The organism is Niveispirillum sp. (genome assembly GCF_017996735.1).
Taxonomy (GTDB): domain Bacteria; phylum Pseudomonadota; class Alphaproteobacteria; order Azospirillales; family Azospirillaceae; genus Niveispirillum.
Genome location: NZ_JAGOGJ010000058.1, coordinates 1 through 40,507, shown reverse-complemented (window position 1 = coordinate 40,507; position 40,507 = coordinate 1). Strand labels below are relative to the sequence as shown.

33 protein-coding genes are annotated in these 40,507 nt (G+C 63.7%); 25 read left to right on the top strand and 8 right to left on the bottom strand.

Annotated features, from left to right (window positions below):
* The 3 genes from KBA48_RS18140 to ntrC all read left to right on the top strand — a co-directional run.
* On the top strand, positions 1-383 hold a 383-nt coding region (locus KBA48_RS18140; RefSeq protein WP_292908937.1), incomplete at its 5' end, for a tRNA-dihydrouridine synthase.
* Positions 383-1,501, top strand: coding sequence for an ATP-binding protein (locus tag KBA48_RS18135; RefSeq protein WP_292908935.1), 1,119 nt, complete (start codon positions 383-385; stop codon positions 1,499-1,501). The genes KBA48_RS18140 and KBA48_RS18135, both read left to right, overlap by 1 nt.
* 3 nt (positions 1,502-1,504) lie before the next feature.
* Positions 1,505-2,953 carry a nitrogen regulation protein NR(I) gene (gene ntrC / locus KBA48_RS18130; protein ID WP_292908933.1) on the top strand — a complete coding sequence of 483 codons (1,449 nt, stop codon included), beginning with the start codon at positions 1,505-1,507 and terminating at the stop codon, positions 2,951-2,953.
* A gap of 281 nt (positions 2,954-3,234) precedes the next feature.
* Here ntrC and KBA48_RS18125 read toward each other — a convergent pair whose 3' ends face one another.
* From KBA48_RS18125 to KBA48_RS18115, 3 genes are all read right to left on the bottom strand, one after another.
* On the bottom strand, positions 3,235-3,474 hold the full coding sequence (locus KBA48_RS18125; RefSeq protein ID WP_292908932.1) for a DUF6290 family protein: 240 nt from the start codon (positions 3,472-3,474) through the stop codon (positions 3,235-3,237).
* A 140-nt stretch (positions 3,475-3,614) separates the two neighbouring features.
* Positions 3,615-5,018 (bottom strand): ImmA/IrrE family metallo-endopeptidase, encoded by a 1,404-nt coding sequence (locus tag KBA48_RS18120; protein WP_292908931.1) that lies wholly within the window; start codon positions 5,016-5,018, stop codon positions 3,615-3,617.
* Positions 5,015-5,587, bottom strand: coding sequence for a hypothetical protein (locus tag KBA48_RS18115; protein ID WP_292908930.1), 573 nt, complete (start codon positions 5,585-5,587; stop codon positions 5,015-5,017). The genes KBA48_RS18120 and KBA48_RS18115 overlap by 4 nt, the downstream gene beginning before the upstream one ends.
* A gap of 268 nt (positions 5,588-5,855) precedes the next feature.
* Between KBA48_RS18115 and KBA48_RS18110 the strand changes: the two genes are divergently transcribed.
* Genes KBA48_RS18110 through trkA form a run of 5 tightly spaced genes read left to right on the top strand, consistent with a single transcriptional unit; the run spans position 5,856 to position 11,425 of the window.
* Positions 5,856-8,144 (top strand): PAS domain-containing sensor histidine kinase, encoded by a 2,289-nt coding sequence (locus KBA48_RS18110; protein WP_292908929.1) that lies wholly within the window; start codon positions 5,856-5,858, stop codon positions 8,142-8,144.
* A gap of 6 nt (positions 8,145-8,150) precedes the next feature.
* Positions 8,151-9,554, top strand: coding sequence for a sigma-54 dependent transcriptional regulator (locus KBA48_RS18105; protein WP_292908927.1), 1,404 nt, complete (start codon positions 8,151-8,153; stop codon positions 9,552-9,554).
* Between the two features lie 5 nt (positions 9,555-9,559).
* Positions 9,560-9,823: a type II toxin-antitoxin system HicA family toxin gene (locus KBA48_RS18100; protein WP_292908925.1), complete on the top strand. Its 264-nt coding sequence runs from the start codon at positions 9,560-9,562 to the stop codon at positions 9,821-9,823.
* Positions 9,823-10,035 (top strand): type II toxin-antitoxin system HicB family antitoxin, encoded by a 213-nt coding sequence (locus KBA48_RS18095; protein WP_292908923.1) that lies wholly within the window; start codon positions 9,823-9,825, stop codon positions 10,033-10,035. The genes KBA48_RS18100 and KBA48_RS18095 overlap by 1 nt, the downstream gene beginning before the upstream one ends.
* A gap of 13 nt (positions 10,036-10,048) precedes the next feature.
* Positions 10,049-11,425: a Trk system potassium transporter TrkA gene (gene trkA, locus KBA48_RS18090; RefSeq protein ID WP_292908921.1), complete on the top strand. Its 1,377-nt coding sequence runs from the start codon at positions 10,049-10,051 to the stop codon at positions 11,423-11,425.
* A gap of 6 nt (positions 11,426-11,431) precedes the next feature.
* On the opposite strand, the gene KBA48_RS18085 is transcribed toward trkA, so the two are convergent.
* Positions 11,432-11,950 carry an alpha/beta hydrolase gene (locus KBA48_RS18085; protein WP_292908919.1) on the bottom strand — a complete coding sequence of 173 codons (519 nt, stop codon included), beginning with the start codon at positions 11,948-11,950 and terminating at the stop codon, positions 11,432-11,434.
* An 88-nt stretch (positions 11,951-12,038) separates the two neighbouring features.
* On the opposite strand from KBA48_RS18085, the gene KBA48_RS18080 reads away from it, so the two are divergent.
* From KBA48_RS18080 to KBA48_RS18060, 5 genes are all read left to right on the top strand, one after another.
* Complete coding sequence (locus KBA48_RS18080; RefSeq protein ID WP_367273845.1) at positions 12,039-12,965, top strand: D-amino-acid transaminase; 927 nt, start codon at positions 12,039-12,041, stop codon at positions 12,963-12,965.
* Positions 12,962-13,675, top strand: coding sequence for an HAD family hydrolase (locus tag KBA48_RS18075; RefSeq protein WP_292908917.1), 714 nt, complete (start codon positions 12,962-12,964; stop codon positions 13,673-13,675). Before KBA48_RS18080 ends, KBA48_RS18075 begins: the two co-directional genes overlap by 4 nt.
* A gap of 86 nt (positions 13,676-13,761) precedes the next feature.
* Entirely contained in the window at positions 13,762-14,013 is a 252-nt protein-coding gene (hfq, locus tag KBA48_RS18070) for an RNA chaperone Hfq (protein ID WP_054167448.1), read from the top strand.
* 46 nt (positions 14,014-14,059) lie between these two features.
* Complete coding sequence (hflX, locus tag KBA48_RS18065; protein ID WP_292908941.1) at positions 14,060-15,334, top strand: GTPase HflX; 1,275 nt, start codon at positions 14,060-14,062, stop codon at positions 15,332-15,334.
* A complete protein-coding gene (locus tag KBA48_RS18060; RefSeq protein ID WP_292908911.1) occupies positions 15,331-16,146 on the top strand; it encodes an inositol monophosphatase family protein in 816 nt (271 codons plus the stop codon). The genes hflX and KBA48_RS18060 overlap by 4 nt, the downstream gene beginning before the upstream one ends.
* A 110-nt stretch (positions 16,147-16,256) precedes the next feature.
* On the opposite strand, the gene mscL is transcribed toward KBA48_RS18060, so the two are convergent.
* Positions 16,257-16,667 carry a large conductance mechanosensitive channel protein MscL gene (gene mscL, locus KBA48_RS18055; protein ID WP_292908909.1) on the bottom strand — a complete coding sequence of 137 codons (411 nt, stop codon included), beginning with the start codon at positions 16,665-16,667 and terminating at the stop codon, positions 16,257-16,259.
* Positions 16,668-16,786: 119 nt separating this feature from the next.
* On the opposite strand from mscL, the gene KBA48_RS18050 reads away from it, so the two are divergent.
* Positions 16,787-17,422, top strand: coding sequence for a pyridoxamine 5'-phosphate oxidase family protein (locus KBA48_RS18050; protein WP_292908907.1), 636 nt, complete (start codon positions 16,787-16,789; stop codon positions 17,420-17,422).
* 35 nt (positions 17,423-17,457) lie between these two features.
* Entirely contained in the window at positions 17,458-17,736 is a 279-nt protein-coding gene (locus KBA48_RS18045; RefSeq protein WP_292908905.1) for a hypothetical protein, read from the top strand.
* 52 nt (positions 17,737-17,788) lie between these two features.
* On the opposite strand, the gene KBA48_RS18040 is transcribed toward KBA48_RS18045, so the two are convergent.
* Positions 17,789-18,871, bottom strand: a complete 1,083-nt coding sequence (locus KBA48_RS18040; RefSeq protein WP_292908903.1) for an anhydro-N-acetylmuramic acid kinase — start codon at positions 18,869-18,871, stop codon at positions 17,789-17,791.
* An 83-nt stretch (positions 18,872-18,954) separates the two neighbouring features.
* Between KBA48_RS18040 and tyrS the strand changes: the two genes are divergently transcribed.
* The 6 genes from tyrS (at position 18,955) to KBA48_RS18010 (ending at position 31,546) form a co-directional block, all read left to right on the top strand.
* Positions 18,955-20,226: a tyrosine--tRNA ligase gene (gene tyrS / locus KBA48_RS18035; RefSeq protein ID WP_292908901.1), complete on the top strand. Its 1,272-nt coding sequence runs from the start codon at positions 18,955-18,957 to the stop codon at positions 20,224-20,226.
* Between the two features lie 200 nt (positions 20,227-20,426).
* Positions 20,427-21,008, top strand: a complete 582-nt coding sequence (locus KBA48_RS18030; protein ID WP_292908899.1) for a hypothetical protein — start codon at positions 20,427-20,429, stop codon at positions 21,006-21,008.
* A gap of 61 nt (positions 21,009-21,069) precedes the next feature.
* On the top strand, positions 21,070-23,391 hold the full coding sequence (locus tag KBA48_RS18025; protein WP_367273844.1) for an ATP-dependent helicase: 2,322 nt from the start codon (positions 21,070-21,072) through the stop codon (positions 23,389-23,391).
* 195 nt (positions 23,392-23,586) lie between these two features.
* Complete coding sequence (atzF, locus tag KBA48_RS18020; protein ID WP_292908897.1) at positions 23,587-25,374, top strand: allophanate hydrolase; 1,788 nt, start codon at positions 23,587-23,589, stop codon at positions 25,372-25,374.
* Between the two features lie 50 nt (positions 25,375-25,424).
* A complete protein-coding gene (gene uca, locus KBA48_RS18015) occupies positions 25,425-29,012 on the top strand; it encodes an urea carboxylase (protein ID WP_292908895.1) in 3,588 nt (1,195 codons plus the stop codon).
* A 164-nt stretch (positions 29,013-29,176) separates the two neighbouring features.
* Complete coding sequence (locus KBA48_RS18010; RefSeq protein WP_292908893.1) at positions 29,177-31,546, top strand: heavy metal translocating P-type ATPase; 2,370 nt, start codon at positions 29,177-29,179, stop codon at positions 31,544-31,546.
* On the opposite strand, the gene KBA48_RS18005 is transcribed toward KBA48_RS18010, so the two are convergent.
* Positions 31,543-32,442 carry an aldo/keto reductase gene (locus KBA48_RS18005; protein WP_292908891.1) on the bottom strand — a complete coding sequence of 300 codons (900 nt, stop codon included), beginning with the start codon at positions 32,440-32,442 and terminating at the stop codon, positions 31,543-31,545. The two genes, KBA48_RS18010 and KBA48_RS18005, sit on opposite strands and share 4 nt — an antisense overlap.
* Before the next feature lie 146 nt (positions 32,443-32,588).
* On the opposite strand from KBA48_RS18005, the gene KBA48_RS18000 reads away from it, so the two are divergent.
* Both KBA48_RS18000 and KBA48_RS17995 read left to right on the top strand, forming a co-directional pair.
* Positions 32,589-33,506: an acyl-CoA thioesterase II gene (locus KBA48_RS18000; RefSeq protein ID WP_292908889.1), complete on the top strand. Its 918-nt coding sequence runs from the start codon at positions 32,589-32,591 to the stop codon at positions 33,504-33,506.
* Between the two features lie 31 nt (positions 33,507-33,537).
* Complete coding sequence (locus KBA48_RS17995) at positions 33,538-33,969, top strand: thioesterase family protein (RefSeq protein WP_292908887.1); 432 nt, start codon at positions 33,538-33,540, stop codon at positions 33,967-33,969.
* A gap of 84 nt (positions 33,970-34,053) precedes the next feature.
* On the opposite strand, the gene KBA48_RS17990 is transcribed toward KBA48_RS17995, so the two are convergent.
* Positions 34,054-36,123 (bottom strand): PhoX family phosphatase, encoded by a 2,070-nt coding sequence (locus KBA48_RS17990; RefSeq protein ID WP_292908885.1) that lies wholly within the window; start codon positions 36,121-36,123, stop codon positions 34,054-34,056.
* Between the two features lie 345 nt (positions 36,124-36,468).
* Here KBA48_RS17990 and KBA48_RS17985 point away from each other — a divergent pair, with 345 nt between their 5' ends.
* Positions 36,469-38,127 carry a ShlB/FhaC/HecB family hemolysin secretion/activation protein gene (locus KBA48_RS17985; RefSeq protein ID WP_292908883.1) on the top strand — a complete coding sequence of 553 codons (1,659 nt, stop codon included), beginning with the start codon at positions 36,469-36,471 and terminating at the stop codon, positions 38,125-38,127.
* Positions 38,128-38,175: 48 nt separating this feature from the next.
* Positions 38,176-40,507 (top strand): filamentous hemagglutinin N-terminal domain-containing protein (locus KBA48_RS17980; RefSeq protein ID WP_292908881.1); only part of this gene is annotated, 2,332 nt, incomplete at its 3' end.

Below are 40,507 nucleotides of genomic sequence, written 5' to 3'. Positions count from 1 at the left end.
GCTTTGAGGATGCCGTCCGCTGTCTGGAGGAATCCGGCGCCGATGGCATCATGATCGGGCGCGGCACCTATGGCCGCCCCTGGTTCATCGCCCAGGTCATGCATTACCTGCGCACGGGCGTAAAGCTGCCCGACCCGCCGCTGGCCGAACAGATGCAGACGGTCCTGGAACATTACGATGCCATCCTGGCCCATTACGGGGTGGATGCCGGCATCAAGATCGCCCGCAAGCATGTCGCCTGGTATTCCAAGGGCATGAACGGGTCGGCCGATTACCGTCATCAGATCATGACCAGCGAGGACCCGGAACAGATGAAGCAGCAGATCATCGCCTTCTATTCCGCCGCGCTGGATCGCGGCGTCACCGAGCGGATCGCCGCCTGATGGCGCGGATGCCCGCTGCCCGCCGCATCGGCGGTGATATCGATCCGACCTCCATCCTGGCTGCCTTGCCCGACCCCGTGATGGTGGTGGATGGCGAGGGGCTGATCCGCTTCATCAATCTGGAAGCCCAGGAATTTTTCGACGTGTCCGCGACCCGCGTCCTGGGCACCAAACTGACGGAGCTGATCCCGGAGGACAGCCCCGTCCTGGGCCTGCTGGAACAGGCGCGCATCACCCATGCCACCGTCTGTGAATATGGTGTCTCGGTGGAAACGGCGCGCATCGGGCCGCATTCCGTCACCATGCAGGCGGCCCCCCTGGGCGATCCGCCGGATTTTGTGGTGCTGACCATCCATGAACGTTCCATCGCGCGCCGCATCGACAAGCAACTGAACCATCGCGGGGCTGCCCGTTCCGTTGTCGCCATGGCGGCCATGCTGGCGCATGAGGTGAAGAATCCGCTGTCCGGCATCCGGGGTGCCGCGCAGTTGCTGGAAGAAAATGCCAGCGAGGATGATCAGATCCTGACCCGCCTGATCTGTGACGAGGCGGACCGCATCGTGGCCCTGGTCGACCGGATGGAGGTGTTCACCGATGGCCGTCCGCTGGAGCGGCAGGCGGTCAACATCCATGCCGTGCTGGAACATGTGCGCCGCATCGCCCAGACCGGCTTTGCCCGCCATATCCGCTTTATCGAGAAATACGACCCGTCTTTGCCGCCTGTCCTGGGCAACCGCGATCAATTGGTGCAAGTCTTCCTTAATCTGGTCAAGAACGCGGCAGAAGCCTGCCCGGAGCAGGGCGGTGAGATTCTTTTGACCACCGCCTATCAGCATGGGGTGCGTCTGGCCGTTTCCGGATCGGACAGCCGGATGCAGTTGCCGCTGCTGGTTTGCGTGGGCGATAACGGCCCCGGCATCCCCGAAGATATCCGCGCCAACCTGTTCGATCCCTTTGTTACGACGAAGATGAATGGAACCGGCCTGGGTCTTGCATTGGTGGCAAAGATAATCGGTGACCATGGTGGGGTCATCGACTTTGAAAGCGTACCAAAGCGTACGATCTTCAAGGTCTCCCTGCCGGTCACCGACCAGAACGGTCACGGAGAGGGTGCCTAAAAAATGGGCGCAACCATTCTCGTAGCGGATGATGACAGGGCCATTCGGACGGTGCTGACCCAGGCTTTGGCCCGCCTGGGGCATGAGGTGAAGACCACCGGCAACGCCGCCACATTATGGCGGTGGGTGCAGGAGGGGGAGGGCGATCTGGACATCACCGACGTGGTGATGCCGGATGAGAACGGCCTCGACCTTGTGCCGCGCATCAAGAAACTGCGTCCCGACCTGCGCATCATCGTGATGAGCGCGCAGAACACGCTGTTGACGGCGGTCAAGGCGGCGGAACGCGGGGCCTTTGATTATCTGCCAAAGCCCTTCGATCTGAAGGACCTGATGGCCATTGTGCAAAAGGCCCTGTCCACGCCGACGCCGACCGCGCCTGCGGCACCGGCACCGGTGGAGGACCCGGAGGAGGAGGCGCTGCCCCTGATCGGGCGGTCGCCGGCCATGCAGGAGATTTACCGCGTCCTGGCCCGCCTGATGGGCACGGACCTGACGGTGATGATCACGGGTGAAAGCGGCACCGGCAAGGAACTGGTGGCCCGCGCGCTCCACGATTACGGCAAGCGCCGGGGCGGCCCGTTCGTGGCCATCAATATGGCCGCCATCCCGCGCGAACTGATCGAGTCAGAGCTGTTCGGGCATGAGAAGGGGGCGTTCACCGGCGCCACCATGCGCTCCACGGGTCGGTTTGAGCAGGCGCAGGGCGGCACCCTGTTCCTGGACGAAATCGGCGACATGCCGCTGGAGGCGCAGACGCGCCTGCTGCGCGTGTTGCAGGAAGGCGAGTATACGACCGTCGGCGGGCGCACGCCCATCAAGACCGATGTCCGCATCGTGGCGGCCACCCACCGCGACCTGCGCACCCTGATCCGTCAGGGCCTGTTCCGTGAGGATCTGTTCTACCGCCTCAACGTCGTGCCCATCCGCCTGCCGCCCCTGCGCGAACGCACAGAGGATGTGCCGGCCCTGGTCCGCCATTTCCTGAACCAGGCCGCCCAACAGGGATTGCCCGCCAAGACGGTGGACAATGCGGCCATGGACCGGCTGAAGCGTTACCGCTGGCCCGGCAATGTGCGCGAGCTGGAAAACATGGTCCAGCGTCTGGCGGCGCTATACTCGCAAGAGGTGATCAGCCTCGACGTCATCGACACCGAACTGGCCGAAGCCAACCCGGCGGCGGCCCCGGTTCAGGAACCGGTGAATGAGGGTCTGTCGGCGGCGGTCGAACGCCACCTGCGCGAATATTTCGCGGCGCATAAGGACGGTATCCCGGCGGCGGGCCTGTACGACCGCATCCTGCGAGAGGTCGAGCGCCCGCTGCTGTCCCTGTCGCTCACCGCGACACGCGGCAACCAGATCAAGGCGGCGCATATGCTGGGCCTGAACCGGAACACGCTGCGCAAGAAGATCAGGGATTTGGATATACAGGTGGTGCGGGGGTTGAAGTAACAGCCCCTGTCATCCCCTTCACCCGCCCCTTTTTCGTCATCCCGGCGAAAGCCGGGACCCAGGGGCCATGGGGACGAACGTTGCCAAGACACGCCAAAGCCGTTTGGCTCAAGATTGCATCCACTTATCCCCGCCTCCCCACCGTCATCCCCGCGCAAGCGGGGACCCAGCGTCAGGCGCGGTTAGCGCCGATATGAAGTCATGTCGCAGCTACCGCTGCTCTCGCTCGGTCCCCGTTTACGCGGGGATGACGCTGGGGGGCAGGCACCAACCGATTGAATCTAAGCCAGACAGCCTCCGGCGGCGTCGTGACGTTTTAGCAATGTCTCCAATGAAACCGTCTCGCTTCGTCCAGCCCGGACAGCATCCAGTTCCGCCTGGGCCAGATAGGCGTCTTCCATGTCCTGAAGATGTTCTTCAAGGGCCTCACGGATATAGGATGCCTTCGTCCGGCCCGTGGCACGGGCCGGGGCATCAAGGCGCTGTTCGATATCGGCATCCAGACGAACACTGACAGGCATGGTGTTTTCTCCGGGTCGTCTTACGCCCACTTTACCCATCCACAATCTGTCGAACAGGGGACGCGAGGAATGAGCCAATGGTCACCGCAACTGATGCCTAGTGAAGAGATTGCTGATACATAAAAAAATATGTTGTGCGGTCAATAGTTTTGCGCACACTTTATAGATTTCATGAGATCCTCTATTTCGCAACCAAAGAGAATTGCTGCCGTATCGTCAGAGATATGTCTGTGTTGATGAGCCATCATTATATAGTAAGATATCTTGCCACGTCTAGACAGCGGAACGCTTGCCGGAAAAAGAGGTGTTGCAAGAGATTCTCTGCCCTCCCAGTCTTCAGTGGAAACGTGGTTAATGCTTGTGCCTATCATATCAATTCTATTGTGGCTCCTATTTCTCAAATGATAGGTGAGTGCAGTTTTTCCCACTCCATAACTAGCCATAACTTTCTCAACAGCTTCTGGGCCACTGCCGTTCTTCTCAAACTCTCGAATCACAGCATCTCCCGGAGCCAGAAGCTCAATAGCAAATGCGTTAGCACGACGTTCAACGTGATCAAGAGACGTAGCCATGGTATCAGATTTGATATGATCATAGCGATCAACTACAACTTGGTTGAGTTTAGGATCTGGATCCCAAAGAAGATGCCCCAATTCATGAGCTAAGGTCATCCGCCTAATGAAAGGGTCTTGGTTATCACCTTTAGTATTAACAACGATACCACGGTTTCTTCCAGACGCAATTGTTGCTCCGCCTATATGAGAATTGAATTCCATCTGAATCACTGGGATGTTTAGCCGATTTTCGATCAACTCTGTAATTGAATGAATTGGTTCATGGCTGCCGATGTCCAATAATCTACGCGTCTCGTTTGCAAGTTGATAGCCTTTTTGATAGTCAGGCATTAGTTTATTGCCGTAGTCATCAGAGGTAGTAAATTTATCGGTGAATCTGAAGCTTGATTCTTCTACAATATTTTTCAAATCGTATTGTTGATTAATGACCCAGGCAGCCTCAGCGAATGCGAGAACCAATGAGGGGGTGAAGATTTGTGGTTCGACGGTTTTCAGTGTGCGCAGACGATTTGCCAAACGAGAATCACTGGCTGAATTAGCGGCAATGCCAAGCAAATTTTCATTCAAATTAATTTTCTGAACCAGCCTTGCCAGATCCTTAAATGGTACCTGTTGTTTGTTTAAAAAACGGCTCTGACTGTCTTTTGATAATTTAATTTGTTTTGCAACTTGAGGCAAATCAAGGCCCAACGATTTGATTTGAGCATTAATGGATTCATAGACACTATTTCCATCCCTAATAGTTGTAACTGCGGATTTATCGGCCAATTCTCGTAATAAACTCCATCCAAAAATGCGCAGCGCCTCCTTGGCATTTAGTATGCGCCCACGTGAGTTATGATTGTACCGAGACAACTGGTGTTGACTTCGAACGAACAGCGCGTTTGATGATTGAGCTCGTACAGCGGCATCAATCCCAGAGCTGCCGTGACCAAAAACAGCATCAAGTTCGTTGGTTTCGTCATTCATATTGGGTTCTGCCAAGTTGGGTTCCCAGGAAACACTGAATTAGGTACGCTCGGGTTGTCTATGTCAAATCCCATGGAGGCGACATGGTATCCTGAACGGCGCAAGGCATTTACTATGGCGTCAAGCTCCTCCTCGGATTCCGGTCCATACCGCCCAGAATTTCCGTTTACCGCGATTTTATCCCGAGCAATAAACCATAGTTCACCACCAGAATACGCTGGCTTCCCCCCGGTCAAGTTTGAATGCTTAATGATTTCACTTTTTAACCCTTTTCCCCACTCGCAATTTTCGATTGCTACTGGAGCACAATTTTCACGTATCACCCAAAGATACCTAGATTCACTTGCTGACGCTTTGTCCTTTGGTATTGTAGTGCAAAGCTTAATGCTGTCCTCATCTAAAATTGAATTTGGTAAATCAATCATACCATTTTGCGCTGTCATCTGAATGATTTCATCAGTATTATTTGGCTTAATCCTCATATCCTTTAAATTATAAATTTCTCGGTAATCATTAAGCGCTTCAGATGGCGTGATCAGATTGCCGCCCTCATCTTGGATATCCACCATAACTCTATTCCGAGCATTGTTTCAGACGATAAAGAGTTTTTTATTACCATTAAATAGCCACATGGAGGAATACAAAAACGAACAGAATCTCGGTATTTTCAACTTTCCCATCCCCCACCACACCCTGTTGCAGCTTTATCACGTTGCGGGCTGGCGTCCGGTGTAGCTTTCTGGTAACAGTGTCTCCCTGGTTCCGACAGCCCAAGGCAGACGCTTTGCCCCGTTCTGGATCGTCACATTTCCGCAGTCACTTCCCCGGTGTCCCCGCATGACGGCAACGGCACCCGGCATCGCCCCCCGGTCGGATGGGCTTTGGCGGCGCATTGTGCGCTGGTCGCGGGGGCGGCATTTGTCCACCTTGGCCGGTATCCTGCTGATCATCGCGGCCATTGCCGCCGGGGCGGCGACCTATGCCGCGCTTACGGAGACGCTGCCCGTCGCCATTGATCAGAATACCCTGATGCTGCTACTGACGCTGGATGGCGTGCTGCTGCTGCTGTTGGGCGCGGTGGTGGCGCGGCGGATTGTGGCGCTGTGGGTGGAGCGGCGACAGGGGTTGGCGGCGTCACGGCTGCATATGCGGCTGGTGGCCGTGTTCTCCATCCTGGCGGTGGCCCCGGCCATCATCATGGCCATCTTCTCCGCCCTGTTCTTCTATGTCGGCCTGCAAAGCTGGTTCTCCGACCGGGTGCGGCTGGTGGTGGATGAAAGCCTGGCGGTGGCCGAAGGCTATCTGAAGGAACATCAGCAGACGCTTTCCCGCGATGCGGAGGTGATGCGCAACGATCTGGCGCGTCTGCCGCTCAACATCTATTGGGACCCGCCGCGGTTCCGCCAATATTTCCAGTCACAGGCCCTGATGCGCAATGTGACGGAGGCGGTGATCTTTGACGGCACGGGGCAGGTGACGGCGGTATTCGGCCTGGGCTTTGCCTTCGATTTCACCACCGTCCATAACGAGGATCTGGAGCGCGCGCGCAAGGGTGAGGTGGTGCTGATCGTCAGTGAGGGTGGCAACCGGGTGAATGCCATCGTCCTGCTGGATCAGGATTTTGACCGCTTCCTGTTCATCGGCCGCCCGGTGGAAAGCCGGGTGCTGGAACATATGGATGTGACGCAGAGTGCCGTGCAGGAATATCGCCATATGGAGGAGCAGCGCTTCGCGCTGCAGACCCGCATGGCGGTGATCTTTGTCGGCGTGGCGGTGCTGCTGCTGCTGGCCGCCATCTGGCTGGGCCTGAATTTCGCGACATATCTGGTGGCCCCCATTTCGTCGCTGATCGCGGCGGCGGAACGCATCCGCGCCGGTGACCTGACGGCCCGCGTGCCCGATAGCGGGCTGGAGCCGGAGGATGAACTGGTCACCCTGTCGCGCGCCTTCAACCGCATGACCAGCCAGTTGGAAAGCCAGCGGTCCGAACTGGTGGAGGCGAACCGGCAACTCGATCTGCGGCGGCGTTTTACGGAGGCTGTGCTGGCTGGTGTGTCGGCGGGCGTGCTGGGCCTGGACCAGAATGGCCGCATCAACCTGCCCAACCTGTCGGCGGCCAACCTTCTGTCGGTTGGCGACCCCTCCTCCCTGATCGGGCGCGACCTGCTGGAGGTGGTGCCCGAACTGGATGAGCTGATGGGCAATATCCGTCGGCGCGGCGGCAAACAGGTCGAAGGACAGGTGCAGATCCGCCGCGGCGGACAGCAGAAAACCCTTCTTGTCCGCGTCGCCGCCGAAATGGTGGGGGGCGAGGTCAAGGGCTATGTCGTTACCTTCGACGACGTCTCCGAACTGATGTCGGCGCAGCGCAAGGCGGCCTGGGCCGATGTGGCGCGGCGCATCGCGCATGAAATCAAGAACCCGCTGACGCCCATCCAGTTGTCGGCGGAAAGGCTGCGGCGCAAATATCTGAAGGAAATCACCAGCGATCCCGATACGTTCAAGGCCATGACCGACACGATCGTGCGGCATGTGGATGATATCGGGCGCATGGTGGATGAATTCTCGGCCTTTGCCCGCATGCCGCAACCGGTGATGAAACCGACGGCCATGCAGGATTTGACCCGGCAATCGGTGCTGTTGCAGGCATCAGCCTATCCTTCCATCAAGTTCACCTGCGAGATGCCGGATGCCCCGCTTGTCGTCACCTGTGACAGCCGGCAATTGGGGCAGGCGCTGACCAATCTGTTGAAAAATGCCGGCGAAGCCATCGAAGGCCGGTTGGAGGATACACCCAAGGATGCCGAAAAGGTGCCGGGTGAAATCACGGCCCGCATCCGGGTAGAGGATGAACGGGTCCTGCTGGCGGTTGAGGATAATGGCAAGGGTTTGCCGAATACCGAGGAACGGGACCGGTTGACCGAACCGTATGTCACTACCCGGGCCAAGGGCACAGGCCTTGGCCTCGCCATTGTGAAGAAGATCATGGAAGACCATGGCGGCGCGATATTGCTGGAGGACCGGCCAGGCGGGGGGGCCCGTGTCACGCTGGTCCTGCCCCGCAACATCGCACCCACGGCCACGGTCACGCCGGATATGAACACCGCCGAAGCGCGGAGGGGTTGAGAAGACATGGCGCACGACATTCTGATCGTCGATGACGAGGCCGATATCCGCATGCTGATCGCCGGCATCCTGGAGGATGAAGGCATGAAGACGCGGGAGGCGGCGGATGCGGACCAGGCGCTGGCCGCCGTCGCCGCCCGCCGGCCCAGCCTGGTCATCCAGGATATCTGGTTGCAGGGCAGCCGCCTGGACGGGTTGCAGGTTCTGGCCGAGCTGAAGCGCGACCACCCGGACGTGCCCGTCGTCATGATCTCCGGCCATGGCAATATCGAAACGGCGGTCGCGGCCATCAAGTCGGGTGCCTATGATTTCATCGAGAAGCCGTTCAAGGCCGACCGCCTGCTGTTGCTGGTCGAACGCGCCATCGAGGCAGCCCGGCTGCGACGGGAGAACCGGGAGCTGCGGGTGAAGGTGGGGGCCGATTTCGATCTGATCGGCCGTTCGCTGCCCGTGAACCAGTTGCGCCATTCGGTGGACAAGGTGGCACCGACCGGCAGCCGCGTCCTGATTTCCGGCCCGCCGGGCAGTGGCAAGGAGGTGGTGGCCCGCATGCTGCACGCCAAGTCGCGCCGCAATGACGGGCCGTTCGTGGCGCTCAACTGTGCCACCATGCGGCCCGACCGGCTGGAGGTGGAACTGTTCGGCACCGAACACGGGTTCGAGGGCGGGGGCCGCAAGGTCGGCACCTTTGAACAGGCCCATGGCGGCACCCTGTTCCTGGACGAGGTGGCGGACATGCCGCTGGAAACCCAGGGCAAGATCGTCCGCGTACTGCAGGAACAGACGTTCGAGCGGGTGGGCGGTACGTCGCGGGTCGAGGTGGATGTTCGCGTCATCGCGTCCACCAACCGCGACCTGACAGCAGAGATCGAGATCGGCCGCTTCCGCCAGGACCTGTTCTACCGCCTGTCGGTGGTGCCGCTGAAGATGCCGCCGCTGAGAGAGCGCCGGGAGGATATCCCGCTGCTGGCCCGGCATTTCATGCAGCGCACGGCAGAGACTGCGGGCCTGCCGCTGCGGGTGTTCGGTGAGGATGCGATGGCGGCGTTGCAGGCCTATGACTGGCCCGGCAATGTGCGGCAGTTGCGCAATACGGTTGAATGGCTGCTGATCATGGTGGCGGGCGACCCGGCCGAACCGATCCGCGCCGACATGCTGCCGCCGGAGATCGGGGCCATCACGCCGACCGTCCTGAAATGGGAAAAGGGCGGGGAGATCATGGGCCTGGCCCTGCGCGAGGCGCGGGAAGTGTTCGAGCGTGAATATCTGCTGGCCCAGGTCACCCGCTTCGGCGGCAATATCTCCCGCACGGCGCAATTCGTGGGCATGGAACGCTCCGCCCTGCACCGCAAGCTGAAATCGCTGGGCGTGCATGGCTCGGACAAGAACGGGTTGAAGCTGGTGGAGTGAGGCCCATGAACCCAGAGAAGGTATGGCGGAAGCTACAAGCCGGCCATTTCGCGAATATCGCCTTTGGGGATTTGGTGGCCTTGCTGCGTGAGCTGGGATTTGAACTGGATCATATTTCGGGCAGCCACCATATTTTCCGGCATGCCACGTTGGCTGTTCGTGTCAATCTACAGCCGGATCAAAGCGGTGACGCCAAGACCTATCAGGCGCGGCAAGTGTTGATGGAAGCGAAGGCCAACGGCTTGTCTTTGCGTAGCGGGAGGCAGTAATGGACCATTACCATATCAATGTCTTCTGGTCTGACGAGGATGGGTGCTGGATCGCGGACGTTCCCGACCTGCGGTTCTGTTCCGCCCATGGTGAAACGCCTGAAACGGCTGTGCGCGAAGTGCAGATAGCCATGAACGCATGGCTGCACTCCGCGCGTAAGCATGGGGATCCCATCCCAACCCCTACCTATCGCCCGCAATCGGCCGCCTGACAGGGTATTCTTCATGAAAGTCATCGTCTGCGGCGCGGGTCAGGTCGGGTCCAACATCGCCAAATATCTGGCGTCGGAGGGCAACCATGTCACCGTCATCGACCAGTCGCCCGAACTGATCCAGAAGATCAGCGATACGTTGGACGTTCAGGCCATGGTCGGCTTCGCCTCCCACCCCAATGTGCTGGAAGCGGCGGGTGCGGCCGACGCCGACATGCTGATCGCCGTTACCTTGGCGGACGAGGTGAACATGGTTGCCTGCCAGGTGGCAAACAGCCTGTTCAACGTACCCACCAAGATCGCGCGCGTGCGCCATCAATCCTACCTCCAACCCATCTGGGCCGATCTGTTCTCCCGCGAACATATGCCCATCGACTTCATCATCTCGCCGGAGATCGAGGTGGCGCGGGCAGTGTCGCGGCGTCTGCAGGTGCCGGGTGCCTTCGACATGATCCCCCTGGCCGATGGTCTGGTGAAGGTGATCGGCGTTGTCTGCAGCCAGAGCTGTCCCATCATCAACACGCCGCTGCGGCAATTGACAGGCCTGTTCCCCGATCTCGCCATCGAGGTGGTGGCCATCATCCGCGGCGACCGGCAGTTCATCCCCTGCGGCAATGATCAGATGCTGCCCGGTGACGAGGTCTATTTCGTTGCCGATACGAACCATGTTGCCCGCGCCATGGCCGCCTTTGGTCATGAGGAGCGGCAGGCGCGCCGCGTCATCATCGTCGGCGGCGGCAATATCGGCCTGTGCCTGGCAGAGGAGATCGAGCAGAACCAGCCCGGCGTGTCAGCCCGTGTCATCGAGGTGGACCGCCGCCGCGCCACCCTGGTGGCCCAGAAGCTGAAGCGCACCATGGTGCTGCACGGCGATGGCCTGGACCCCGCCATCCTCGAAGAGGCGAATGTGGCCGCGTCAGAGACGGTGGTCGCCGTATCCAACAGCGACGAGGGTAATATCCTGGCCAGCTTGCTGGCCAAGCGCAACGGCTGCAAACGCGCCATAACCCTGATCAACAAGACCACATATCAGCCGCTGGTCCTGCCGCTGGGCATCGACGCGGTGGTCAGCCCGCGGTCGATCACCGTGTCGTCGATCCTGCAGCATGTACGCCGGGGCCGTATCAAGGCGGTGCATTCCCTGCGCGAGAATTTCGCCGAAGTGATCGAGGCGGAGGCGCTGGAAACCTCCACCCTGATCAACACACCGCTGAAGGATATCCACTTGCCCGCCGGCATCATTGTCGGTGCCATCGTGCGCGCCGGCAAGGTGATCATCCCGCGCCCCAGCACCGTCATCAAGCCTAACGACCGGGTCATTATCCTGGCCGAGGTGGGGCAGGTGAAGAAGGTGGAGAAGATGTTCGCGGTGCGGCTGGAATTCTTCTGAGCCGGTCTACCCCAGCCGCCGCAGCAGGTTTTGCCCTGTTTCCCAATCGCCCAGATTGGTGGCGCCGTTGATATGACCCAGCGCACCGGCCAGGACCAGATCCGCCCCCCATGCTTTCGCCACGTCTTCCGCGTGGGTCAAACTGCCATAGGGATCGTTGCTGCTGGCGACGACGATGGCCGGAAAGGGCAGGGCGCGCTGTGGTATCGGCCCGAATGCGGCAGCTTCCAATGGAAAGGTCGGTCCGGTTGGATCGGGTGGGGCAACCAGCAGCGCGCCGGCAACCGCCGCCCGTCCTGCCCAGTGCGCCACGAGCAGACAGCCCAGACTGTGCGCCACAAGCAGGGGCGGTTGCGGGAAACCGGCTACCAACCGGTCCAGCGCCGTGACCCAATTATCCATGTCGGGCTGGTTCCAATCCGTCACCGAAAGCCGCTTTGTATCGGGTAGCTTGCGTTCCCACTGTGTCTGCCAGTGTGCTTCGCCCGAGTTGCCGATACCCGGAATGATAGCCAGCCCTCGCATATATCATCTCCTTGCATGGTCCCTTGAACAGCACATCCGACCTCATCACCAAGTGCAAGTGCCGCAATGACAATTCCGACCCTTGACCATGCCGGTCCGGACGCGCGACATCTGGTTCAGCTTTCATCACCGGAACCCGCCCGCCATGCCCCGCATCGCCTATGTCAATGGCCGCTATCTGCCGCACGCTGATGCCAACGTGCATATCGAGGATCGCGGGTTTCAGTTTGCCGATGGTGTTTATGAGGTGGTGACCATTGTCGAGGGCAAGCTGGCCGACGCGGAAGGGCATCTGACGCGGCTGGCGAGGTCGCTAAAGGAATTATCGATTCCCTGGCCGGTGAAGCCCGCGACCCTGCGCTTCATCATGGGGGAGATGGTCCGGCGTAACCGCGCCCGCCATGCGCTGCTCTATATTCAGATCACGCGCGGGGTGGCGCTGCGTGATTTCCGGTTCCCGAAGAACCCGGCACCGACCCTGGTCCTGACCTGTCGCCGCACCGCGTTTCAGCCGGCATCGACCCTGGAAAAGGGCGTTGCGGTCATCACCATGCCCGATATCCGATGGCTGCGCCGCGATATTAAATCGACCAGCCTGCTGCCGCAGGTTCTGGGCAAGCAGAAGGCGGCGGAGGCTGGTGCGTTCGAGGGCTGGATGGTGGATGCCGAGGGCTTTATCACGGAGGGCTGTTCGTCCAACGCCTGGATCGTTACCCAAGACGGCAAATTGGTCACGCGACAGCCCAGCAACGAGATTCTGAACGGCATCACCCGACTGTCGATTCTCGACTGCGCCCGCGACCTGGGCATCGCATTCGAGGAAAGGGCCTTCAGCGTCGCCGAAGCCTGTGCCGCGCGGGAGGCCTTTATCTCCAGCGCCAGCACCTTTGCCCTGCCGGTGACCCGCATTGACGGACGAACCATCGGCGATGGCAAGCCCGGCCCCCTCAGCCTGCGTCTGCGCCAAGCCTATATGGACCATATCGGTTCCACCGACCCTGTGAGTGTGAAGTGAGCATCGACAAACTGGCCCCGCCCTTCGACCGCCTGCCGCGCGCCATCCTGTTCGACTGGGATAATACACTGATCAGCAACTGGCGCTGCGTCCATGCCTCGGTGAACGCGGCGCTGCGTGCGTTCGGCAAGACTGAATGGACGCTGGAGGAAAGCTATGGCCGCATCCGCAAGTCCCTGCGTGACAGCTTTCCGGAGATTTTCGGGGAGGAATGGCCGCGCGCCCGCGACATTTTCTATGCGCATTTCGAGGAAAACCACCTGACCCACACCGATGTGCTGGACGGGGCAGAGGAGATGTTGCGCACCCTGCACGGGCTGGGTATCCGCCTGGGCGTTGTTTCCAACAAGACGGGCCGATTCCTGCGGGCGGAAGCCGCGATGCTGGGCTGGGCGCCGCTGTTCGATGCGCTGGTCGGCGCCACGGATGCGGTGGCGGACAAGCCGGACCCGGCGCCTGTGCATCTGGCGCTGAAACCCACGGGCTTCGAACCCGGCCCCGACATCTGGTTCGTGGGCGATGCCGATGTCGATATGGAGATCGCGCACCGCACGGGCCTGACCCCCGTCCTGGTCGGTGATACGCCGCATGTCGGTGACGGACTGGACCGTTTTCCCCCTGCCGTAAGTCTTGTCGGATGTGCGGCGATTTCATCCTTGGTTAGGGAGATTGCTGCTACCATATCGACGGATATCCGCACTGTTGGCTGAAAGGGCGATTGTCGGATATTCTGTTCAAACTTGGGCCCCCGTCGGATGGGTGCCCCAATAACCCGAGCATAAGCGAGGCTGCTCCAATGTCAGAAAAATCCCAGAACGTACAGGACGTGTTCCTGAACCATGTCCGCAAGAGCAAGACACCGGTGACCGTGTTCCTGGTCAATGGTGTCAAGCTGCAGGGCATCATCACCTGGTTCGACAATTTCTCCGTGCTGCTGCGCCGCGATGCCCATTCGCAGCTCGTCTATAAGCACGCCATTTCGACTGTGATGCCGGCGCATCCGATCCAACTGTTCGACCCGCCGGCCAAGGAGACCGACCACGACTGAGTTGGTAAATAACGAGGGGCGCGGGTCACCCACCCGCGCCCTCGTCCTGCATCCCGTCCTGCCCGAGGACCGGAACGACGCCCGCGGCCCCGAATCCCGCCTGGAAGAGGCGATGGGTCTGGCCGCCGCCATTGACCTTGAGGTTGCCTACGCCCGCGCCATCCGCGTCACCCGCCCGCGCCCGGCCACCCTGCTGGGGACCGGTGCGGTGGAGGAGGTGGCTGCGCTGGTGAAGGATGCCGAAATCGGTCTGGTCATCGTTGACCAGTCGCTGACGCCCATTCAGCAACGCAACCTGGAGCGTGACTGGAAGGCCAAGGTCATCGACCGTACCGGCCTGATCCTGGAAATCTTCGGCAAGCGTGCCCGCACGCGCGAAGGCCAGCTTCAGGTGGAACTGGCGGCCCTGACCTATCAGCGCTCGCGCCTTGTCCGCTCCTGGACCCACCTGGAACGGCAGCGCGGCGGCTTCGGCTTCCTTGGCGGTCCCGGCGAAAGCCAGATCGAAATGGACCGCCGCCTTATCAGCGACCGGATCGTGAAGCTGAAAGGCGAGTTGGAGGAGGTGCGACGTACCCGTGGCCTGCATCGCAAGGCGCGGGAAAAGGTGCCTTATCCCGTGGTGGCGCTGGTCGGCTATACCAATGCTGGCAAGTCCACCCTGTTCAACCGCATGGCCGGCGCTGACGTCTTTGCCAAGGATCTGCTGTTCGCGACGCTGGACCCGACCATGCGGTCGATCATGCTGCCGTCGAACCGCAAGATCATCCTGTCCGACACGGTGGGTTTCATCTCCGACCTGCCGCACGGTCTGGTGGAGGCGTTCCGCGCCACCTTGGAAGAGGTGATGGCCGCCGACATCATTCTGCATGTGCGCGACGTGTCGCACCCCGATACCGAGGCGCAGAAGGCCGACGTAGAGTCGGTATTGAAGGGGCTGGGCATCGAGGTCGATACCGATGAGCGGGTGATGGAGGTCCTGAACAAGCTGGACCGCCTGGGGGAAGAGGATCAGCAGACCCTGCTGCGCCAGGCGCGCCGCAATGGTGGTATCGCCATCTCCGCCCTGACCGGCGACGGTCTGGACACGCTATTCGACGCCATCGACCGCCGCATGGTGGCGGGGCGCGAGGTGGTGGAGTTCGATATCGACGTCAGCGACGGTGCCGCCATCGCCTGGCTGTATGGCAAGGGGGAAGTGCTGGACCGTCAGGATGACGACAGCCATGCCCGCCTGCGTGTCGGCCTGGACCCCGCCGATCTGGCACGGTTCCAGGACCGGTTCCCCTACCGTTCGCGCGAACAGGCCCTGGCGTCATGAGCCTTCCCGACCCTGACAAGGTGGCCGCCATCATCCGAGAGGTGGCGGCCACGGAGATCGTCCCGCGCTTTCGCGCCCTGTCGGCAGGTGATATCCGGGAAAAAAGCCCGGGTGATCTGGTCACCATCGCCGACGAGGCGGCGGAACGGGTACTGACAGCCCGTCTGGCCGATCTTCTGCCGGGGTCCCTGGTGGTGGGGGAAGAGGCGTGCGCTGCCGATCCCACCATTCTGTCGCGCCTCAACGCGGCGTCGGAGCCTGTCTGGATCATCGATCCCGTCGACGGCACCAGCAATTTCGCCAATGGCCGTCCGACCTTCGCCGTTCTTCTGGCGCTGGCCGTGAAGGGGCAAACGGTCGCCGGCTGGATCTATGATCCGCTGGGCGAGCGTATGGCTATCGCCCAGGCGGGAGAGGGGGCCTGGATGGCCGGCACGCGCCTGCGTGCCAGGCCCGGTGGCGCCATACCCGACCTGCGCGGCTCGCTCTCCACCAAGTTTTTTCCGGCGGAGGAAAAGAAACGGATGGAGAGCCTGCGTCCGCATTTTGCCTCCACCTACCGCCTGTTCTGCGCCGCGCATGAATATCTGAACCTGCTGACCGGTCAGGGTCAGTTCGCGGTGTACAACCGCACCATGCCCTGGGACCATGCGGCCGGAGCGCTGGCCTATACCGAAGCCGGCGGCCATGTCGCGAAATGGGATGGCAGTCCCTATCATCCCGGCGATGTCAGCGGCGGTATCCTGATGGCCGGCGACCAGCCCACCTGGACGGCATTGCGCCATTTCCTGTTCCCGGACATGGCGCAATAAGGTTCCGGTGGAAGGCCGGCCCAGGCCCATATCGTCGCGACATAGAGCAATGGCTGTAGCAGGCGGCGCAACGGCCCGGCTGGGTGCCAGAGTCCGTTGCGCCGCCGGTGTCAGTCGCGGGTTTTCAACAGGTCACGAATTTCCGTCAGCAGGACTTCGCTCTTGGTCGGCTCGACCGGCTTTGCGTCTTCCTTCTTCTTGAAGCGGTTCACCTGCTTGACCAGGATGAACACAGCCCAGGCGACGATGAAGAACTTGATCACGGCATTGATGAACAGGCCGTAATTCAACGTAGTGGCGCCGGCATCCTTGGCAGCCTTCAGCGAGGGATAATCGCCGCCCGACAGGCTGACGAAATAGTCGGAGAAATCGATCCCCCCCATCAGGTAACCGATCGGCGGCATCAGGATATCGTTCACCAGGGAAGTGACGATGGCCGTGAAGGCGGCACCGATGATGATACCGACGGCCAGATCCACGACATTGCCGCGGCTTATGAAGGTCTTGAATTCGTTCAGCATGGGTTCCCCGTTCCCATCAGCGCCGGCCCCGATGGCCCTTGCCTGGAAAAGCAGCATCTTCCATCGTAGCGGGAATGGAAAGTCCCAAAAGCCATCCTTTCTCCTTGCAAGGGTTCGCCATGTCCTCGCTTCGCCCCAATCCGCCTGGTCTGGTGACAGATATCGCCTTGCTGGAATCGCTTTACGGATCGCCGGCGGCGCCGTCCCTGGCCAAGGTGTCTCCCCATCTAACCAGGGCTTACCGCGCCTGGGTGGAGGCATCACCCTTCTTCGCCCTGGGTACCGTCGGCCCTGGCGGTCTGGATGTCTCTCCGCGGGGGGATGCCGGCCGTGCCGTGACGGTTCTGGATGAACGCACGCTGCTGATTCCTGACCGGCGCGGCAACAACCGTATCGACAGTCTGCGCAATATCCTGACCGATCCGCGTGTGGCGGTGCTTTTTATGATCCCCGGCGTCAATGAATGCCTGCGCATCAACGGACGTGCGGCGATCAGCGTCGATCCCGACCTTTGCCAGCGTCTGGCCATGGAGGGGCAACAGCCCCGTTCCGTCCTGTGGCTGGAGATTGACGAGGTCTATTTCCAATGCGCCCGGGCGCTGATCCGGTCCGATTTCTGGGCCCTGGGGGCGCGTGGCCGTCCGCCCGGCATCCCCACGGCCGGGCAGATGACGGCGGAGGCCAGCGACGGAAGGGAAGGGGGTGCCGCCTATGACGCCGCCCTTCCCGAACGCCAGCGCCGCACCTTATGGTGACAGACGGGTAGGGACATCAGGGAGGGGAGACCGGAATGTGGGGCTTGCTGCGTATTATCGCCGTGCTGATCGGCGTCATCCTGTTCCTGACCCTGCCCATGGTCCTGCGCGATAGCATTCCCGACACCCTGTTCGATGCCTGGGATGCGCTGTTGACGCCGATGCGGACCAAGATCAACGGCTTCTGGTGGCAATATTTCAACCGCCTGGACCAGCAGCCGCTGTTCCAGCTCTCCACCTTGTTGACCCAGGCATTGGTCATCACCGGCGTGCTGGAGGCCTTGCGCCTGATCTGGCGCCACCGGACCGCCTGACCCGTGCCGTTCTGCCCCCTTATGCGCGTGAGACAAATCACGGTGGTTGGCATCAGGCCTTGGCGTTGAACCGCCCGCCCGTCATCGGTTCCGGCACTCCCGTGGTGCCGGGCAGCGACAAGGGCAGGCCCAGCCGTGATCGCACCGCCAGATAGGCGAAGGCTTCCGCCTCCAACGCGTCACCGTTCCATCCCAGCCCATCGACGGGTGCCACCGGCACCCCGTCCAGCCGGTCGGCCAGCATCCACATCAAGGTTTCGTTCCGCCGCCCGCCGCCGCAGATCAGCCAGCACCTGGGTCGTGCCGGCACATGGTCCAACGCGCGGATGATGGTCTCCGCCGTGAAGGCGGTCAGGGTGGCGGCCGCATCCTCGGTTGACAGGTTGGTCATCGCCGCCTTTGCCCAGGCGTCACGGTCCAGCGATTTGGGCGGCGGGGCGGCAAAATAGGGATGGTTCAGCAGACGGGCCAGCATGTCGTCATCGACCATTCCGGCCCCCGCGATGCGCCCGCCATCATCATAGGGTTCGCCCGTCCGCGACAGGACCAGATCGTCGATCAGGGCATTGCCGGGACCCGTATCGAAGGCCACGACATCCAGCGGTCCTTCGCCCAGCCAGGTGATATTGGCAACCCCGCCGATATTCAGGATGGCCAGCGGCCGGTCGATATCACCGGCCAGCGCCTGATGGTACAGCGGCACCAGCGGCGCCCCCTGACCACCCGTCTGCACATCGGCCGTGCGGAAATCATGCACAACATCAATGCCGGTGGCCGCCGCCAGCCGCGCCCCGTCACCGATCTGCCAGGTGTGGCGGCGGTCGGGGGCGTGCAGGATGGTGTGACCGTGAAAGCCGATCAGGTCCACGTTCGCCGGTTCGACCTCATACACGCGCAGCAGGCTGGCCACCGCCTCGGCATGCAGGTCGGTCAGTTCCTGCTCCACGCCCGCCACATCGCCGACGCCGCCCAGCACCGACCGCAGCCGGTCTCGGAAGGTGCGGGCGTATGGGGTGAAGATGAAGCCCACCGGTTCCACCCAGCCATGCCCGTCGGTACGCAGCAGGGCCGCGTCGATGCCGTCCATCGACGTGCCGCTCATCAATCCAACGGTCAGGAAACGCTGCAATGCCATCACGCACCATGCTCTAACGCTTTGGATGTGCTACCACGCCCATGGCCGATTGGGCCATTCCTGAACTTCAAGGTCTATGAAAGATGAGCACGACCACCGTTCCCGCGAACATCAAGTCCGAATTCCTGCGCGTGATGGTGGAGCGTGGCTATTATCATCAGGCTACCGACCTTGAAGCGCTGGACAAGCAACTGTCGGACGGGATCGTCACCGGCTATATCGGGTTCGACGCGACGGCGACCAGCCTGCATGTCGGCTCGCTGATCCAGATCATGATCCTGCGCCGGTTGCAGCAGGCGGGTCATCGTCCCATCGCCCTGATGGGCGGCGGCACGACCAAGATCGGTGACCCGACCTTCAAGGATGAAGCGCGCCCGCTGCTGACCAACGAGGTCATCGACCAGAATATCCAGGGCATCCTGACGCCCTTCAACCGGCTGATCACATTCGGCGACGGGCCGACCGATGCGCTGCTGGCGAACAATGCCGACTGGCTGGACGAGTTGCGCTACATCCCGTTCCTGCGCGATGTGGGCCGGCATTTCACCATCAACCGCATGCTGACCTTTGACAGCGTCAAGCTGCGCCTGGACCGTGAACAGCCGCTGACCTTCCTGGAATTCAATTACATGATCCTCCAGGCCTACGATTTCGTGGAGCTGCAGCGCCGCTTCGGCTGCACCCTGCAGTGCGGCGGGTCGGACCAGTGGGGCAATATCGTCAATGGTGTCGAACTGGGTCGCCGTATCGCCAATGCCCAGCTTTTCGGCCTGACCTCCCCGCTGCTGACCACCGCGTCGGGCGCCAAGATGGGCAAGACGGCGGCCGGTGCTGTCTGGCTGAACGAAGACCGGCTGTCCAACCTGGATTTCTGGCAGTACTGGCGCAATACCGAAGATGCTGATGTCGGCCGCTTCCTGAAGCTGTTCACCGATCTGCCGCTGGATGAGATCGCCCGGCTGGAGGCGCTGCAGGGCGCGGAGATCAACGAGGCCAAGAAGATCCTGGCCACGGAAGTCACCGCCCTGGTGCGCGGACGTGAGGCCGCCGTGCAGGCCGCCGAAACTGCCCGCCGGACGTTCGAGGAAGGGGCGGCCGCTGAAGGCCTGCCCACGATCGAGGTGGCGGCCGGTGCCCTGGCCGATGGTGCCTATCTGGCCGACCTGATGGTCCAGGCCGGTCTTTCGGCCAGCAAGGGCGAGGCGCGCCGCCTGATCAAGGGCAATGGCGTCAAGGTCAATGACGGGGCCGTGTCGGACGAGGCCTACAAGCTGTTCGCCTCCCATGTCGGTGATGACGGCGTCATCAAGCTGTCGGCCGGCAAGAAGCGCCATGCATTGGTGAAACTGGTGTGATGCGCAGGACAGGTTGAGCACTTGTGAGCCCTTACAGCACGTCCTTTGCTGTAAGGGCTTCGGTGTCGCTTCGAATTGACCTATGTACAATCATTGCCTTGTATTCATACGGGTGGCCTTTGGCCTCACCTATACCACTTGCCGTTATGATGTTTTTTGCGCGATCATCCTCTCTGCCGACAAACCAGGAGGGGAAATCGATGTATCACCCGGACGCTTTGGACCCCATCGTCGCCTTCCTGCGTGGCATCGGTATCGGCGTGGAGTTCGGCCCCGGTGCGCAGAACGGTTTCCTGCCGGGGGTGAACATCCATGCCGGCGTGATCCATGTCGATCCCCACACATTGGCCGGATCGGGCGACCTTCTGCATGAGGCGGGGCATATCGCGGTGCTGCCCAAACGGTTTCGCTCGGGGCTGGGCACCGATCTTGAAGTCGACTTGCATCGGTTGATCGAGCAAGAGGTGGGGCCCGGCATTCCCGACGACCCGATTCTGGCCGCCCCGTATCAGCAGGGAGAGTTGATGGCCCAGGCCTGGTCCTATGCCGCCGCCCTGCATATCGGTGTTCCGCCGGCCTGTGTCTTTTTTCCCGGTTCCTACAAGCATCATGATTACGAAGGCCAGCATCCCATGGAGCGCTGGATCGAAAGGGGCACCCATTACGGACCAATGGCCCTGGCGCGGGTCGGTATGACCGGTCCGGCGGGATTGTTCGCCATGATGAATGCCGGCAATGTCCTGCCGCCCTATCCGGTGATGTCGCGCTGGGTGCAGGAATGACCTGAAAGACCGGTCGGACCCGTTTGTCAGGGCGGAGAATTCTGTATATGTTCTCCCCACCATGATTGACGATCTGATCGACGAACCGTACCCGACGCACCCGCCCGCCACCGCGCACCGCCCGTATATGGAGGGGTTGAACCCGGTCCAGCGGCAGGCGGTGGAGGCGCTGGACGGGCCTGTCCTGGTCCTGGCCGGTGCCGGCACCGGCAAGACGCGGGTGCTGACCACGCGGCTGGCGCATCTGCTGCTGTCGCGGCGGATCAGTCCGTGGAACGTGCTGACGGTGACCTTCACCAACAAGGCGGCGCGGGAAATGCGCGACCGCGTCGACAATCTGCTGGGCAGCCAGTCGGAAGGCTGGTGGATGGGCACGTTCCATTCGCTGGCCGCCCGCATCCTGCGCCGCCATGCCGAACTGGTCGGCCTTAAGCCCAGCTTCACCATCCTGGACACCGACGATCAGATCCGTCTGGTGAAACAGTTGATGGAGGCGGAGAATATCGACAGCAAGAAGTGGCCCGCCCGCATGCTGCTGTCCATCATCGAACGGTGGAAGGACCGGGCGCTGACGCCGGACAAGCTGAAGCCGCAGGACGCAGGCGACGCCGCCAATGGCCGCATCCTGTCAATCTACAAACAATATCAGGAACGGCTGCTGTCCCTGAACTGCTGCGATTTCGGCGATCTGCTGCTGCACAATATCACGCTGTTCCAGCAGCATAACGACGTGCTGATCGAGTATCAGAATCGGTTCAAATATATCCTGGTGGATGAGTATCAGGACACCAACGTCGCTCAGTATCTCTGGCTGCGACTGCTGGCCCAGGCGCACAAGAATATCTGCTGCGTGGGTGACGATGATCAGTCGATCTATGGCTGGCGCGGTGCGGAGGTGGGTAACATCCTGCGGTTCGAGCATGATTTCCCCGGCGCCCAGGTCATCCGCCTGGAACAGAACTATCGCTCTACGGCCCATATCCTGGGGGCCGCCCACGGCATCATCGCCAATAACCAGGGCCGCCTGGGCAAGCAGCTCTGGACCGAGACGGAGGGCGGGGAGAAGGTGCGTGTCCGCGGCCTCTGGGATGCCGAGGAAGAGGCCCGATGGGTCGGGGACGAGGTTGAGGCGTTGCAGCGCCAACGCGTCAGCCTGGGCCAGATGGCGGTCCTGGTCCGCGCCGGTTTCCAGACGCGTGAGTTCGAGGAACGGTTCATCACGCTGGGTCTGCCCTACCGCGTGATCGGCGGCCCGCGTTTCTATGAACGTCAGGAAATCCGCGATGCCCTGGCCTATCTGCGCGTGCTGGTCAGCCCGGAGGATGATCTGGCGTTTGAGCGCATCATCAACACGCCCAAGCGCGGTATCGGGGCCACCACCATCCAGAGCCTCTACGTGGCGTCACGCACGCTCGGCGTGCCGTTGACGGAGGCTGCCTGGAAACTGTCGCAGACGGACGAGTTGAAGCCCAAGATGCGCAGCGCCATTTCTGCCCTGTCGCAGGATTTTTTCCGCTGGCGCGCCCAGATCGACCGGGTGCCCCACACGGAACTGGCCCAGACCATCCTGGATGAAAGCGGCTATACCCGCATGTGGCAGGAGGATAAGAGCCCCGAAGCCCCCGGCCGCCTGGACAATCTGAAAGAACTGATCAACGCCATGGGGGAGTTCGAGAACCTGACAGGGTTCCTGGAACATGTCTCCCTGGTCATGGAAAACGCGCAAGGGTCGGGCGACGAACAGGTTTCACTGATGACCCTGCACGGCGCCAAGGGCCTGGAGTTCGATGTTGTCTTCCTGCCGGGGTGGGAGGAGGGGGTGTTCCCCAGCCAGCGCACCCTGGATGAAAACGGCATTGCGGGGCTGGAGGAGGAACGCCGGCTGGCCTATGTCGGCATCACGCGCGGGCGCAAACGCGTCTATATCAGCCACGCCGCCAACCGCCGCATCCATGGCACCTGGGCCACCGCCATCCCGTCGCGCTTTGTCGATGAATTGCCGGCCGAGCATATCGAGACGGAAAACAACCCCGGCATTGGCGGGTCCGGTTTCGGCGGCGGTATGCGTGAAAGTGCCTATGGTGGCGGTTTCGGCGGTGGCTGGGGCGGGGGTGGCTTCGGTGACCGATTCAACCGCATGGGCCAGAAGGCGGCGCAGGCCCCGGCACGGTCCGGCCGTCTGATCGAGGGAACGGCCATTGATGTAACCCCGCGCAAGCGCCCCGACCGCGCCTTCAACCCCGGCGACCGGGTGTTCCACACCAAATTCGGCTATGGCACGGTCAAGGGTGTGGAGAATGACAAGCTGGAAATCAGCTTCGATGTCGCCGGCATCAAGAAGGTGATGGACAGCTTTGTTGTGCCGGCCGACAAGGCAGGCTGAGGGGCAGGCGGCGGAAGCGATATTGGCGAAGCGTAGTCCGGGGAAATCCCGGCTGCGCTGTCCGTCCGATTGGGTGTCGCTTATCCGGGTCATGGAGTGATCCCCCAATACGTCATCCTGCGTATATGGCAGTGCAGCATGGGTCCGCATACTGGTCCAACCGTTCGAAACGGGGACATTGGATCGGGCCGGACCATGAGCGAGACTATTGCGACCCAATTCTGGACCTTACAGGACTGGGCAAAGGCCTATCGGGCTGGTGCCAGGCCTGAGGACCTTCTGCCCGCCTTGCTGGCCCGCCTGTCCACCGATGATCCGGCCTGGATCAGCCTGATTGGGGCCGATGCGTTGGCGGCGCGTATCCAGGCGCTGGACCCGTCGGCCCCGCTATACGGCATCCCCTTTGCCGTGAAGGACAATATCGACGCGGCCGGCCTGCCCACCACCTGCGCCTGCCCCGACTTCACTTATCTGCCCGATGCCAGTGCCGCCGCTGTGGCGAAGCTGGAGGCGGCGGGCGCCGTCGTCATTGCCAAGACCAACCTGGATCAGTTCGCCACCGGTCTGGTCGGCACCCGGTCGCCCTATGGCGTGGTGCCCAATGCCTTCAGCGCCGACCATGTCTCCGGCGGTTCCAGTTCCGGGTCGGCATCGGTGGTGGCGCGCGGGCTGGTGCCGTTCGCGCTGGGTACCGACACGGCGGGATCAGGGCGTGTACCGGCGGGGCACAATAATCTGGTCGGGTTAAAGCCGACACGGGGGCTGGTCTCCACCCGTGGCCTGGTGCCGGCCTGTCGCACGCTGGATTGCATCACCGTGATGGCGATGTCGGTCGATGATGCGGCATCCGTGCTGGAGCATATGCAGGGCTATGACGCGGCCGATGCCTATTCGCGCAAGGCCGGTGCCCCGCCCACGGCCTGGCCCGCGCGACCGGTGCTGGGCATTCCCAAGACCCCGAACTGGTTCGGGGACGAGGGGGCGGCGGCTGCCTATCAGGCCTCCCTGGCACGGCTGTCATCCCTGGGCGTTGAGCTTCGGCCGCTGGATTTCCAACCGCTGTGGGATGTGGCTGCCCTGCTGTATGACGGCCCGTGGGTAGCCGAGCGCTATGCTGCGATTGAGCAGGTGATGCGCGAACGGCCGGAAACGGTGCATCCCGTGGTCCGGTCCATCATCGAAAAGGCGCGGAATTTCACCGCCGCCGACGGGTTCAAGGCCGAGTACCGCCGCATGGAACTGGCACGGCGGGTGGAGGGGATGATCGCCGGGCTGGACGGGCTGCTGGTCCCCACGGCCCCGACCCTGCCCACCATCGCGGAGGTGATGGCCGACCCGGTGGGCGTCAACAGCCGCATGGGGCTGTACACAAATTTCGTGAACCTGCTGGACTGGTCCGCCATCGCCTTGCCGGGCGGCATGCGGCCGGACGGGCTGCCCGCCGGCATTACCCTGATCGCGCCCGCCTGGAACGAGGCGCGGTTGGTGGAGTTCGGCCGGCTGTGGCAGGCGGCCAGCCCCTGGAAACGGGGGGCCTCCACCCTGGCCCTGCCACAGGCGGAACGGGTCGCCGACGGAAGGCATGGGCATGTCACGCTCGCCGTGGTCGGTGCGCACCTGTCGGGCATGCCGCTGAACAGTCAACTGACCGAACGCGGGGCCGTGCTGCTGGAAAGCACTCTGACCTCTGCCGCCTATCGTCTTTACGCCCTGCCCGGCACGACCCCGCCCAAGCCGGGCTTGGTGCGCACGGGAGAAGGCATGCCCATCGCGGTGGAGCTTTGGGACATGCCGGTGGCCCATTACGGGTCCTTCGTGGCGCTGATCCCGCCACCGCTGGGCATCGGCACCCTGGAACTGGTCGATGGGCGGCATGTGCAGGGGTTCCTGTGCGAGTCCTGGGCCACCCGTGACGCCGCCGACATTACCAGCCTGGGCGGCTGGCGCGCCTATATGCGCCTGCGCGCCCAGAATGCCGCCTGATCGGGAGGCCAGCGGCCCCGGCGATTAAGGGAAAAAGGAGATTCTTCAATATGTTCAAGACCGTCCTGATCGCCAATCGCGGTGAAATTGCTGTCCGTATCGCCGCCACCTTGAAGCAGATGAATATCCGCTCGGTCGCGGTCTATTCAGATGCCGATGCCGACAGTTTGCATGTGGCCATGGCCGATATGGCGGTGTCGCTGGGCGGGCAGACGCCGGCGGAAAGCTACCTGCGTGGCGACCGGATCATTCAGATCGCGCGGGAAACGGGGGCAGAGGCCATCATTCCCGGCTATGGCTTCCTGTCGGAAAATACCGATTTCGCCGAACAATGCGCCGCCGCCGGCATCGCCTTTGTCGGCCCCACGCCGGACCAGATCCGCCGCTTCGGCCTGAAACATACCTCGCGGGAGATTGCCAAGGCCGCCGGTGTGCCCCTGACGCCGGGCACCGACCTGTTGAAGGATGTAGAGGAGGCCAAGCAGGCGGCGGCCGAGATCGGCTATCCCATCATGCTGAAAAGTACCGCTGGCGGCGGCGGCATCGGCCTGCAGCGCTGCCTGGATGAAGCGGAACTGGTAGCGGCCTTCGACAGTGTGAAGCGGCTGGGCCGGTCCTTTTTCAAGGATGGCGGGGTGTTCATCGAACGGTTCGTGTCGGACGCCCGCCATGTCGAGGTGCAGATATTCGGTGACGGGCGGGGCAATGTCGTGGCCCTGGGGGAACGTGACTGTTCCGTGCAACGCCGAAACCAGAAGGTGATCGAGGAGACGCCCGCCCCCGGCCTGCCGCCCGACACCCGCCGCCGCTTGCTGGATGCCGCTGTCCGCCTGGGTCAGGCGGTGGGCTATGTCTCGGCTGGCACGGTGGAGTTCATCTATGATGCGGCCCGCGACGCCTTCTATTTCCTGGAGGTGAATACAAGGCTGCAGGTCGAGCATCCGGTGACGGAGGCCGTGACGGGCCTGGATCTGGTGGAATGGATGATCCGCATCGCCGCCGGCGACCCGCCCGATTTCAGCCAATTGCCCGAACCGCAGGGGGCCGCGATCGAGGTCCGGCTTTATGCCGAAAATCCCGTGCGCAATTTCGCACCCTCGCCCGGCACCCTGACGGAGGTGTTCTTCCCCGAAGGTGTTCGGGTCGATGGCTGGGTGCGCACGGGCACGGAGGTTTCGGCCCACTATGACCCGATGATCGCCAAGCTGATCGTGCACGGCCCGGACCGGGAGGCGGCGCGGCAAAAAATGCTGGCGGCCCTGGACGCAACGCGCCTGCATGGCATCGCCACCAATCTGGATTATCTGCGCGGCATCCTGTCGGGTTCGACCTTCATCGACGCCAGGATGTCCACCCGGTTCCTGGACAGCTATCACCATGTGTCGCCGGTGGTAGAGGTGGTGGAGCCCGGCACCTACACCACTGTGCAGGATTATCCGGGCCGTCACGGATATTGGGATATCGGCGTGCCGCCATCGGGTCCGATGGATGATTACGCGTTCCGTCTGGCCAACCGCATTGTCGGCAATGATGCGGCGGCGGCCGGTCTTGAATGCACCCTGCAAGGCCCGACCCTGCGCTTTCATGGCGATGCCGTGATCGCCCTGGCCGGGGCCGAGATGGCGGCGACGCTTGATGACGGGGAGGCGCTGCCCTTCTGGACGCCTGTCAAGGTCTCGGCCGGGCAGGTGCTGCGCCTGGGCCGCGCGGCCAGTGGTTGCCGCACCTATATCGCCATCCGCAATGGGCTTGATGTGCCCGACTATCTGGGCAGCAAGTCCACCTTCGTGCTGGGACAGTTCGGCGGCCATGCCGGGCGCACCCTGCGCGTGGGCGACGTGTTGCCGGTCAGCCGTCCGCAATCGCCTGCCTGCACCACGCCAGCCCCGGCTTTTGATCCCGCACAGGTTCCGGCATCGCTGATCCCCGCCTATGGCAAGCACTGGGATATCGCGGTGCTGTACGGTCCCCATGGCGCCCCGGATTTTTTCAAGTCCGAGGCGATGGAGACATTCTTTAGCAGCGATTACCGCGTGCATCACAATTCCAACCGCCTGGGCGTGCGGCTGGTCGGGCCGAAGCCGGAATGGATGCGCAGCGATGGCGGGGAGGCGGGGCTGCACCCATCCAACATCCATGATTGCGTCTATGCCATTGGCAGCATCAATTTCACGGGCGATACACCCGTCATCCTGACCTGCGACGGGCCCAGCCTGGGCGGTTTCGTCTGTCCCGCCACCATCATCAAGGCCGACTTGTGGAAGGTGGGGCAGGTGAAGCCGGGCGACACGATCCGGTTCCGTCCTGTCAGCTTCACCGATGCGCTGGCCCTGGAACAGGCGCAGGATGCGGCTATTGCGGCGCTGTCCGACACGGCCTTGCCGGTGCCGGACCCCATCGCGCCCGACACCTGCATCCTGACCCGTCTGCCCGCCACCACCGACCGGCCCATGGTCACCTACCGGCAGGCGGGCGATAAGTACCTCCTGCTGGAATATGGAGAGAATATCCTGGACCTGCGCCTTCGTCTGCGCATCCATCTGGTGATGGAGGCGTTGACGGCGGCCAAGGTTCCCGGCGTGGCGGAACTGTCGCCGGGGGTGCGGTCGGTCCAGATCCATTATGACAGCCGGGTGATCACCCAGGCGGCACTGGTCGCCAAGCTGCTGGAACTGGAGGAGGGGCTGGGCAGTGTGGCGGGGCTGAAGGTGCCCAGCCGCATCGTGCATCTGCCCATGGCGTTCGAGGATAGTGCCACCCTGGGCGCCGTCACCCGCTATCAGGAGACGGTGAAGAGTGAGGCGCCCTGGCTGCCCAACAATGTCGATTTTATTCAGCGTATCAACGGCCTGGACAGCCGCGAGCAGGTGCGCGACACCATCTTCGATGCCAGCTACATGGTGCTGGGCCTGGGCGATGTCTATCTGGGCGCCCCGTGCGCGGTTCCGCTGGACCCGCGCCACCGGCTGTTGACCAGCAAATACAATCCCGCACGCACCTATACCGCCGAAGGCACGGTGGGCATAGGCGGCGTCTATATGTGCATCTATGGCATGGACAGCCCCGGCGGGTACCAGCTTGTCGGCCGCACCGTGCCCATCTGGAACAAGTTCCTGGCCAACCGGCAGTTCGGGGCCGAACCCTGGCTGCTGCGCTTCTTCGACCGGGTACGCTTCCATCCCGTGACGGAGGCGGAACTGGACCGCTTCCGCACCGATTTCCGTTCCGGCCGCGCGCAGGTGCGGGTGGAAGAGGATGTATTCGATCTGGAAGCGCAGGAGGCGGTCTGGGCTGCGGAGGCCGACGATATCGCCGCCTTCCGCGCCCGCCAGCACGCGGCCTTCACGGCAGAGGTGGCGCGCTGGCAGTCGGACGACACCACGGCCGCCACCGATGACGAGCCACCGCCCGTCGCCGATGATAACGCCATCCAGGCCGACATTTCCGGCAATGTCTGGAAGGTGCTGGTGGAGGTCGGGCAGGTGGTGGAGGTGGGCCAGAAGCTGGTCATTCTGGAAGCGATGAAGATGGAATTCGCGATCCATGCCCGCGCGGCGGGCCGGATCGGTGCCGTTCATTGTCGGGCGGGCCGGCCGGTGACGACGGGCGACGCGCTTTTGTCCCTGATCGCGGATTGACGCTGAAAGAACCCCTTGACCTTCCCATTGTGGGAAGGTTCACAAACATTGGACGTTGCCGGAAGGGAGGGCGGGTTTGCGCTGGGTCATTGCCCTTATGCTGCCGCCCGCTGTTTCCTTCCTGGTTCATCCGATGACCGGCCAGAGGCCGGAAGGGGTTTGGGATGTCGTCCGCGATCCTGTCTTTGCCCGTGCAGGGCATGCGTTGCGCCTCCTGTGCGGGGCGGATTGAGAAGGCCGTGGCGAAGCTGCCCGGTGTGGCCGCCGTCACCGTCAATCTGTCGGCGCAGCGTGTGCTGGTCACGCCCAGCGATAACGCCGACATGAAAATGCCGGTTGCCGTCGTCGCCGCCATTACCGATGCGGGTTTCACCCCGGTGGTCGAGCCGAAACGGCTGACGCTGACGGGACTGCGCTGTGCCGGGTGCGTCGGCAAGGTGGAAAAGGCGCTGCGGGCCGTGCCCGGCGTCATTGATGTCAGGATATCCCAGGCTACCAGCACGGCCCTGATCGACGCCGCCGATGTCAGCGATGATGATCTTGCCGCTGCTGTGGTTGCCGCCGGTTATGGGGTGGCTGGGGCGGAGGATGAACCGCTACCCACTGCGCAACCGCCTGCCGCAACCCGCGCTCCCGGATTGGGCGAAGGCGCGCGGGCCGCCCTGTCGCTGATCCTGTCCGTGCCGCTGCTGCTGCCCATGCTGGGCGGGCCGTCCCTGCCGGCCTGGGCACAGTTCGCCCTCGGCAGCCTGGTCCAGTTCGGTTTGGGCTGGCCCTTCTATGCCGGGGCCTGGAACGCCCTGAAACACCGGACGGCCAGCATGGATGTGCTGGTGGTGCTGGGTACGCTGGCGGCCTGGGGCCTGTCGGGGTGGATGTGGATGACGGCCCATCCCGGCCATGCGCCGCACCTGTATTATGAGGCGGCGTCGGTGATCATCGCCATGCTGCTGCTGGGCCGCTGGCTGGAGGCACGGGCCAAGCGCAAGACGGGCGCGGCCATCGAAGCGCTGATGGCCCTGCGGCCGCAGGTGGCGCGGGTGCGGCGTGACGGCGGGGAAGTGACCCTGCCGATCGCGCAGTTGAAACGGGGTGATGTGGCGCTGGTCCGGCCGGGAGAACAGGTTCCCGTCGACGGCACCATCCTGGAAGGCTCCACCCATCTGGACGAAAGCATGCTGACGGGGGAAAGCCTGCCCGTGGCCAAGGGGCCGGGGGCGGCGGTCACGGGCGCGTCCATGAACCTGGACGGTTTCATCGCCGTGACGGTGGGTGCGCTGGGCGCCGACAGCACGCTGTCCCGCATCATCCGCATGGTGGAGGAGGCGGGGGCGGCAAAGGCCCCGGTCCAGCGTCTGGTCGACAAGGTGTCCGCCATCTTTGTGCCGGTGATCCTGGTCCTGGCGCTGCTGACCCTGGCCGGCTGGCTGCTGGCGGGGGCCGGCGTGGAGGTGGCATTGATCAATGCCGTATCGGTGCTGGTCATCGCCTGTCCTTGTGCTTTGGGTCTGGCGACACCGACGGCCCTGATGGTGGGGACCGGGGTTGCGGCCCGCGCCGGCATCCTGATCCGCGATGCCGAGGCGCTGGAACGAGCGCGGGAGATCGGGGTGGTGGCCTTTGACAAGACCGGCACCCTGACGCAGGGAAAGCCCGCCGTGGTGGCGGTGCAGCCGGTGACGGGCGGGGACAAGGACAAGGTTCTGCGCCTTGCCGCCGCCTTGCAGGCCGGCAGCAGCCATCCGCTGGCGGTGGCTGTGCGCGATGCCATGCCTGACGTTGCCGCCGCCGAGGGCATGCGTGCCTTGCCGGGCCTGGGCGTGGAGGGGCGGGCGGAGGGTGCCGCCCTGCTGCTGGGCAATGCCCGGCTGATGGCCGACCGGGGTATCGACATTTCGGCGCTGGATACCGTGGCGCGGGGTCTGACGGCCCAGGGGCGGACCTTGTCCTATCTGGTGTCCGACGGGGTGGCGCTGGGCCTGATCGCCTTTGGCGACCGGGTCAAGGACACGGCACCCGCCGCCATCGCGCGGCTGAAAGCGTTGGGCATCCGTACCGTCATGCTGACGGGCGACAATGCGGGGGCCGCCGCCGCGACAGCCGCCACACTGGGTGTGGACGAGGTGCTGGCCGAACTGCTGCCCCAGGACAAGGGGGAGGCGCTGGCGAAGCTGCGCAGTGGGGGACGGGTCGTCGCCATGGTGGGGGACGGCATCAATGACGCGCCGGCCCTGGCCGCCGCCGATATCGGCATCGCCATGGGCACCGGTACCGACATTGCCATGCGGGCCGCGGGGGTGACCCTGATGCGGGGTGACCCGTCGCTGGTGGCCGACGCCATTTCGGTGTCCCGGCGCACGGTGGCCAAGATCCGCCAGAACCTGTTCTGGGCCTTCATCTATAATATCGTCGGCGTGCCGCTGGCCATGGCCGGGCTGCTCAACCCCATGCTGGCGGGGGCGGCCATGGCGGCGTCCAGCGTCTGTGTGGTCGCCAACGCCCTGCTACTGCGGCGCTGGCGGCCGGGCGTTTAGGGCATCGGCTGCCCACGCGCGGCGACCAGCACCGCGTACCACTCAGCCCCCGTCATCTGCACCGTGAAGGCATCCGCCGCCTCCCGGATGCGGGCGGGGGTCTGGCTGCCGACCAGGGGGATGGGGCGGGCGGGATGGGCGATGGCCCAGGCATAGGCGACGGCGGCGCGCGTAGCCCCCTGGCGGATTGCGATGGCATCCAGTGCCGCCGCCACCCGGCCCGTGCGCTCATCCCCCGCGTCGCCCAGCAGGTTGCCGCCACCCAGCGGCGACCATGTCAGGACGGTCAGGCCGCGTTCCAGCGCCTGATCCAGCACCCCGTCGAACAGCGGATCGATATGCAGCGGGGAGAATTCCGGCTGGATCGACAGCAGCGGAAAGGGCAGGTGCGCCGACAAGGCCGCCACCTGGGCGGCGGTGTAGTTGGAGACACCCGCCGCCTTGATCTTGCCCTGCTGGCGCAGCCTATCCAGCGCTGCCGCGACCTCTGCCGGGTGGGCCAGAAGGTCGGGGCGGTGCACCTGATACAGGTCGATGCAATCGACATTCAGCCGGCGCAGCGACGCCTCGCAGCATTCAACCAACCGGTTGCCGCGCTGATGATAGGGGATGGGCGGCTGGATACCGCCCTTGGTGGCCAGCACGATCCGGTCGCGCAGACCCGGATTGGCCTTCAGCACACGGCCGAACAGGGCTTCTGCTGCACCGAACCCGTGTTCATGGCCGAAACCATAGATGTCGGCCGTATCGAACAGGGTGATCCCCGCCTCCAGCGCTGCCATGGACCGGGCCGTTGCGGCGGCCACATCGTCGCCGTGATAGCGCCACATGCCCCAGCCCAGGGCAGAAACGGCAGGGGCGCCGTCGATCAGGGGGCGGACGGCGGCGTTTATCATCAATTGATCCATGATCATTCCGGCCAGGGCGGGTTTGTCGGTTGCGGCATCCTTCTACAAGCAAATCACCCATGCCGCCACCATGCTTGCCAGGGGTGCCAAGCGTCCGAATAGTGATACACACGTTTGAACAAGGAACATCCGCCATGGAAGTGACGAACGACGCCACCGGCCCGGAAGAAGGCAACGGCCCCAGCCCGGCGGAGATGGTGGAACGTCTGGTCCGTCTGCTGACGGTCACGGAAGTGGGTCCCGACCTGTACCATGGCTCCCGGCAGATCGGCGGCCGGGGCCGGGTCTTTGGCGGGCAGGTGGTGGCCCAGGCGCTGGCCGCCGCCATCGGTACCGTCGATGGCGGCCGCGTCGCCCATTCGCTGCATGCTTATTTTATGCGCGGCGGGGATGAGGATTACCCTATCGACCTGCGCGTCCATCGCGATTTCGACGGACGCAGCTTCGCTACCCGCCGGGTGGAGGCGATCCAGGGCGGGGAACCGATCCTGACCCTGTCGGCGTCCTTCCACCGGCCGGAGGAAGGGCTGGCGCATGCCGATTACCGCATGCCCGCCGTGCCGATGCCCGAAGACCTGCCACCCGAATCCGAGGTGGTGAAAAGCTTCATCGAGCGTCTGCCCGCCCCCACCCAGGCCTTTCTGAAACGGCGGCGGTCGGTGGAACTTCGGCATGTAAACCGGGTCGATCCCACGGATGGCCGCCCGCACGACGCGGTTCAGCATGTCTGGTTCCGCGTCGTTGCCCCCATGCCGGACGATGCCGACCTGCACCGGGTGGCGCTGGCCTACATGACCGACATGGTGCTGCTGGGGTCTTCGCTGCTGCCACATGGCATCAACTGGATGTCGGGCACGGCCAAGGGGGCCAGCCTGGATCACGCCGTCTGGTTCCATGAGCTGGATTTCCGGGTAGATGACTGGCTGCTCTACAGCACGCACAGCCCCTGGACGGGCGGCGGGCGCGGGTTGAACCATGGCCGCATCTTCGATCGTGACGGTCGCCTGATTGCCAGCACAGCACAGGAAGGCGTCATCCGCCGCATGCGCTGATCCCCCGCTACAGCCACAGGAAACGCCGGATATGTCCCGACCCGCCGCCCCCTCTCGTGAGCATTACCGCCATTTCCGGCGGCTGGATACGCGCTGGATGGACAATGACGTCTATGGTCATGTCAACAACGTCACCTACTATTCCTATTTCGATACGGGCGTGAACGCGTATCTGGTGGAAAAGGGTGTGCTGGACATCCATGCCGGGGCCACCATCGGCCTGGTGGTGGAAACGGGCTGCCGGTATTTCGCCTCCGTCGCCTTCCCTGATGCTTTGGAGATCGGCATCCGCGTGGCGCATCTGGGCAACAGCTCCGTGCGCTATGAGGTGGGGGTGTTCAAGGCGGGGGAGGAAACGGCAGCAGCGGCCGGCCATTTCACCCATGTCTATGTCGAGCGTGAGACGCGCCGTCCCGCCCCCCTGCCGCCCGATTTCCGGACGGTGCTGGAAGCGCTCACCTGACGCTATCCAGAAAGGCCAGTGCCGCTCAGAAAGGCAAAGGGGCCTTCCACCCTGCGGCGGAAGGCCCCCTGTCGGGTCAGGTGCTTACGACCCGATGCGGCCGCCATCGGTACGGCGGATGGTGACCACCGACGGGCGCGGATAATCGCCGTCCGGCCACTTGGACTGGCTGTTGCTGAACAGGCCGCTGACATCCTCGCCCGGATGCTGGACGGCGATGAAGAAGGTGGTGTTGTCCGGCGACAGCAGCGGGCCGCAGCATTCGGCACCGGCCGGGACCGACAGGAAGCGCTTCACCGGCACCGGCTGACCCGGGGTCACCGACAGCGGCATGGCATAGATGCCGTCATTGAACGGATAGTTGGACGGGGTGCCGTCGGTGGCGATCCACATATTGCCGCTGGTGTCGAAGGTGACATTGTCCGGGGAGCCGAACCGGTCGCCGGTGAAGGTCGACGCGCCGTTCAGCGAGATATTGTCCGCCGCCGTGGCCGCAGCGGCGGGATCGCCCGCCAGCAGGAAGATGCGCCAGGTGAAGGTCTTGGCCGCATGGTCGTTGCCGGTCTCCGTCACCTCGATGATATGACCGGTCCGGTTGGGGCCGCGCGGGTTGGCGGCATCGGCCTTGGCCGGCACGGCGCGGCCGGCACCGGCGCGCGACCCGCTGGTGACGTTGGCCGTGCTGCTGGTTGCCTGACGCGAGCTGTTGTTGGTCAGGATGATGAACATCTTGCCATTGCCGTAGAAATCGGCGTCGACGGTGGCTTCCAGATCTTCCGGACGGTCCATCGGCGTGGCGCCGACCGCGTCACCGGCGCGGCGGCTGTTGATCAGAACGTCGGCCTGGGTCTGGAACCGGCGGGTGCCGTCCGGATAGGTGGACGCGGCCAGCAGCGGGCCCGACACCGGGTCGTTCAGGTCCAGCGGCAGCCACACACCCGTGCCGTCGGCATTGAAGCGGGCGGCATACAGCGTACCGGCATCCAGCAGGTCCATGTTGGCCGCGCGGTTGGCCGGATTGTAGGTGCCCGACGACACGAACTTGTAGACATATTCGAACACGGTGTCGCAGCCGGAATAGGCCGTGACCTTGTTGGAACCGCGCGTCAGGGCGATGGTGGCGCCTTCATGCTTGAAGCGGCCCAGGGCCGTGCGCTTCTTGGGCATGGAGGTCGGGTCGTAGGGATCGATCTCGACCATCCAGCCGAAACGGTACGGCTCGTTCACGCCTTCCGGCTTGGCGCAGTCGAAGCGGGGGACGTAATTCTCCCACTTGCGGCCAGAGGCGCCGCTGCCGACCGTGTAATCGGTGTGGTCGAGCGCCACCTTGGCGTCGGTGATCTTCGACCGGTTGGCGAAATACTGGTCGAAATTCTCTTCGGCCGCCAGATAGGTGCCCCAGGGCGTGAAGCCGCCGGCGCAATTGTTGAAGGTGCCCAGCACCAGCGTGCCCGTCGGGTCAGCCGGGGTCTTCAGCTTGTCATGCCCGGCGGCGGGACCCGTGACGCGCATCGGCGTCGTGCCCGTGATGCGGCGGTTGTAGGGGGAGGTGACGTCATAGCTCCAGCGACCGTTCAGGATGCGGGCATTAACGACGGAAACCCCGTGCGCCTCGATCTCGGTCAGCGCCTCGTTCTCGCTGGCGCTGTAATTCTCGAACATGTTCGGACCCGAGGTATACTCGTGGTTCACGCACATGATGTAGGACGGGTAGGGCAGGCGGCCGATCTTGGCCGGCGCGCCGAACCGTTCCGGGAACACAGCGACCATGTCACAGTTGAAGCCGAAGCGCTTGGCCTGATCGGCGGGGGACTGCTTGGTCGGATCGAAAGGCGCCATGCCGGGGAACAGCGGGTCGCCCCAGCGGATCAGGGTGTGCGCCTCGTACCCGGCGGGCACGGTCACCTTGTCGGCCTTGGTCTCGGCAACGGACGTGAAGGTCAGCGGCAGGGTGGCGGCCTGCGCCTCCTTGCCCGTCAGGAAGATGCCGGGGGCCGTCAGGGCCGCCGTGGCCGCCGCCGTCGCGGCCGAACCGCGCAGGAAGTGGCGGCGGCCGACACTCGCCTCCAGCACCTTGTCGAAGGTCTTGTCCGCGCCGATACCACGCTCTTCAAGGTCTTCGCGGTCGATTTCGGGGACGTCGATCTGGCTCACGGACTTGCTCCCTGGATATAGATCACCAAACAAGAGGCGGGGGCCGCTTGGTTGCCCCTCAACTACACCAGTGAACAAGACGATAATTTTGGAGATGCGTGAAGTTTATGCGTCAGTTTTGTTGTATGAGGGAAATCATATCGAATTGATATCAGGGTTCAGGAAGTTCCTATACATCCACAAACTTCCATTAATCCGTAACAAATTCCGGTTAGAAGCCATTGCTATTCGAAGCGTCCGGCCAGTTCTGGCCCGGCGATGCTTTTCCATCATTCTCATCTCACGATGGCGGCCACAATGGGCATTCAGTCGATTTCGCATCGTTCCCGCCGGTTGGGTCGGACATTGGCGGCCGGTACCGGCCTGCTGATGCTGCTGACGGGGCCTGCCCTGGCACAGCAGGCGCTGCCGCCGGTTGCGGAACCGAAACGGCCCGACCTGCCGGTTCCGTCGTTGCCGGCGGGACCTGCCTTGGGCGGGATCGAGATCGCGCCGGCTCCCGGTGCGGCGCCCGTGGCCGGTGCCACCACGACACCGCTGACCCTGTCGCGTGTGGTGGTGGAAGGGGCGGGCGCCATGCCGGCCGGGGCGTTCGACGACCTGACGGCCGCCATCACGGGCAAGCCGGTGACGCTGGCCGACCTGTACGCCACGGCGGACGCCATCACGGCGCGGTATCGCGCCGCCGGCTGGGTCCTGGCGCGGGCGGTGGTGCCGGCGCAGCGCATCAGCGACGGCGTCGCCACCATCCGCGTCGTGGAGGGCTTCATCGCCAAGACCGTGGTGGAAGGTGATGCCGGCGCCCATGCCGCCCGCATCCAGTCCTATCTGGACCATCTGACGGCAACCAAGGGGGCGCTGAACATCGCCGACCTGGAACGCTGGCTGCTGCTGGTCAACGACCTGCCGGGGGTGGCTGCGCGTGCCGTGCTGTCGCCCGCCGCCGGGCAGACGGGCGGGTCGATCCTGACGCTGAAGGTGGAACGGCAGGTGGTGCAGGCCTATGCCGCCATCGATAATCGCGGGTCGGTCTATACCGGCCCCTGGCGCCTGATGGCCGGTGCCGCCTTCAACGATGCCGCCAATGGCGGGCGGTTCACCATCTCCGGCCTGACGGCGCTGGAGGATACCGATGAACAGCAGGGGCTGACCCTGTCCTGGGATCAGCAGGTCGGGTCGGAGGGCACCCTGCTGGGCGTGCGCGGCAGCATCCAGCGGGGCGAGCCGGGCGACAGCCTGGAGGCGTTGGAGGTCACCACCCGTTACAGTGGCCTGACCCTGCGCGCGGCCCATCCGTTCCTGCGCAGCCGGGCAAAAAGCCTGGTGATCGATACCGAATTCAACGCCTACGAAACCCGCACGGCCTTTTTCGGCCAGCGCTTTGCCCAGGATGTCGTGCGGACCCTGTCGCTGGGGGCGGATTTCACCCTGCTGGACAAGGCGGGGGGGACCAACCGTTTCGCTGCGCGTGTCGTGCAGGGGCTGGATGTGCTGGGCGCCAGCCGGGACGGGGCGCCGGACAAATCCCGCGCCGCCGGCTCGGCCGAATTCACGCGCATGACGTTCGATGCCGAACGTATCCAGGCGCTGGGCAACGGCCTGTCGGCCCGTCTGGCCTTTTCCGCCCAGATCGCCGACCGCGCGCTGCTGGCGCAGGAGGAATTCAAGCTGGGCGGGGCCGCCTTCGGCCGGGCCTTCGATGATGGCGAACTATCGGGTGACCAGGGCGTTGCGGGGCTGCTGGAACTGCGCTGGGCCTTGCCGGTGGGCGAGGCGGTTGGGGCGCAGCTCTATGGTTTCTATGATCATGGCAAGGTCTGGAACGATGATCCGGTGACGCAGATGGACAATGTCGAACTGGCGTCGGTCGGCGCCGGCCTGCGCGCCAATCTGGACGACCTGATGTCCGCGGACCTGCAGGTGGCCAAGCCGCTGCGCCGCGACGTGGCGACCAAGGGCGATCGCGACGCCCGTTTCTTCCTCTCCGTCACCACCCGCTTCTGATCCGTGCGCCCGATGCAAAATCGCCTGATGCACAAGGGGAACGAACCCATGGCCCGTGACATGCACTCCCGCCGCCGCCTGCTGGCCGGCACCGCGCTGACCGGCGTGGTCCTGGCCCTGGCAGGCGCCGCCGCCGCCAACCCCGTGGACCCCACCGTGGTGCATGGCACCGTCGGTTTCAGCAGCAATGGTCCGGTGCTGGAGGTGCGGCAGGGCAGCGACAAGGCCATCATCGACTGGCGCGGCTTCGATATCGGCACCGGGGAGGCGACACACTTCGTGCAGCCGGGTGCCGGTTCCATCGCGCTGAACCGTGTTACGGGCGGTCAGCAAAGCCACATCGACGGGTCGTTGACGGCGAATGGCCGCATCTTCCTGATCAATCCCAACGGCATCCTGTTCGGGGCCGGTTCGGTGGTGGATGTGGGCGGACTGGTTGCCAGCACGGCCAATATCGCCAATGACCGCTTCCTGTCCGGTGATTACCGGTTCGACATCGCGTCACCGGTGGCCGGCGCCGCGATCAGCAATGCCGGGACTATCGATGCCGGCATGGCCGCCCTTGTCGCGCCGCAGGTGCGCAACAGCGGCACCATCCGTGCCGATCTGGGCCGCGTCACCCTGGGTGCGGCCCAGCGTTTCACGCTGGATCTGGCCGGCGACGGGCTGATCAGCTTCGATGCCGGATCGGCCGTGGACGGGGCGAAGCTGGAACAGGCGGGTCTGGTCCAGGGCGCGTCCGTCCTGCTGTCGGCCGCCACGGCGGCGCGCGTGGTCGATAATGTCATCGACATGACGGGCGTGGTCCAGGCGCGCGGCGTTCGCCAGGAAGGTGGCGATATTATTCTGGATGGTGGCGAAGGCAGCGTTTCCGTTTCCGGCACCCTGAACGCCGACGCGGTGGGCCAGGGCGATGGCGGGACCATCACGGTCCTGTCGGACAGCAATGTCCGCTTCACCGGCGCGATCAGCGCCCGTGGCGCCGGCACCGGCCGGGGCGGTGATGTCGACCTGTCGTCCCAGGGCGGGCTGACCTACCGCGGCTCTGCCGACCTGACATCCGATAGCGGCGTGAAAGGCACGCTGCTGCTGGACCCCAAGAACATCATCGTGGCGTCCACGGGCGTCGATGGTGTCGCCGGCAACGACACGTTTGCGGAGAATCCGGCCGCCGATGCCACCATCGCCGCCGCCGATGTGGTGACGGCCCTGAACGGCGCCAATCTGGTGCTGCAGGCCAATAATGATATCAGCGTCAATGCCAAGGTCGATGCCCGCGCCAATGCCGGTGCCGGCGACCTGACCCTGCGGGCCGGCCGGTCGGTCGCTTTGAATGCCGATGTCAATGTGAAGGGTGCCTTCACCGCCATCGCGAATGACCCAGCCGCCATCGCCGCGCAGCGCGACCCCGGCGCCGGTTCCATCCGCGTGTCCAGTGGCGTAACGGTCGGCAGCACGGGCAGCCAGACCTTTAATGGCGACCTGTCGCTGGCCGGCAATCTGATCACCAGCGGGTCGGGAGCCGTCGACATCACCGGGGCGCTGACCGTGGCCGATCTTGCCACCATCGTGACGGCGGGCGGTGCGGCGGATGGTGTCGGCGTGGCCGGTGCCACCAATGGGGCGGGCTTCCTGGTCATCGACGCGGGGGCCGGTGCCGTCCGCCTGGGCACTGTCGGCGGGGCACAGGCGCTTTCGGGTCTGTCGGTGGCTGGCGGTACCGTCGCCCTGAACAGCGTGCAGACCAGCGGCCTGCAGGATTATGCCGGGGCTATCACGCTTTCCGGTGATCTGGTCAGCACGGTGGGCGGTGCGGTCCGCCTGGGCGGGCCGGTCACGCTGACGGGTGACAGCAGCATCGTTACGGCCGGTTTCGCAGGTGACGACATCCAGGTCGCGGGTGCCGTCAACGGCCCCTACGCGCTGGTCGCCGATGCGGGCGCCGGTGCAGTGACCTTTGCCGGTGCTGTAGGCGCCAGCCGCGCCCTGACGCTGCTGTCGGCCGGCGGTTCTTCCGTCCGGCTGGGAAGCGTCACCACCAGCGGTTTGCAGGATTATGCGGGTGCCATCACCCTTTCCGGCGATCTGGTCAGCACGTTGGGTGGTGCCGTCCGCCTGGCTGGTCCGGTCACGCTGACGGGCAATAGCAGCATCGTGACGGCCGGTTTCGCAAATGACGACATCCAGGTCGCGGGTACCGTCAACGGCCCCTACGCGCTGGTTGCCGATGCGGGCGCCGGTACGGTCAGCTTCTCCGGTGCCGTAGGCTCCAGCCGCGCCCTGACGCTGCTGTCGGCCGGCGGTTCTTCCGTCCGGCTGGGCAGCGTCACCACCAGCGGTTTGCAGGATTATGCGGGTGCCATCACGCTTTCCGGTGATC

Bases quoted from the DNA above. Each gene is read 5' to 3' on its own strand.
- KBA48_RS18080 (WP_367273845.1), top strand. From the start codon at position 12,039: ATGCCGGTCCGGACGCGCGACATCTGGTTCAGCTTTCATCACCGGAAC.
- KBA48_RS18040 (WP_292908903.1), bottom strand. From the start codon at position 18,871: ATGGCATTGCAGCGTTTCCTGACCGTTGGATTGATGAGCGGCACGTCG.
- KBA48_RS18045 (WP_292908905.1), top strand. From the start codon at position 17,458: ATGTGGGGCTTGCTGCGTATTATCGCCGTGCTGATCGGCGTCATCCTG.
- KBA48_RS18125 (WP_292908932.1), bottom strand. From the start codon at position 3,474: ATGCCTGTCAGTGTTCGTCTGGATGCCGATATCGAACAGCGCCTTGAT.
- atzF (WP_292908897.1), top strand. From the start codon at position 23,587: ATGAGCGAGACTATTGCGACCCAATTCTGGACCTTACAGGACTGGGCA.
- KBA48_RS18120 (WP_292908931.1), bottom strand. From the start codon at position 5,018: ATGAATGACGAAACCAACGAACTTGATGCTGTTTTTGGTCACGGCAGC.
- KBA48_RS18110 (WP_292908929.1), top strand. From the start codon at position 5,856: ATGACGGCAACGGCACCCGGCATCGCCCCCCGGTCGGATGGGCTTTGG.
- KBA48_RS18010 (WP_292908893.1), top strand. From the start codon at position 29,177: ATGTCGTCCGCGATCCTGTCTTTGCCCGTGCAGGGCATGCGTTGCGCC.
- ntrC (WP_292908933.1), top strand. From the start codon at position 1,505: ATGGGCGCAACCATTCTCGTAGCGGATGATGACAGGGCCATTCGGACG.
- hfq (WP_054167448.1), top strand. From the start codon at position 13,762: ATGTCAGAAAAATCCCAGAACGTACAGGACGTGTTCCTGAACCATGTC.
- tyrS (WP_292908901.1), top strand. From the start codon at position 18,955: ATGAGCACGACCACCGTTCCCGCGAACATCAAGTCCGAATTCCTGCGC.
- KBA48_RS18115 (WP_292908930.1), bottom strand. From the start codon at position 5,587: ATGGTGGATATCCAAGATGAGGGCGGCAATCTGATCACGCCATCTGAA.
- KBA48_RS18105 (WP_292908927.1), top strand. From the start codon at position 8,151: ATGGCGCACGACATTCTGATCGTCGATGACGAGGCCGATATCCGCATG.
- KBA48_RS18060 (WP_292908911.1), top strand. From the start codon at position 15,331: ATGAGCCTTCCCGACCCTGACAAGGTGGCCGCCATCATCCGAGAGGTG.
- trkA (WP_292908921.1), top strand. From the start codon at position 10,049: ATGAAAGTCATCGTCTGCGGCGCGGGTCAGGTCGGGTCCAACATCGCC.
- KBA48_RS18050 (WP_292908907.1), top strand. From the start codon at position 16,787: ATGTCCTCGCTTCGCCCCAATCCGCCTGGTCTGGTGACAGATATCGCC.
- uca (WP_292908895.1), top strand. From the start codon at position 25,425: ATGTTCAAGACCGTCCTGATCGCCAATCGCGGTGAAATTGCTGTCCGT.
- KBA48_RS18135 (WP_292908935.1), top strand. From the start codon at position 383: ATGGCGCGGATGCCCGCTGCCCGCCGCATCGGCGGTGATATCGATCCG.
- KBA48_RS17995 (WP_292908887.1), top strand. From the start codon at position 33,538: ATGTCCCGACCCGCCGCCCCCTCTCGTGAGCATTACCGCCATTTCCGG.
- KBA48_RS18005 (WP_292908891.1), bottom strand. From the start codon at position 32,442: ATGATAAACGCCGCCGTCCGCCCCCTGATCGACGGCGCCCCTGCCGTT.
- KBA48_RS18025 (WP_367273844.1), top strand. From the start codon at position 21,070: ATGATTGACGATCTGATCGACGAACCGTACCCGACGCACCCGCCCGCC.
- KBA48_RS18085 (WP_292908919.1), bottom strand. From the start codon at position 11,950: ATGCGAGGGCTGGCTATCATTCCGGGTATCGGCAACTCGGGCGAAGCA.
- KBA48_RS18100 (WP_292908925.1), top strand. From the start codon at position 9,560: ATGAACCCAGAGAAGGTATGGCGGAAGCTACAAGCCGGCCATTTCGCG.
- KBA48_RS18095 (WP_292908923.1), top strand. From the start codon at position 9,823: ATGGACCATTACCATATCAATGTCTTCTGGTCTGACGAGGATGGGTGC.
- KBA48_RS18030 (WP_292908899.1), top strand. From the start codon at position 20,427: ATGTATCACCCGGACGCTTTGGACCCCATCGTCGCCTTCCTGCGTGGC.
- KBA48_RS18000 (WP_292908889.1), top strand. From the start codon at position 32,589: ATGGAAGTGACGAACGACGCCACCGGCCCGGAAGAAGGCAACGGCCCC.
- mscL (WP_292908909.1), bottom strand. From the start codon at position 16,667: ATGCTGAACGAATTCAAGACCTTCATAAGCCGCGGCAATGTCGTGGAT.